We start from the raw sequence: 55,953 nt of genomic DNA on the forward strand, positions 1-55,953 counted from the left end.
ACTCTCCAGACTGGAACGCTCGAAGACGGCCGCTAGCGCAAGACTGACGACGGCGCAGGTGGCGAACTGCAAAAAAGCCAGGCGGATAGCGTCGTGACGGCTGACGAAGAAACTCACCAGCAACACGTGGACGCCCCAAACGAATGCACCGGCCAGCTGTATCCAATCACCGGAAGCGACTTGAAAGTTTTCGTCGACGCTGAGCAGGGCCATACCCGCCACTGCCAGAGTCGCACCCAACCAGGTACCCAACCCGGTTTTCTGGCCTATGATCAGCCCCAGCAACGGCACGACGATGACATATAGGCCGGTGATGAAACCGGAGTTGGTGACACTGGTGAAGAGCAGGCCGACCTGTTGCAGGTTGATGCCCAACGTGAGTGCTAGCCCCATGCTGAGACCGCCCAGCAGCAAGCTTCGCTGAAAGAACGGCTCATGCCGAGCGGCGCCGCGGCCCTGGTGCAGCAGCAAAGGCAGCAGCACGATCGCACCCAGTGCGAAGCGAAGGCCGGTGAATAGAAACGGGCCGATGTTATCCATCCCGACCCGCTGTGCGACAAAGGCACTTCCCCAGATCATGGCCGTTATGAGCATCAGGAAATCGGCGCGAAGGGCTTGGTTACGCATGTTCGGGCTCTTGTGGGAAAGCCGCGAACTTTGCCTCAATCCGATGCGCTTGGCCACAACTGCACCGCTCTGGGCTCCTGAACGCTTGATTAAATGCGGAACGATGATCGAATTTCGAGTGGTGGCGCGATATCATCACGCGGTCAATCCCGAGCAATATTCCGGGTTCTTGTCGACCTGATACCGATCCGGTCGGCGAAAGCGCCAAATAAAAACTATAGGTCCGCCATGGCTGCTTACGAAATCCTTATCGCCGACGATCACCCTCTGTTTCGCAGTGCCCTTCAGCAAGCGTTAACGCTTGGCTTAGGTGACGGTGTGCGATTGTCAGAAGCGGCGAGCATTGCCGAACTGGAAGCTCAATTGACCCGAACCTCGGATTGGGACCTGGTCTTGCTGGATCTGAACATGCCGGGCGCTTATGGCTTTTCCGGGCTGGTGCTGCTCCGGGGGCAGTATCCGCAATTGCCGGTGGTGATGATTTCTGCCCAGGAAGATGCTGCGGTAGTGGCCCGCTCCCGCGAGTTCGGTGCCAGTGGCTTCATTCCCAAATCCAGCTCGCTGGAAACCATCCAGGAAGCGGTGCAGGTCGTACTCGACGGCGACGTCTGGTGGCCCGCCAACATCCAGGATGTCGCGTATGTCAGTCCCGAAGCCAAGGCGGCCAGCGAGGGGCTCGCCAGTCTCACGCCGCAGCAGTTCCGGGTTCTGACCATGGTCTGCGACGGCTTGCTGAACAAGCAGATCGCCTACGAGCTCGGCGTTTCCGAAGCGACCATCAAAGCCCATGTCACTGCGATCTTTCGCAAGTTGGGCGTCCGCACCCGGACCCAGGCAGCCCTGCTTCTGCAACAGATGGGCTCGATTCCAGGCAGCTGACACAGACGTGCCGATACGGGTTCGGAGACTGTATCGACCAGCCATTTCAGCGGAGCGAAGCCGCCGCTTCGCGATCATCAGGCTATGGTTGGCAGCACGATTTCGTCACTGCGTCGAATCCCTGCGGTCAGCGCCCGGCATTGTTCGACGAATTCGCGCATCGCTGCGGTCTGGTACTTCGATGAATGCCAGATGAAATAGAACTGCCGGGCCAGATCCAACTCGGGTGTCTCCACGGCTACCAGGCTGCCCCGGCGAAACGCGTCACGTAATGCCAAACGGGAAATACAGCCGATACCCAATCCGGACTCAACGGCGCGCTTGATCGCCTCGGTATGCTCCAGTTCGAGCCGGATGTTCAATTTGGCTGGATGATGGCGCATGGCATGGTCGAATGTCAGGCGCGTCCCCGAGCCTTGTTCGCGAAGGATCCAGGCTTCTCGAGAAAGCTCGTCCAGGCTCACTTCGGCGCGTTCGGCCAATGCATGTTGCGGCGCGCAGAACACCACCAGTTCATCCTCGACCCAAGGTAGCACCTCAATATCCGGGTGCTGGCAATCGCCTTCGATCAGACCCAGATCAAGTTCATGCTGCGCGACCTGCTGGACAATATGTGCAGTGTTCTGCACGTGCAGTTTCACTCGGCACTCAGGATGGCGCTGCATGAAACTGCCGATCAGTAGCGTGGCGAGATAATTGCCGATCGTCAGCGTTGCGCCGACATTGAGCGAACCGAAGCCGGTCTTGCCGGCCAGCAAATCTTCGATGGCCTTGGCCTGATCGAGCAGGCTCACGGCTTGCGGGAGCAGTTGTCGGCCCAGGGCATTCAGCCACAGGCGCTTGCCGGCACGATCGAATAACTGGCAGCCGGACTGACGCTCCAGTTCAGCCAGTGAAGTGCTGGTAGCCGACTGGGATAAAGCCAGGCTCTGCGCAGCGCGGGACACGCTCTCCTGGCGGGCGATGGAGACGAACACTTGCAACTGGCGCAGCGTAAAATGCATATCTATATAACCGATAAGCCATATCATTAATATTCGTTTAACGGATATTAACGATGCCGGTAGACTCTCGTAAATATCGAAGCGCCCATCGCGCGCGAGAAGGGGAATCCGTACATGAGCAACCTGAACGTCGAGCGAGTCCTCAGTGTGCATCACTGGAACGACACGTTGTTCAGTTTCAAAACTACCCGTAATCCGGGGCTTCGCTTTGAAAATGGCCAATTCGTGATGATCGGCCTGGAAGTGGAAGGCCGGCCTCTGATGCGTGCCTACAGCATCGCCAGCCCCAATTACGAAGAGCATCTTGAGTTTTTCAGCATCAAGGTCCCGGATGGCCCGCTGACATCACGCCTGCAGCATCTCAAGGAAGGTGACTCGCTGATGATCAGCCGCAAGCCTACCGGTACGCTGGTGCTGGACGATTTGCTGCCCGCCAAGCACCTCTATTTGTTGAGCACCGGGACCGGTCTGGCACCGTTCATGAGCGTAATTCAGGATCCGGAAACCTACGAGCGTTTCGAAAAGGTCGTGCTGATTCATGGTGTGCGCTATGTGAACGAGGTTGCTTACCGGGAATTCATCACCGAGCACCTGCCGCAGAATGAATTCTTCGGCGAGGCTTTGAAAGAAAAGCTGATTTACTACCCGACCGTGACGCGTGAACCCTTCGAAAACCAAGGCCGCCTGACTGACCTGATGCGCAGTGGCAAGCTGTTCAGCGACATTGGCCTGCCTCCGATCAACCCCGAGGATGACCGGGCAATGATCTGCGGAAGCCCGAGCATGCTGGCCGAGACCAGCGAGGTTCTGGACAGCTTCGGTCTCAAGGCTTCACCGCGTATGGGTGACCCGGGCCATTACTTGATCGAGCGTGCATTCGTCGAGAAATAGCCGCTCGGAGTGGAAAAAGAAAGAAGGCCGGCTGGGCGCGATGCGCTGGCCGGCTTTTTTGTTTGTTGCGCGCTTACATATAGGCGGCGCAGCACTTCTTGAATTTCTGGTTGCTACCGCAGGGGCAGGGATCGTTACGACCGGCTTTGAGCGGGACGGTCGGGTCGATGAAATACCATCGACCGTCATGTTGGACGAAGGCCGAGCGCTCATGTTGCGCATGTTCGCCGCTCGGGTCGTGCCAGCGCGCAGTGAAACTGACGAGCGCATGTTCCGGCTGCCCGCCGAGCAGCAGGCTTTCTTCGACCTCAAGCCCCAGCCAGACACTGGCCGCGCTCCACTCCGTCATTGATTGAAGATCCAGCGATTCTTGCTGAACAGGCAGTGTGGTGGCTTTGAGGTAGTCAATGAGCCCCAGCACATAGGCGCTGTAGCGTGATCGCATGAGTTGTTCCGCGCTCGGTGCCGGAAGGCCATCGTGATAGCGTCCGCAGCACTCGCCGAGTCGGTCACCGCTACCGCATGGGCAGTTCACGCCACTTTGTGAGCGATCGCTAATCATTGTTTCACCACCAATATTTGCCGAACATCTGCGGATTGGCCCAGAACTTCGCGTTCAGCCAATCCGGAACCTGTTTGTAATCGAGCAGGTCGTAGGTGAAGAGGGTTAGGGTTTGCTCGTCTCGTTCGAAGCGGGCGCTGATTTGCAACGCGAGTGCGAAGAAGTCCGTGGCTTGCCAGTTGCATGCGCTAAGGTCCACTAGGACTGCCATACGGCTGGTATTGAGGTTGCGGATACCACCCAGCAGCCGTAGACCATCGCGCTTCGGCAGGTGCTCAAGGCAATCAGCGACAAGCGCCAAATCATATCGGCGACCAGCCAGATGTTCGGATAACGGTGCCGCTGGGGCGCGATCGATTTGGCTGTTTTCATGGCTGCGGCTGAATGCATCGACTGCTGGTATATCGCTACTGCCGACATGCAGCAGCCGTGTCGGAACATGGTGTTCGAGCAGGGCGGCCAATGCCTGTTGTGGCGTTTGTGATGTATTGGATGCAACCAAGCCGGGATCCTCGGTATCAGGTGACATTGATCGTAGAAATGCGATTCGTACGGTCTGTCAAAGCGTAAAGACTAGCGCGGCGGCGCGTGCCGTCCTAGTCTCGTTGTTACTGGAGCCGCTTATGCCGTCCGCATGGCGCTCTGGCCGATCCCAAACTAGGAGGTTTTACCAATGAGTAGCTTACGGACAGCAGTACCCGTGATAGTGATGACCACCGTCCTGGCCGGCTGTGCAGGGGTGCAGAAACAGGATTGGCCCACCTGTGCGGCTGTTGGTGGCGTGAGCGGCGCCGCATTGGGCGCAATAGAAAGCAGTACCTATGCTGGATACGGCGCGTTGATCGGCGGCGGTATGGCAGCAGCTTACTGCTGGGCCAACGGTACCGAACAGGAAACCGTCGCTATGGTCGAGACCGTCGAGCCGACCCCTGTTGCCGAGCCGGAGCCCGAGCCCATGGCAGAGCCTGTTCGCGTCGAGCTAGACGTCAAGTTTGACTTCGATCGTGCGGAGGTCAAACAGGACAGCATGGCCGATATCAAGGATCTGGCAGACTTCATGAAGCAATACGGGCAGACGTCGACTGTGGTTGAAGGACACACCGACTCGGTGGGTACCGATGCATACAACCAGCGTCTATCCGAGCGTCGTGCCAATGCCGTGCGTGATGTGCTGGTCAATCAGTACGGCCTGGAAGCAAGCCGTGTCGACTCGGTCGGCTACGGCGAGTCCCGTCCGGTTGCAGACAACTCGACGGATGAAGGCCGCGCCATCAACCGCCGTGTAGAAGCCGAGGTTGAAGCGCGTCCATGATGGGATGCTGAAACGAAAGCCGGGCTTTTTAGCCCGGCTTTTTTTGCGCTGCCGATCCTCCCTGGTCAGAACAGAGGGCGAGCACTGGCCAGCGCTACGACCAACAGTCCCAGCAACAGATTGATACCCACGAGTCGGCGGATCTTCCCTAGCGCTGCGCCGCCTTCCGGCCAATTCTGCGCGGCGATTGCGCGCTTGAGCTCAGGCAACTGCAGCAGCTGAATGCGCAGGAAAAGCGCCAGCATCACCAAAAATATTCCGGTCATGATGTGTACATAGCGGGGCGCCGCATTCAGACCGTCGAAGCGCATGTGCCACATGCCGATACCGCTGATCGGCAATATCAACACCGTGACCCAGACCCATTTGAAGAAACGGCGAAACACCTCGGCCCAGAGTTTAAGTCGTTCGGGTGCCTGCAGCTCGGAGACGGCGGCGGGGCGTAGCACCATCCAGGCGAAGAACATGCCGCCGACCCAAATCACGGCGGCCAGGACATGGAGTGAATAGGGCAGAGCGAAGGCGGTCATGGGAAATCTCCGGTGGCGATTGAAGAAACGCGCGCTATCATAGCCACCCACTTGAAATACTGAAAATATATACAGCTTCCGCGCCCATGCTCAGCACCGAACTCAAGTCCCAGATCCAGGGCGCCTACTCTCGATTTCTCGACGCCAAAGGTCTCAAACCCCGCTATGGCCAGCGCCTTATGATTGCTGAAGTGGCGAAAGTCCTGGGTGCGATCAAGGCTGACGACGAAGGTCGACGAGATGGGGAGCCTGCAGTGGTCGCGGTCGAGGCCGGGACGGGTACCGGCAAGACGGTTGCCTACAGCCTAGCGGCCATTCCCACGGCAAAGGCCGCCGGCAAGCGTCTGGTGATCGCGACGGCAACCGTCGCGCTACAGGAGCAGATCGTGCACAAGGATCTGCCCGACCTGATGCGCAACAGCGGTCTGAACTTCTCCTTCGCCCTGGCCAAAGGCCGCGGGCGCTATCTGTGCCTGTCCAAGCTCGATGTCTTGCTGCAAGAAGGCCAGGCGCAGAGCGCCACTGCTCAGCTGTTCGAGGAGGAAGGCTTTCGCATCGACGTGGACGAGCGCAGCGAGAAGCTGTTCGGCAGCATGATCGAGAAGCTTGCCGGCAACCGTTGGGACGGCGATCGCGACAGTTGGCCTGAAGAGCTTGCCGACCCGGATTGGGCCCGTCTGACCACTGACCACAGTCAATGCACCGGCCGCCACTGCCCCAATTTCCAGCAATGTGCGTTCTACAAGGCGCGCGAGGGCATGACCAAGGTCGATGTCATCGTCACCAATCACGACATGGTGCTCGCTGACCTGGCGCTGGGCGGTGGGGCGGTACTGCCGGATCCGCGCGACACCCTCTATGTGTTCGATGAAGGCCATCACCTGCCGGACAAGGCCATCGGCCATTTCGCCCACTTCACGCGGCTGCGCTCCACCGCGGACTGGCTGGCGCAGGTAGAAAAGAATCTGACCAAGCTGCTCGCCCAGCATCCGCTACCAGGCGACCTCGGCCGGCTGATCGAGGCGGTGCCTGAAATCGCTCGTGATCTGCGCAGCCAACAGCAATTCATGTTCAGCGCCTGCGAGCAGCTGGCCGATTTCAAGGCCGGGGAAGACATGGAAGGCCGCGAGCGGCCACGACACCGTTTTGTCGGCGGCGTGGTACCCGAGCACCTGATCGAACTGGGCGTCGAGCTGAAAAAGGGCTTTGCCAAGCTCAACGACCTGTTCACGCGACTCACCGAGCTGCTCAAGGAGGCGATGGATGGCGAAGCGGGGGTCGGCATTGCCAGTCACCAGGCAGAGGGGTGGTATCCGTTGTTTGGCAGCCTGCTGACCCGGGCGCAAGGCAACTGGGAGCTGTGGACGGCCTTTACCGCCGACGACCCCCAGGACAGCCCGCCGATGGCGCGCTGGCTCACGTTGGCCGAAGGTGGGGCGCTGTTCGATATCGAAGTCAATGCCAGCCCGATCCTGGCGGCCGAGACGCTGCGGCGCAATCTGTGGAATGTCTGCTACGGCGCACTGGTGACTTCGGCGACGCTCACCGCGCTCAACAGCTTCGATCGATATCGCATGCGTGCCGGTTTGCCGCGCTGCGCGATCACCGCAGTGGTGCCTAGCCCGTTTCATCACGCCGACGCCGGTGTGCTGCGAGTGCCCAATCTCAATGCTGATCCACGCGATGCGGCGGCGCATACGGCAGCGATCACGCGCGATCTGCCTGAGCTGGTCGAAGCCTCGCGTGGCACGCTGGTGCTGTTCTCATCGCGCAAGCAGATGCAGGACGTATTCGACGGGCTGGAGCGCGACTGGCGTCGGCGGGTACTGATTCAAGGCAATCTGTCCAAGCAGGAAACGTTGAACAAGCACAAGGCGCGTGTGGATGACGGCGAAAAGAGCGTGCTGTTCGGGCTCGCCAGCTTCGCCGAAGGCGTGGATCTTCCGGGCGCCTACTGCGAACACGTGGTGATCGCCAAGATCCCCTTCGCGGTACCCGACGATCCGGTGGAAGCAGCGCTGGCCGAATGGATCGAGGCGCGGGGCGGCAATCCCTTCATGGAAATCGCCGTACCCGATGCATCGTTGCGTCTGGTTCAGGCCTGTGGGCGACTGCTACGTACCGAGGAGGATCGCGGCACCATCACGTTGCTCGATCGCCGGGTCGTCACTCAGCGCTACGGCAAGGCCATTCTCAATGCTTTGCCGCCGTTTCGACGTGAGATCGGTTAGCAAGTTACGCGTCGGCCCGCCCGCCGCATGCATCGCTATTCAGACGATTAATGATCCGGCAATCGATGACGGGTTTGTTTTCATGATCCGGTGCGGCTGAAACAATGCATCGATCAATACCTAAGCGAGAGGCGCGAGCGTGCAGATCCAGGGATATTTCGATCTTCGTTTCGAGGCAGTCAAAGAAGCGTTCAGTGACCTGTTCGAGCAAACCCAGCAGCGTGGCGCCGCGGTCTGCGTGAAGGTTGGTGGCGAAACTGTCGTCGATCTCTGGGCAGGCGTAGCCGATAACGCCGGTGAGCAGGCCTGGCAGAGCGATACGCTGGTCAATCTGTTCTCCTGCACCAAGACCTTTACCGCGGTGGCTGCCCTGCAGTTGGTCGGCGAAGGCAAGCTGCAGCTGGACGAGCCGGTGGCGCGGCTTTGGCCTGAGTTCGCCGCCAACGGCAAGCAGGCGATTACGCTACGGCAGCTGCTCAGTCATCAGGCCGGGCTGCCCGCCATTCGTCAGCCGCTTCCCCCGGAAGCGTTGTACGACTGGGACGTGATGACCGCGGCGCTGGCCGCCGAGGCTCCTTGGTGGATGCCGGGCGACGGTCATGGCTACGCCGCGATCACCTATGGATGGCTACTCGGTGAGCTGATCCGTCGCGCCGATGGACGTGAGCCGGGGGAGGCAATCGTCGCGCGTACCGCTCGGCCCTTGGACCTGGACTTCCATCTCGGTCTGGCCGATTCCGAATTCGACCGTGTCGGATACCTGACCCGGCAGAAGAACAACTTCGGCGATGCGGCTGCCCAGCGCGTATTCAAGGCGTTGACCGGGGATCCGCAGTCGCTGACTGCGCGCGCCTTCACCAATCCGCCGTCGATCATGAACAGCGCCAACAAACCTGAGTGGCGTCGGATGGCACAGCCCGCGGCCAATGGTCATGGCAATGCACGCGCGTTGGCGGGCTTCTATGATGGGCTGCTACGCGGCGAGCTGCTCGATTACGACCTATTGACCGAGATGACGCGCGAACACTGCCTCGGCGAGGACCGCACTTTGCTCAGTCGCACACGTTTCGCGTTGGGCTGTTGGCTGGATCAGCCGGAGGTGGAAAACGCGACCTTCGCGATGGGTCCCGCCGCCTTCGGTCATCCGGGGGCGGGTGGTTGCATTGGTTTCGCTGATCCGCAACGTGATCTGGCGTTCGGTTATGTCACCAATACGCTTGGTCCCTATGTTCTGATGGATCCACGCCCGCAAGCGTTGGCGCGGGTCGTAAAAGCCTGCCTGGGTTGAACCGCTCGTCTGTTCGCCATGGAGGGACTTTTCATAACAATGACCTGCGTCCACAATTTGAGACAAATCCTTGCTTAAGCTCGTTGCCTGCTCCGCGCGGCTTGTATTCGCAAATTCACCTTTCACGGAACCTGGCTCATGAACCTGCTGAAAAAAAGCGCCTCCTTTATTCTCTGCATGGTCATTGCCGGCTGTAGCTCCAATAGCGACAAGCCGACCGAAGTAGCCGTTGTGCCAGAACCCGTGATTGATCCTGCCTGGGCGGATAATTATGAGTCCCGATTGCGTGATGCCTTGAAAGACAGTCGTTTCGAGCTTGAGCGTCGCGAAGGCATGCTGGTAGTCACCGCGCCTGTCGACGCATCGTTCAACCCGGACCGCCCTGGCATGTTGCTGCCTGTGACGCTCGGCCCCATCAGTCGAGTGGCGAAATTGGTGGAAGGTGACGAGAAAACCGCTGTGGTCGTGCTGGGACATGCCGACAGTACCGGATCGGCCGATATCAACCGTGACATCAGCCGTCAACGTGCCGGCGCGGTAGCGGCGATCTTCCGCCTCAGCGGTTTGAAGCACGACCGGCTGCGCATTCGCGGGCTGGGCTCCGATCTGCCGCGGGCCTCGAATGAAAATGAAGAAGGTCGTGCGCTGAATCGTCGTGTCGAAATGGTTCTGGCGCCACAGCCGACTCTTCTGACCTTGATTGCCCAGTACAGCGAGGCGCCCAAATCGACTCAAGTGGCCGCTGCAGAGGTAACCAAAGCCAAGTAAGACAGACTGAATCTGCTGCGATGGCTTGTTTTGCGTTGCGTCAAGTTGGGCTCGCGACCAAACGGGTACCCTCAGGCTTCGACTGTTTCAGGAATTGCTGCGATGACCCAGACCTTGGCCGATATGCGCCGCGACTACACTCGTGAAGGCCTCAGTGAGGCGAACGCACCCGATGAGCCCTTCGCGCTCTTTCGCCAGTGGTTCGCAGATGCGGTACAGACGGAGCAGCTTCCGGTCGAACCCAACGCCATGACCCTGGCCACAGTGGATGCCGAAGGGCGTCCGCATTGTCGTGTACTTTTGCTTAAGGCGCTGGACGAGCGCGGCTTCACGTTCTTCAGCAACTATGACAGTGCCAAGGCGGAGCAGATGCAGGCCTGTCCGTTCGCCGCAATGACCTTCTTCTGGCCGAGCCTTGAACGCCAGGTGCGCATCGAAGGACAGGTCGAGAAAGTCAGTGCTGCCGAGTCGGATGCCTATTATCAGGTGCGGCCGCTGGGCAGCCGTCTGGGTGCCTGGGCGTCACCGCAGAGCCAGGTTATTCGTGATCGGGCCGAACTCGAGCGATTGCTCGCCGAAACCGAACAGCGCTTCCTGGACCAGATGCCACATTGTCCGCCTCACTGGGGTGGCTACCGCTTGCTGCCGGAGCGAATGGAGTTCTGGCAGGGCCGTCCCAGTCGTCTCCATGATCGACTCAATTATCGACGCGTCGCCGCCAGCACCTGGCAGCGCGAGAGGCTGGCGCCCTGATTCGTTGAGAGGGAGCGGGACATCGCTGAGGTCATGGTAAGGGACCGTCCTTTATCATGACGTCACTTCGCGCTGTAACGCTCCAGGTCTCGTTCCAGCCAGCTCTGCAAATCTTTCCGTTTCACGCGGGCCGCCTTTGCTGCCGCGAGCCGTTGCAGCGCCCATTCACGTTTCTTCGGATCGTTACCCGCCAGGGATAGCGCCAAATCCCGGTCGGCCCAGCGCCTGAAACGAACGAACAGCCAGGCATGGAAAACCAGTCCGGCCAGGGTGGTAACGGTGATGATGAAATAGTCCATAACAAAATTCCGTGAAACAGCTCAGCGAGCGTCATGCATGCGAGGCGGGATCGCCTCGGGTAAAGTAGGGTCCTAATTGGCACGAATGCTGAGTCAGGTCGAGGCCGCTGCCAAGCGTCTCTTAGCCGCAGGCGCCTGTTCAACGCGGTCGGGGATGAATATCTGTTTCCCAGGAGAGTACATCATGCGCAACTCCTTTTTTGTGGCTTCCTTTACCGCTATGGCCTTGGCCGTAGGCGGCTGCACATCCAACCTCACCGGAGACTCCTATTCTCGTGACGAGGCGCGAACGGTGCAGACCGTCCGATACGGAACCATCGAGTCGCTACGTCCGGTCAAGCTCGAGGGTACGAAGACGCCGATTGGCAGTGGTGCCGGCGCGGTGGTGGGCGGTATCGCCGGTAGTGGCGTTGGTGGCGGGCGTGGTAGTGCGGTCGCAGCCGTAATCGGCGCTGTTGCAGGTGGCATGCTCGGCGCAGCGGCAGAAGAGGGCATCACGCGTGCACAGGGCGTCGAAATCACCATGCGTGAGGACGACGGCAACATGCGCGCCTATGTTCAAGAGGTCGAGCCGAACCAGGTCTTTCGGGTCGGTCAGCGCGTACGCATCATGACGGTCAATGGCACCAGTCGCATTGCGCCCTGAAATGGCTTGCTTCGGTAGGCCAGCGACAGGTCTGTGATCTGAGGTCTTGCAACTATCTGCAGTTGTTACGGTGAGCAAACGCAGGCGGCTGGTTGCACCGCTGCGTAGTGATATAGGCGTGGCCTGAGTACCGTCTGTTACGGTGGTGGGCTGCGCCTTTTGTTTTTCGAAATACATGAATTCATGACGTCGCTGCTATCGGTATGGATAATCGGCGCACACCGCCATGCCTGCTCGGGCTGAGATACGGTCGACCAAAGGATATAACCGCTGCGCGACTGCGCGGCTCAAGGGGTTTTTGCTCATGGCGCTTGCGCTGATAATCGCTTTGCCATTTCTAGGAATTTGCCTGCCGCTGGTGTGCGAGCGCTTTGGTCGTTCCGCCTGTGCATTTGGCGCCGGGCTGGCCCCTTTGTTGGCGCTGGTATTGCTGTTATCCAAGCGTGGCGCCGTGTTTGGTGGTGAAACGCAAGTGCTGACCATGCCCTGGCTCCCCGAGCTGGGGTTGAATCTCAGCCTCAGACTCGACGGTTTGGGCTTCCTGTTTGCGTTGTTGATCCTTGGCATTGGCCTGCTGGTCATTCTTTACGCGCGTTATTACCTTTCTAAAAGCGAGCCGATGGGCCGCTTCTTCAGCTTTTTTTTGTTGTTCATGGGCGCCATGCTCGGTGTGGTGCTATCCGAAAACCTTCTGTTGATGTTGATGTTCTGGGAGCTGACCAGTCTCTCCTCGTTCCTGCTGATCGGCTTCTGGAATCATCGCTCCGATGCACGTCAGGGCGCGCGGATGGCCCTCGCCGTAACAGGCGGTGGCGGTCTCGCATTGCTGGCCGGCATCCTGTTGATCGGCCATATCGTTGGCAGCTTCGAGTTGAGCGCGGTGTTGGCATCCGGCGACCTGATCCGGGCCAGCTCGCTGTATCCGCTAACGCTGATCCTGGTGCTGCTCGGCGTGTTCACCAAGTCCGCGCAATTTCCATTTCACTTCTGGTTGCCCCAGGCGATGGCGGCGCCTACGCCGGTATCGGCGTTTCTGCACTCGGCGACTATGGTCAAGGCGGGCGTGTTTCTACTGGCGCGGTTGTATCCGGCGTTGTCGGACTCGGAGTGGTGGTTCTACCTGGTCACCCTGACGGGGCTGGCTACTTTATTGATCGGCGCTGTGATGGCGCTATTCCAGCACGATCTCAAAGGGCTATTGGCTTACTCGACCATCAGCCATCTCGGGTTGATCACGTTGTTGTTCGGCCTCGACTCGCGGCTGGGGCCGGTGGCGGCGATCTTTCACATCATCAACCACGCGACGTTCAAGGCATCGTTGTTCATGGCCGCCGGGATCATCGATCACGAGACAGGAACGCGCGACATGCGACGCATCAACGGCATGCTGAAGTACATGCCGCACACGGCGGCACTGGCGATGGTAGCCTCACTGGCGATGGCCGGAGTGCCGCTGCTCAATGGCTTCCTGAGCAAAGAGATGTTTTTTGCCGAGACCCTCGATCAGCATTTGTTGGGCAGCTTCTACTGGACAATTCCGGCGTTGGCGACCTTGGCGAGTGCCTTTTCGGTCGCTTACTCGCTGCGCTTCGTGCATGACGTCTTCTTCAATGGCGAACCGATCGACTTGCCTAAATATCCGCCGCACGAGCCCGCACGGTACATGAAGATTCCTGTCGAAATTCTGGTGTTGCTCTGCCTGCTGGTGGGCATGTTGCCTGCCTATACCGTGGCGCCACTGCTGGCCGCTGCCGTTGCCGGTAGCCTGGGCGGCGATGTGCCCGAGTACAGCCTGGCGATATGGCACGGCTTCAACCTGCCCCTGGCCATGAGCTTCGTTGCCTTGGGGGGCGGCCTGCTCATCTATTCGATGCGTAAGTGGGCGTTTCGCTGGTACGAAGGGCTGCCACGGGTCGATTCCCTGCAAGTCTTCGCACGCGTAGTCAGCGACATTGCCGGAACGGCGCGCTGGGTAACCGAGCGCATGGAAAATGGATCTCTGCAGCGTTACCTGGCGCTTATGCTGTTCAGCTCATTGCTGGTAGTTGTGTATGCACTGACACCTCTACGGTCGTTGCGCGGCTCTGTGCCGATGACGCCGCTGGACGGCATCACCGTGCTCGGACTGGTGATCCTTGGCCTGGCTTCGGTAATGACGGTTGTATTCCACCGCAGGCGCCTGATGGCGTTGATGGTGCTGAGTGTCGTGGGCTTGATGGTTGCCCTGGTGTTCGCTCGCTACTCGGCACCCGATCTGGCGTTGACGCAGATATCGGTAGAAGTGGTGACCATCATTCTGCTGATCCTGGCGCTTTTCTTCATGCCTGACCGGACGCCGGTCGAGTCGAGCAGTCTGCGCAGTTTTCGCGACCTGATCCTCGCCGGTACTTTCGGCACCATGGTGGCTTTGCTCGCCTATGCGGTGCTGACGCGCCCCTACGACAGCATTGCGTCGTTCTTCCTCGAGAACAGCGTGGTCGGCGGGGGCGGGGCTAACGTGGTCAATGTGATTCTGGTGGACTTCCGTGGCTTCGATACGCTCGGTGAGATTGCCGTGCTGGCCATCGCTGCGGTTGGCATCTACGGCCTGCTTCACGGGCTGCGCCTGCCGCATCCGATACGCGACTATGGCGGCAGGCTATGGTCGACGGACCGGCATCCGATGGTGCTGGATACGCTTTCACGCGTGCTCTTGCCGATGGCGCTGCTGGTTTCGGTGTTTATCTTCCTGCGCGGTCACAACTTGCCGGGTGGCGGCTTCATTGCAGGGTTGATCACCGCGGTCGCGCTGATCTTGCAATACATCTCGCATGGCGTCGTCTGGGCGCAACAGCGTCAGCCGTTCAGTTATCACGGCGTGGCTGGGGCCGGTGTGCTGATTGCAGGCCTGACCGGACTGGGCAGTTGGCTGTTCGGTCGGCCATTCCTGACATCCGCCTTCGGCCATTTCCATCTGCCGCTGGTTGGCGAGTTTGAATTGGCAACCGCAATGCTTTTCGATCTGGGCGTTTACCTGGCAGTGGTGGGGGCCACTCTGCTGATTCTTTCCAACCTAGGTCATGTCAGCCAGGACGAGTCGTGCAAGGAGGTGCTTTGATGGAGTTTGTCTTCGCGATAACGCTCGGCGTGATGATGGCCAGCGGTGTTTATCTGCTGTTGCGTGCTCGCATATTTCCAGTGGTGATGGGACTGACGCTGATTTCCTACGCGGTGAATCTGTTCATCTTCGCCATGGGACGCCTCGCGACCGGGGTTCCGGCGATTATCGGAAAGAGTGCCGAGTATGGCGATCCCCTGCCGCAGGCGTTGGTGCTGACCGCCATCGTCATTGGCTTCGCCATGACCGCGTTCGTGGTGGTGCTGGCACTTCGTGGTCTCGGCGAGTTACGTACCGATCATGTTGACGGTCGGGAGCCGCGGGAATGAATCACGCATTGATCCTTCCGATCCTCCTGCCGTTATTGACCGGTTGCGTCTTGCTTTTGGCTCATCGGCAGGGCGCGCCATTCAAGCGTCTGGTGTCGGTTGCAGCGACGTGGTTATTGGTCCCGCTGACGCTTTGGCTGTTATTGCAGGCGGACTCCGGCGTGCTCTCGGTATACCGACTCGGCGACTGGCGACCACCGTTCGGCATCATGCTGCTGCTCGACCGGCTGAGCGCGCTGATGCTGCTGGTCACCGCCGTGCTTGCGGGCTTCTCGGTGCTCTACGCAGCGCGCGGAGACGACGAGCGTGGTCCGAATTTCCATGCGTTGTTCCAGTTTCAGCTGGCGGGTATCAACGGAGCATTTCTAACCGGTGATCTGTTCAATCTCTTCGTGTTCTTCGAGATTCTGCTGATTTCTTCCTACGCGTTGTTGCTGCACGGTCATGGCGCGAAACGGGTGCAGGCTGGCATCCACTACGTCGTGCTGAATCTGCTGGGGTCGTCATTGTTCCTGATTGGGGTCAGCATGCTCTACGGGCTCACCGGGACCCTGAACATGGCGGACCTGGCGGGGCGAGTGGCTGCGGCCGACCCGGCGGATGCGCCGCTACTGGCTGCTGCGGGTTACCTGCTGCTGGTGGTGTTCGCCTTGAAGGCAGCCATCCTGCCGCTGTACTTCTGGTTGCCGCGAGCCTATGCCTCGGCGACCGCACCGGTCGCGGCCCTGTTCGCGATCATGACCAAGCTCGGCCTCTATGCCATCGTACGGGTGTTCACGCTGATTTTCGGTAGCGAAGCGGGCGTACTCAGCAACATGGTGCTCGACTGGTTGTGGCCGCTATCGATGCTGACCCTTGTCGGCGGCGTGTTGGGCGCGTTGGCTGCACGCAATCTGCAGATCCTGCTGTCCTATCTGGTGGTGGTTTCGGTGGGGACGTTGCTGGCCGGCGTTGCGCTGGGAACGGAAGCAGGGCTGGGGGCGGCGCTTTACTACCTGGTGCATAGCACCCTGGTATCAGGCGGTCTGTTTCTACTGGCAGACATCATCGCGCGACAGCGCGGCGATACGGCATCCGAGCTGATATCGGCGCCAGCCTTGAGGCAGCCGTTGGTGTTGGGGGCGCTATTCTTCGCCGGCGCGATTTCCGTTGCTGGGCTGCCTCCCTTTTCGGGCTTTCTGGGCAAAGTGATGTTGCTGCGAGCCGTCTCTCCAGGTATCGATGCCTCGATACTCTGGCCCGTGATTCTGGTCGGTGGGTTGGGCATGGTAATTGCGCTGAGCCGGGCCGGCAGCATGGTGTTCTGGCGCCCGAGTGACGCAGTCAGCGTAGGAAAGCCGGCTGACACGGTACGTCTTGCCACGGCCTTCGGCTTGTTGCTGGGCAGTGTGATGCTGGTGGTGGCGGCACAGCCGATCCAGGCATACGTGCAGGCGACTGCCGCGCAGTTGTTCGATCTCGCACCCTATTTGCAGATCATTCGGGGAGGCGAGGTATGAGATCCCGTATGTTGCCCAAGCCGGCGCTTACCCTCTTGCTGGCCATGCTCTGGCTGATGCTCAATAACACCCTCGGCGTAGGACACCTCCTGCTCGGTCTGTTTCTCGGCTGGGCGATTCCATTGCTGGCGAAGGGCTTCCTGGTGGATCTGCCGGCGGTTCGGCGTCCGCTGAAGCTCTGCCTGTTTTGCGTCAAGGTTTTCTACGACATCGTCCTCGCCAACCTTCATGTCGCCAAGTTGGTGCTCGGGCCTCGGGGGCGTTTGCAGCCTGCGTTCGTCGAAATACCGATGGCGATCGAACACCCCTTTGTTCTCGCCGTATTGACCAGCATCATTTCGCTCACGCCAGGAACCGTATCAGCGGCATTGCGACCCGATCACAAAGTCCTTTTGATTCACGCGTTAGACGCCCCTGACATCGAGGCGCTGGCCGCCGAGGTGAAGAACCGTTACGAAACACCGTTGCTGGAGATATTCGAATGCTCACGTATGTGATTCCGCTGTGCATGGCGATCATCGGGCTTGCGGCGGTGCTCAATGTGATGCGATTGGTCCAGGGGCCTGACATGCCTGACCGGGTGTTGGCGCTCGACACGCTGTATATCAATGCGCTGGCGCTGATCGTAATGTTCGGTATCTGGCTGGCTTCCGATCTGTTCTTCGAGGCCGCCTTGCTGATCGCAGTGATGGGGTTCGTCAGTACCGTTGCGGTGGGCAAGCACCTGTTGCACGGTGAAATCATCGACTGAGGAGTCAGCATGCCATTCTGGATCGAACTGTTGGTGAGCGCGTTTTTGATCGTGGGCAGCGTTTTCGCGCTGGTCGGAGCGATCGGTCTGTATCGCCTGCCTGATTTCTTCACTCGGCTTCATGGGCCTACCAAGGCAAGCACCATGGGGGTGGGCGGTATCGTGATCGCGTCGATGATCTTTTTTAGTAGTCAGGGCGATGGCCTCAGCCTCCACGAAATGCTGATTACCCTGTTTCTGTTTCTGACCGCGCCGGTCAGTGCTCACGTACTGGCCAAAGCCGCGATGCAGCAGAAGCTGCCATACACGGCGAGGACGCGTGGCAAGCCCTGGGATTGACGAAGGCCGGGCGTGTCAGATGACGATGCTGCTCGGTGAAGGTTGTCGCTCATTTTCCTGTGACAGTTGCTTGATCATCGCCTGCTGCAACTGGATACACAGCTGCGGATCCGACAAAGGTTGATTATCGGCGTTGGTGACGAAGAACACGTCTTCCACGCGCTCGCCGAGCGTCGCGATCTTGGCGTTCTGCACTGACAGATCGAAGTCCAGGAATAGCTGGCCGATGCGTGCCAGCAGGCCGGGGCGATCAGGTGCGACAACTTCGATGATCGTCTGCGGGCGCTGCATGTCGTTGTGGATGGTGACCTGGGGCGGAAAGGCGAAATGCTTGAGCTGCCGGGGTACCCGCTTCTGAATGATCGTCAGGTAATCATCCGGATTGCGTAGTGCATCGATCAGGCCTTGGCGAATTTCCTCGGTACGTTCGGGATCGTTGCCAATGGGCGTACCGTCGGCATCCAGCACAATGTAGGTATCCAAGGTGAACTGGCTGCTCGAGGTGATGATCCGGGCGTCGTGAATGTTCAGGTTCAACTGATCCATGGCCGCCACGGTTACGGCGAAGAAGTCATGCTGATCCGGCGCGTAGATGAAAATTTGCGTGCCGCCTTCGAATTCGCGCTGGGTGGTTTCCTTGATCAATACCAGCGGCCCGCCGTCGCTCGGGTGATCGATGATGGCCTCGGTGTGCCAGGCGACGTCGGTGGAGCTGTGACGCATGAAATAATCATCGCCCAGCTGCGACCAGAGCTGTTCGGCATCGTCCGGATCGGTGCCGTTGCGCACCAGATTATCGAGCGCGGCGCGTTGGGTCTGACGAATCTGTTCCTCGCGCCCCAGCGGATTTTCCAGGCCACGCCTGAGCGCCCGCTTGGTTTCGGTGTACAGCTGGCGCAGCAGGCTGGCCCGCCATGAATTCCAGAGGGTTGGGTTGGTCGCGTTGATGTCCGCCACCGTCAGCACATACAGGTAGTCGAGGTGGGTCTCGTCGCCAACCAGTTGGGCAAAATCGTTAATCACTTGCGGATCGGAGAGGTCCTTGCGCTGCGCGGTTGTGGACATCACCAAGTGATTTTCCACCAGCCAGACCACCAGGCGCGTATCCCATGCAGGAAGCTTGTGGCGCAAACAGAACTCCTGAGCGTCCACCGCGCCCAGCTCCGAATGATCCCCGCCCCGGCCCTTGGCGATATCGTGATAGAGGCCCGCAATGTAGATGAGCTCGGGCTTGGGCAGGCGTTCCACCAGCTTGCTGGCCAGTGGGTACTTCTCGGCGACGCCGGGTTTGCTCAGCTTTCGCAGATATTTGATGACGTTGAGCGTGTGGGCATCGACGGTATAAATATGGAAAAGGTCATGCTGCATCTGTCCGACGATATGGCCGAACTCTGGCAAATAGCGCCCCAGAATGCCGTAACGATTCATTCGTCGCAGGTTGCGATGGATGCCTTCCTTGCACTTGAACAGCTCGATGAACAGGCTGGTATTGCGAATGTCGCTGCGAAAATCATCGTCGATGAGGTGGCGATGATCGCGCAGAAGACGAATGGTCTCGGCACGGACACCCTGAATTTCAGGGTGTTGTGCCAGCAGTACGAAAATTTCCAAGATCGCGAAGGGTCTGCGCTTGAATACCGAATCATCGGTCACTTCGAGGTAGCCGTCGCGCACTAGGAAGCGGCTGTTGAGCGGCACGGCGTCACCGCTGTCGCCTTCCCAGAGAATGACCTCGGCAAAGTGCTGCCCGACCAGATCGCTGAGCTCGGAAATGCTCATGACCACGCGGTAGTACTTCTGCATGAAACGCTCGATTGCCAGCTTGGCGTCGTTGTCTTTATAGCCGAGGAGGGCGGCCAGGCTGCGCTGGTGGTCGAACAGCAGGCGGTCCTCGGCGCGCCCGGCGAGCATGTGCAGCCCGTAGCGGACTCGCCAGATGAACTCCTGGCTGGAGGCGAGCAGGGAATATTCACCTTCGGTCAGAAAACCTTGGTCGAGAATTGCGCTTAAATTCAGGCTGCCAAGCTGGCGCCTTGCGATCCACAGGATCGTCTGGATGTCACGCAGCCCGCCGGGGGAGCCTTTTACGTTGGGCTCAAGGTTGTATTCGGTGTTGTTGTATTTGGAATGACGCGCCGCTTGCTCGTTGCGTTTGGCAAGGAAGAACTCCTTGCTCGGCCACATCTCCGATGGGCTGGTGACCTTCAGCATGTCCTGTCGCAGGCGCTCGGGACCGGCGATGGTGCGACTTTCCATCAGGTTGGTGATCACCGTCAGGTCTGCGCGTGCCTCTTCGGCGCATTCCGCCACAGAGCGTACGCTCTGGCCGACCTCGAGCCCGATATCCCAGAGCAGGGTCAGGAAACCTTCAATGGAACCGCGGAATTTCTCGTGATCACCGTTATCGAGCAAAATCAGCAGATCGATATCGGAATAGGGATGCAGTTCTCCGCGACCGTAACCGCCCACGGCCACTAGAGCGATATTAGAATCGTCGCACCAGTCGAAGCGGCCCCAAGCGGCTTGCAGAATCTGGTCGACGAACCAGGCGCGATCCTCGATCAGACGACGGATATCGTGGCCCGCTAGAAAGCGTGCATCGAGCACCTCTCGGGCTTTACGAATGACTTTCTTGAAGGCCGCGATGGGGCTTGCCTTGAGCGCCAGTTCGGCCTGGAACTGGCCTCCATCGAACAGCTCTGGATCAACCGGATGCATGCCTTCGTCCTCGAAACTGCGGAATCGATCAGTGATCAGGCTGACGTGCGGGCGATGCTGTCATCGCTGCGCAGGGTAAAGATTTCGTAGCCGTCAGCGGTGACCAGAATGGTGTGCTCCCACTGGGCAGAGAGCTTGCGATCCTTGGTGATAGCCGTCCAGCCGTCCCCGAGCAGGCGGGTCTCCGAGCGGCCCTGGTTGATCATCGGCTCAATGGTGAAGGTCATGCCTTCCTTCAGTTCCAGGCCGGTCCCAGCGCGGCCGTAGTGCAAGACCTGGGGTTCCTCATGGAAGACCTTGCCGATGCCATGCCCGCAATACTCCCGGACGACCGAAAAGCCATTCTTCTCGGCATGCTTCTGGATCACTTCACCGATGTCGCCGAGGCGCGCGCCGGGGCGAACAAGCTCGATACCTTTATAGAGGCATTCCTGTGTCACCCTGCACAGGCGCTCGGCCCATTCCGGAGTCTTGCCGACCATGAACATCTTGCTGGTATCGCCATGGTAGCCATCCTTGATGACGGTGATGTCGATATTGAGAATGTCGCCATCCTTCAAGGGCTTGTCGTTGGGGATGCCGTGACAGACCACATGATTGATCGAGGTGCAGATCGACTTGGGAAATCCCTTGTAGTTGAGCGGGGCGGGTATGGCTTGCTGGACGTTGACGATGTGGTCGTGGCAGAGGCGGTCAAGTTCATCGGTAGTGACGCCTGGCTTGACGTGCTCACCGATCATTTCCAGCACCTCGGCTGCCAGGCGGCCGGCGATGCGCATTTTCTCGATATCTTCAGGCGTCTTGATGGAAACGGTCATGCAACCCTCTTGGCGCCAAGAGGCGCAGGCGGAAAAATTGAAGGGATCAATGATAAACCAAAGCGCCCTTTGGCTGCAGGCGGGCCCGGAACGGGAACGTGGCGGGATAACTTTGAGTCCGTTCTGCTGACGGTGCCTATCTTGGGAGTGCGCTAGCCTCTGGCGCTTCTTTGTGCTATAAAACGCGCCGCTCTGCGGGAGTGCCCGCCGAGCCTGACCCCACACACGTGTCGACACGGTATCCTGGGTGCTCGCAAGAGTTGGATATCGGGACGCGTGGAGGCCTAACCCGACTTATTCTGAGGAAGTCCCATGTCTCAAGTCACTATGCGCGATATGCTGAAGGCCGGTGTGCACTTCGGCCACCAGACCCGTTACTGGAACCCGAAGATGGATAAATACATCTTTGGCGCGCGTAACAAGATTCACATCATCAACCTCGAAAAAACCCTGCCGATGTTCAACGACGCGCTGCGTTTCGTTGAAAAGCTGGCTGCGGGCAAGAACAAGATTCTGTTCGTCGGCACCAAGCGTTCCGCTGGCAAGATCGTTCGCGAAGAAGCTGCTCGCTGCGGTTCTCCGTACGTCGATCATCGCTGGTTGGGCGGCATGCTGACCAACTACAAGACCATTCGCGCCTCGATCAAGCGCTTGCGTGAGCTGGAAACCCAGTCTCAGGACGGTACTTTCGAGAAGCTGACCAAGAAAGAAGCTCTGATGCGTACCCGTGATCTGGAAAAGCTGGATCGCAGTCTGGGCGGTATCAAGGACATGGGCGGCCTGCCGGACGCGATGTTCGTTGTCGATGTTGATCATGAGCGCATCGCGATCTCCGAAGCCAACAAGCTGGGCATTCCGGTTATCGGTATTGTCGATACCAACAGCAGCCCGGAAGGCGTCGACTACATCATCCCTGGTAATGATGATGCCATCCGTGCCGTGCAATTGTATTTGGGCTCCATGGCAGACGCTGTACTGCGTGGCCGTCAGAATGGTGCCGGTGGCGCTGACGAGTTCGTCGAAGAAGCCGCCCCTGAGGCTGCTCAAGGCTGAGCGCAACTGTCGCCTAGCTGATACCCGTTGAACAGAAAGGGGGCTATGCCCCCTTTTTGCCACTTCCGAATTGATCGTCCGATTGATGGGCGATGATCGAAAATCGAATCGAGAGGATTTGCGAACATGGCAGAGATCACTGCAGCCCTGGTCAAAGAACTGCGCGAGCGCACTGGCCAAGGCATGATGGATTGCAAAAAAGCACTCACCGCTGCCGGCGGCGACATCGAAAAAGCCATTGACGATATGCGTGCAGCTGGTGCCATCAAGGCAGCCAAGAAAGCGGGCAACATCGCTGCTGAAGGCGCTATCGCGGTCAAGGTTGCTGATGACAACAAGCGTGCCGTGATCATTGAGGTCAACTCGCAGACCGACTTCCTGGCCCTGCAGGACGACTTCAAGAATTTCGTCAACACTAGTGTCGAGAAAGCCTTTGCCGAGAAGATGACCGATGCGGCTCCGCTGATCGCCGCTCAGGAAGCCGATCGTGAGGCGCTGGTTGCCAAGTGCGGCGAGAACGTCAACATCCGCCGTCTGACCACTGTCGAAGCTGATCTGGTTGGGTCCTACCTGCATGGTCATCGCATCGGCGTTCTGGTCGCCCTGAAAGGTGGCAACGTCGAGCTGGCCAAAGAAATCGCTATGCATGTGGCGGCCAGCAATCCTCAGTTCCTGGATCCGTCGCAGGTTTCCGAAGAAGCCGTTGCCAAGGAGAAGGAAATCTTCCTGGCGCTGAACGAAGACAAAATCAAGGGCAAGCCCGCCGAGATCGTCGAGAAGATGGTTGCTGGACGCATCAGCAAATTCCTTGCTGAAGCCAGTCTGGTCGAGCAAGCCTTCGTCAAGGATCCTGAAGTCAAGGTTGGCGATCTGGCGAAGAAAGCTGGTGCAGAGATCGTTTCCTTCGTTCGCTACGAAGTAGGCGAAGGCATCGAGCGTGCTGAAGTCGACTTCGCTGCCGAAGTTGCCGCCCAGGTCGCTGCTACCAAGCAATAAGACGCTCCTGTTGTCCTCGAAGAGGCTGCCCGCTCACGCGCGCGGCCTCTTTGTCGGACTGGGGCGCAGAAAAGTTTTTTTGCCGCGCTATAGTCAGCGCTTGGCACCAACTCGCGACTGCGCTGTCATAGCGCAGATATTTTCTGGCCATAGCGCCAATCTGATCATACGAACGCCGCAGGAGAAACAACGCCAATGGCTCAGCAGATGAGTGCACGCAATCCTCGCTATAAACGCATTCTGCTCAAATTAAGCGGCGAAGCCCTGATGGGGTCGGAAGACTTCGGCATCGATCCCAAGGTGCTTGATCGCATGGCCTTGGAAGTCGGGCAATTGGTCGGAATCGGCGTCGAGGTTGGTCTGGTCATCGGTGGCGGCAACTTGTTCCGCGGCGCGGCGCTTTCTGCGGCCGGTATGGATCGCGTCACTGGCGACCACATGGGCATGCTGGCGACGGTGATGAATTCCCTGGCCATGCGTGACGCTTTGGAGCGCTCGAACATTCCTGCGCTGGTCATGTCGGCGATTTCCATGGTCGGTGTCACCGATCATTACGACCGCCGCAAGGCTATGCGTCATCTCAAGAGCGGGGAAGTGGTGATTTTCTCCGCCGGCACCGGCAATCCATTCTTCACTACCGACTCGGCTGCCTGTCTTCGCGCCATCGAGATCCATGCCGACGTCGTACTCAAGGCCACGAAGGTTGATGGTGTGTACACCGCAGATCCATTCAAGGATCCAAATGCCGAGAAATTCGAGCAACTGACCTATGATGACGTGCTCGACCGCAAGCTGGGCGTCATGGACCTGACCGCCATCTGCCTGTGCCGCGACCACAACATGCCGCTGCGGGTGTTCAACATGAACAAGCCCGGTGCCCTACTTAATATCGTGCTCGGCGGCGCTGAAGGAACTTTGATCGAGGAACAGAACCAATGATCAACGAGATCAAGCAAGACGCTCAGGAACGCATGAAGAAAACCCTGGAATCGCTGGGGCATGCATTCGCCAAAATCCGCACCGGTCGTGCCCATCCGAGTATTCTCGACAGCGTGATGGTGTCCTATTACGGCAGCGACACCCCGTTGCGCCAGATCGCCAACGTAATTGCCGAAGACTCCCGCACCCTTGCATTGACCGTGTTCGACAAGGGCATGATTCAGGCGGTCGAGAAAGCCATCATGACTTCAGACCTGGGTTTGAATCCGGCCACGGCGGGCACCACCATTCGTGTTCCCATGCCGGCCCTTACGGAGGAGACCCGCAAGGGCTATACCAAGCAGGCGCGCGCCGAGGCCGAAAACGCTCGGGTCGCGGTGCGTAACATCCGCCGTGATGCTATCGCACAGCTCAAGGATTTGGTGAAAGAGAAGGAAATCAGCGAAGACGAGGAACGCCGTGCGCAGGACGACGTTCAAAAGCTGACCGACAAGTATGTTGCGGAAATCGACAAGGCGCTTGAAGGCAAGGAAAACGACCTGATGGCTGTTTGATGGTGCTGTACCGGACTTCGTCCGTACTGCTCACGTCGGAGCGCGCCGATCCGGTCGGGACCGAAGCGCGAGGGGCTAACCAGTCGTATCCCCCGGAAATTGCCGCCGGCAGTTTCTCCCATTGTTCGCAGCGTGATTGAGCGCAGGTAGAGTCGTTTCATGGAAAAGGTCAGGCAGACTGCCGGGCGGAATGTACCCCGTCATGTCGCAGTCATCATGGATGGCAACAATCGCTGGGCAAAACGGCGTCTTTTACCGGGCGTGGCTGGGCATAAGGCCGGAGTCGATGCGGTGCGAGCTGTCATCGAGGTATGTGCCGAGGCGGGTGTCGAGGTGCTGACACTGTTCGCCTTTTCCAGCGAGAACTGGCAGCGGCCGGCCGAGGAGGTCGGTGCGCTGATGGAGCTGTTCCTGACCGCGTTGCGCCGTGAGGCGCGCAAGCTCAATGAAAACGGCATCAGCCTGCGGATCATTGGTGATCGCTCGCGCTTCCATCCCGAGCTGCAGGCTGCAATGCTCGAAGCGGAAGAAATGACCGCCGGCCCTGGCCGTTTCGTACTTCAGGTTGCTGCCAACTATGGCGGTCAATGGGACATTCTCCAGGCCGCTCAGCGGATGGCTCGTGAAGCACAGGCGGGACACCTCGATCCGAACGAGATCTCGCCGGCACTTTTCCAGAGCTATCTCGCAACGGCTGATATGCCATTACCTGACCTTTGCATTCGTACTGGTGGTGAGCGGCGCATCAGCAATTTTCTGTTGTGGCAACTGGCTTACGCCGAGTTGTATTTTTCTGATCTGTTCTGGCCGGATTTCAAGCACGATGCCATGCGCACTGCACTGGCCGATTTCGCCAAGCGGCAGCGGCGTTTCGGCAAGACCGGTGATCAGGTTGAAACAGAGGTTCGTGCCGAATGCTGAAACAACGCATCATGACCGCCGCCGTTCTGCTACCAATCGCGCTGATTGGCTTTTTCCTTCTCGAGGGCCTCGCATTCGCTTTGTTCATCGGCGTTGTGGTGGTGCTGGGTGGTTGGGAGTGGGCGCGCCTTGCGGGCTTTGCTGGGCAGCTCGCGCGGATTGGCTATGCCGCGGTGGTCGCACTGCTCTTGATTTTGCTGTATCGGATGTCGGTGGCCGCTGCGTGGCTGCTCCCGCTCAGCGTGCTCTGGTGGCTGGCTGCCACCGCGCTGGTGCTCGGTTACCCTGGTAGTCAGCGCTACTGGGGGGGGCGTGTGGGTAGCCTGGTGATCGGTTTGTTGATTTTGTTGCCGGCGTGGCAGGCCTTGGTACAGCTCAAGCAATGGCCACAAGGCAACTGGCTGATCGTGGCGGTGATGGTCCTGGTCTGGGCTGCTGATATCGGAGCCTATTTTTCCGGTAAAGCGCTGGGGCGGCGCAAGTTGGCGCCTCAGGTCAGTCCGGGCAAGAGTTGGGAAGGCCTGGTCGGTGGGCTCATCACCAGCCTGTTGATTACGCTGGCTGTCGGGCTTTATCGGGGGTGGTCTCCCCGCGAGCTGGTACTGGCGCTGCTCGGTGCTGCAGTGGTCGTCGTGATTTCGGTGGTAGGTGATCTGACCGAAAGCATGTTCAAGCGCAGCTCGGGAATCAAGGACAGCAGTCAGTTGTTGCCTGGGCACGGGGGCGTGATGGATCGCATCGACAGCCTGACCGCTGCGGTGCCGGTTTTCACCGTTCTGCTGTGGCTGGCTGGGTGGGGTGCTTGGTGAGCGCACCCCTACAGGTCACGGTCCTTGGCGCGACGGGATCGATCGGGCTGAGTACGCTGGATGTGATGGCTCGTCATCCCGAGCGCTACCAGGCCTTCGCACTCACGGCGTTCAGTCGTATCGCCGAGCTGCGCGATTTGTGCCGCCTGCATCGCCCCCAATATGCCGTGGTCGATGGTAGCGACAAGGCTCGGGAGCTCCAGGGGCAGCTCGACTCAGACGGAATCAAGACTCGTGTGCTGGTAGGCGAGGGTGGACTGAGCGAAGTTGCGGCCCATCCCGAAGTCGATGTGGTGATGGCTGCGATTGTCGGCGCCGCAGGCCTGCGCCCCACTCTGGCGGCGGTTCAGGCCAGCAAGCGGGTATTGTTGGCGAACAAGGAGGCGCTGGTCATGTCCGGCGCGCTGTTCATGCAGGCGTTGCGCGACAGCGAGGCGGTGCTGCTGCCCATCGATAGCGAGCACAACGCTATATTTCAATGTCTGCCGGGCAACTATGGCCATGGGCTCGGCAGCGTCGGGGTGAGGCGGATTCTGCTTACCGCATCCGGCGGGCCGTTCCGTCAGCTACCGCTGGAGCAGCTTTCAGCGGTCTCCGCCGATCAGGCATGTGCGCATCCGAACTGGTCCATGGGACGAAAGATCTCTGTGGACTCGGCCAGCATGATGAACAAGGGGCTCGAGCTCATCGAGGCGTGCTGGCTGTTCAATGCGCGTCCCGATCAGGTCGAGGTGGTCATTCATCCGCAAAGCGTCATTCACTCGATGGTCGACTACATCGATGGCTCTGTGCTGGCACAGCTCGGGAACCCGGACATGCGCACGCCTATCGCTCATGCGCTGGCGTGGCCGGAGCGAATCGATTCAGGCGTGTCGGCATTGGATCTGCTGCAGACCGGCCGTCTGGATTTCGAAGCGCCCGACCAGCAGAGGTTCCCTTGTTTGCGTATTGCTCGGCAGGCTGCCCAGGATGGCGGAACGGCACCGGCAATGCTCAATGCGGCGAACGAGGTGGCGGTGGATGCATTTCTCAACGGTCGCATTCGCTTCACCGAGATCGCGAGTATCATCAAGGACGTTCTCGATCTGGAAGCGTCGGTTCCGGCCCGCTGTCTGGCGGATGTGTTTGCGGCCGATGCGCAGGCCCGAACGTTGGCGGCGCGTTGGTTGCATAGTCGCAATCGCTAACGGTTGAGGGTGTTCGCTTAGCAAAGCGATACAGGGCTCTGGGTTCGCCGGAGTCGGGAGCCGCTGAACAAGCCTTTCGAGGCAGAGGAAAATATGGGCGCGCTGTACATGATTATGGGCACCCTGGTGGCGCTGGGTGTGCTGGTAACCTTCCATGAATACGGGCATTTCTGGGTCGCGCGTCGTTGCGGCGTCAAGGTCCTGCGGTTCTCGGTAGGCTTCGGTCGTCCCCTACTGCGCTGGCATGATCGCCAAGGCACCGAGTTCGTCCTGGCGGCGATTCCGCTTGGCGGTTACGTGAAAATGCTCGATGAGCGAGAGGGTGATGTACCTCCGGCGCTGTTGGAGCAGACGTTCAATCGCAAGACGGTCAAACAGCGCTTCGCTATCGTATCGGCTGGGCCCTTGGCCAACTTTCTGCTTGCCCTGGTGTTCTTCTGGGCGCTGGCGATGCTCGGCACCGAGCAGGTTCGGCCAGTGGTGGGCGCCGTCGAGGCTGGCAGCCTCGCCGAGCGAGCCGGGCTGGCGGCCGGGCAGGAAATCGTCGAGATCAACGGCAAACCCACCTCCGGCTGGGCTGAGGTCAACCTTCAGCTGATCAGGCGGCTTGGAGAAAGCGGTTCGCTGGAGATTCTGGTGCGTACCGATGGTGATCGGACGCGGCGTCTGCAGCTGGAACTCAATGACTGGCTCAAAGGTGTCGAGGAACCGGATCCGATAGGTTCGCTGGGTATCCGGCCCTGGCGGCCGGAAATCGCCCCGGTCGTTGCACAGCTGGATCCCGAAGGGCCTGCGCAGGCAGCGGGCGTGCGTCTTGGTGATCGTCTGGTCAGCCTGGACGGCGAGCCGCTGAATGAATGGCAGCAAGTCATCGATCGCGTAAAGCCCTTGGCTGGTCGATCTGTGCAGTTGGAGGTCGAGCGTGACGGACAGCTCGTCGACCTGCCTCTGACACTGGCCGAGCGTGGCGAGGGCGAAAGCCGTCGGGGCTATTTGGGGGCCGGCGTTGCCGCTAGCGAATGGCCTGCGGACATGCTTCGAAGCGTCCGCTATGGGCCGGTCGAAGCAGTGGGGGAAGGGCTTCGCCGCACCTGGACGATGAGCGTCCTGACGCTCGATTCGCTGAAGAAAATGGTCTTCGGTGAGCTCTCGGTAAAAAACTTGAGCGGTCCGATAACCATTGCTAAAGTGGCGGGCGCTTCTGCACAGTCCGGCGTGGGCGACTTTCTCAATTTCCTCGCCTACCTGAGCATTAGCCTTGGAGTGCTCAATCTATTGCCTATCCCGGTCCTGGATGGTGGGCATCTGCTCTTCTATCTGGTCGAGTGGGTCCGTGGACGTCCCTTGTCGGACAAGGTCCAGGGCTGGGGAGTACAGATCGGCATCAGCCTGGTAGTTGGGGTGATGCTGCTTGCGTTGGTCAACGACCTTGGCCGCCTTTAACCGCCATATACCTTGATGTCGCCGCGCCACGCGCAGGTTCAATTATCAGGTTTGAAAAGAAAGGACTTCATGAAACGTCTGCTGCTACCTGCGGTAATTTCCGCACTGATGATTGCCGAAGTTCACGCCGAGTCCTTCACCATCTCCGATATACGTGTCAATGGCCTGCAGCGTGTCTCCGCCGGTAGCGTCTTTGGCGCCTTGCCGTTGAACGTCGGACAGGCCGCCGATGACAGTCGTCTGGTAGACGCAACTCGTGCGCTCTTTCGCACCGGCTTTTTCGAGGACATCCAGCTCGGGCGTGAAGGCGATGTGCTGGTAATCAATGTGGTCGAGCGGCCATCGATTTCTGGCATCGAGATCGATGGCAACAAGGCGATCAAGACCGAAGATCTTCTTTCCGGTTTGCAGCAGTCGGGCCTGGCCGAGGGCGAGATCTTCCAGCGTGCCACGCTCGAAGGCGTGCGCAACGAATTGCAGCGCCAGTACGTCGCGCAAGGCCGTTACTCGGCCACCATCGAGACCGAAGTGGTCCCACAGCCACGTAACCGCGTTGCGCTGAAGATCAATATCAACGAAGGATCGGTTGCTGCGATCAAGCACATCAATGTCGTTGGTAACTCGGTCTTCCCCGAGGAAGACCTGACCGACCTATTCGAGCTGAAGACCAGCAACTGGCTGTCGTTCTTCCGCAATGACGACAAATACGCGCGCGAAAAGCTCTCAGGCGACCTTGAGCGCCTGCGTTCCTATTATCTGGACCGCGGCTACATCAACATGGATATCACCTCGACCCAGGTATCCATCACGCCGGACAAGAGAGACGTCTATATCACGGTCAACATTGCCGAGGGCGACCGCTACACAGTCAGCGACGTCAAGCTCAGCGGTGATTTGAAAGTGCCGCAAGAGGAACTGCAGACGTTGCTATTGGCCAAGCCAGGGCAGGTTTTCTCGCGCAAGGTCATGACCACCACGTCGGAGCTGATCACTCGACGCCTGGGGAATGAGGGCTACACCTTCGCCAACGTTAACGGCGTGCCGGAAACGAACGACGAAGACAATACCGTCGCGATCACCTTTGTGGTCGATCCTGGCAAGCGGGCCTACGTCAATCGCATCAATTTCCGCGGTAACACCAAGACGGAAGACGAAGTGTTGCGTCGTGAGATGCGCCAGATGGAGGGCGGCTGGGCATCGACCTACCTGATCGACCAATCCAAGACGCGTCTAGAGCGCCTGGGCTTCTTCAAAGAAGTGAATGTCGAAACACCGCAGGTGCCCGGCACCGACGATCAGATTGACGTGAATTACAGCGTCGAAGAGCAGCCGTCCGGCTCGATCATGGCGAGCATCGGCTTCGCCCAGAACGCTGGTCTGATTCTCGGTGGCTCGATCAGCCAGAACAACTTCCTCGGCACCGGCAACCGAGTCAGCCTCGGGCTGACGCGCAGCGAATATCAGTCGCGCTACAACTTCGGTTTCGTCGATCCCTACTGGACTGAAGACGGCGTCAGCCTCGGCTACAACGCCTTCTATCGCACTACCGATTACGACGAGCTGGACTATGACGTGTCCAGCTACTCGGTCGACAGTCTAGGTGCGGGCGTCAATATCGGCTATCCGATCAGCGAGACGTCACGGCTATCCTTCGGCTTGTCCGCGCAACAGGACACCATCGACAGCGGTCGTTACACGGTCGACGAAATTTTCGATTTCATGGAAGAGGAAGGCGATAGCTACCTCAACTTCAAAGCATCGGTGGGCTGGTCCGAATCCACCCTGAACCGCGGCGTGTTGGCGACGCGAGGACACTCGCAGAGCCTGTCGCTGGAAACCACCATTCCGGGCAGCGACCTGTCGTTCTACAAGCTCGACTACAATGCGCAGCTTTTCGTTCCGGTGACCAAGACGTACACCATGCGGCTACATACCCAGTTGGGCTATGGCGACGCTTACGGATCGACCTCACGCCTTCCTTTCTATGAGCATTACTATGCCGGCGGTTTCAATTCTGTTCGTGGCTTCGAGGACAGCAGTCTAGGACCGCGCAGTACGCCGAGCCGAGGCGAGGACGTGACCGGGAATGAAGGCACCATTGCCGACCCGGACCAGGATGCGTTGCCTTATGGTGGTAACGTATTGATCCAGGGTGGGATGGAGCTGCTCTTTCCTATGCCATTCGTCAAGGATCAGCGTTCGCTGCGCACCTCGGTGTTCTGGGATGTGGGTAACGTCTACGATACGAATTGCCCGTCGGGCTCTGCCAAGTGCAGCGACATCGATATTGGCGACATGGCCAGTTCGGTCGGCGTCGGTCTGACCTGGATCACCGCCATGGGGCCCTTGAGTTTCAGTCTGGCGATGCCAGTGATGAAGCCGGACGATGCTGATACCCAAGTCTTCCAGTTCTCGCTGGGCCAAACCTTTTAATCACCTGGAGCGACGCTCCAGCGCATTTATGAAGAGTGGTATATACCGTGCGTAAGTTGACCCAATTGCTTGTTGTTGCCGCTGCCCTGGTGGCGACCCCCGCATTCGCCGAGATGAAAATCGCGGTAATGAACTATCAGATGGCTTTGCTCGAATCAGACGCCGCCAAGCGCTATTCGGTCGACGCGGAAAAGAAATTCGGTCCGCAATTGGAGAAGCTCAAAGGATTGGAAAGCGATGCCAAGCGCATCCAGGACCGCCTGGGTAAGGACGGTGACAAGATGCAGCAGGCCGAGCGTGAACGTCTCGAACTCGAATTTAAGCAGAAAGCCCGTGATTTTCAGTTCCTTTCCAAGGAGCTCAACGAGTCCAAGGCTGCCGCCGATCGCGACATGCTCAAGCAGCTCAAGCCGAAGCTGGACAAGTCTGTAGAAGAGGTCATCAAAAAGGGTGACTACGACCTGGTGCTCGAGCGCGGAGCTGTGGTTGATGTCAAGCCGCAATACGACATCACGCGCCAGGTCATTGAGCGCATGAATCAGTTGCGCTGATGAGTGAGGTTTTCTATACGCTTGGCAATCTTGCCGAGCGGCTAGGAGCTGAACTACGCGGCGATGCCTCGCTGCGGGTGTCGGGGCTGGCAACGCTGCAAGATGCCGGTCCTGAGCAGTTGAGCTTTCTGGCTAATGCGCAGTATCGGAAGTTTCTCGCCACCACGCGTGCGGGCTGCGTGCTGCTGACCGCGAAGGATGCCGAGGGCTATGCTGGCACCGCGCTGGTGGTCGTCAATCCGTATCTTGCCTATGCGCGGCTCTCTCATCTGTTCGAGACACGGGCTCAGGCACCTGTAGGCATCCACCCCAGCGCCGTTGTTGATCCAAGTGCCGAGATCGACGCTACCGCGCGTATTGGTGCTCAAGTGGTAATCGAGGCCGATGCCTGGATCGGGCCCAACGTAGAAATCGGTGCCCAGTCGGTGGTCGGTGCGAGGAGCCGCATCGGCGCCGGTGGTCGACTGGCCGCCCGGGTGACGCTATGTCACGACGTGATCATCGGCGAGCGGGTGGTCATTCAGCCAGGTGCGGTGATTGGCGGCGAAGGCTTCGGCTTTGCTAACGAGCGGGGCAGTTGGGAAAAGATTGCTCAACTCGGCGGAGTTCGTATCGGTGACGACGTAGAGATTGGCGCTAATACCACCATCGATCGCGGTGCGATATCGGACACAGTGATCGGCAACGGCGTGAAGCTGGATAACCAGATCATGATCGCTCATAACGTCCAGATCGGCGATAACACCGCCATGGCTGGCTGTTCGGGAATATCCGGGAGCACGAAAGTCGGCCGCAACTGCATGATTGCCGGGGGTGCTGGGCTCGTTGGTCACATCGAAGTTTGCGATAACGTGTTCATTACCGGCATGACCATGGTCACCCGGTCAATCACCGAGCCGGGAAGCTATTCTTCCGGGACAGCCATGCAGACCGCCGCCGAATGGCGCAAAAGTGCGGCCCGGATTCGTCATCTTGATGACATGGCGCGCCGCCTGCAACAAGTGGAAAAACGCCTGGCCTCCGTGACCCCAAGCGGGGATGCGTCTTCTGATGCCTGATCCTGTCGTCTGATTGCCTCCTGCTAAAGGCTCGCGCCAGCGGGTTGCACGGCAGCGGTGCCGTGCTGGCTCCCATAATCCTTACGGGCTTTTTCTACATATGATGGATATCAACGAGATTCGCGAATACCTTCCGCACCGTTACCCCTTTCTGTTGGTTGATCGGGTGGTGGAGTTGGACACGGATGCCAAGCGGGTTCGCGCCTACAAGAACGTCACCATCAACGAACCCTTCTTTAACGGGCATTTCCCGCAGCATCCAATCATGCCGGGTGTGCTGATTATCGAAGCCATGGCGCAGGCCGCCGGGCTGCTCGGTTTCAAGATGATGGGGGTGAAGCCAGCCGATGGCACACTTTATTACTTCGTCGGTTCGGATAAGCTGCGTTTTCGTCAGCCGGTTGTTCCGGGCGATCAATTGATTCTCGAAGCAACCTTCATCAGTGCCAAGCGTGGGATCTGGAAGTTCGATTGCCGCGCCAGCGTTGATGGCAAGCCCGTATGCTCTGCCGAAATCATTTGTGCGGAACAGAAGATATGAGTTTGATCGACCCTCGCGCCATCGTCGATCCTGCGGCCCGGCTGGCGGATGACGTCCAGGTCGGACCTTGGTCGATCATCGGCCCGGACGTCGAAATAGGCGAGGGGACGGTGATCGCGTCTCACGTGATCATCAAGGGACCGACCCGTATCGGTCGGTACAATCGAATTTTCCAGTTTTCTTCGGTAGGTGAAGATACGCCCGACCTCAAGTACAAGGGTGAACCGACCCGCTTAGTCATCGGCGATCACAACGTGATTCGCGAAGGCGTGACCATTCACCGCGGTACCGTGCAGGATCGAAGCGAAACCACCATCGGCGACCACAACCTGATCATGGCCTACGCGCATATCGGCCATGACAGCGTGATTGCCAACCACTGTATCCTGGTGAACAACACCGCGCTGGCGGGGCATGTGCACGTGGGCGACTGGGCGATTCTGTCTGGCTATACCCTGGTTCATCAGTACTGTCATATCGGCGCATACAGCTTTTCGGGGATGGGCACTGCGATCGGCAAGGACGTTCCGGCGTTCGTCACCGTATTCGGCAACCCAGCCGAGGCGCGCAGCATGAACTTCGAAGGCATGCGCCGCAGGGGGTTCAGCGCGCAAGCCATTCTGGCATTGCGCAACGCCTACAAAGTGGTCTATCGCAAGGGGCTGACGGTCGAAGCCGCATTGGCTGCGCTCGCTGACGATGCTCAGACGTTCCCGGAAGTGGCGTTGTTTCGGGACTCGGTGCAATCCTCGAATCGCGGTATTACGCGCTGATATGTCCAAGCCGCTGACAGTCGCGCTGGTGGCCGGCGAAGCGTCCGGCGACATTCTCGGCTCCGGTCTGATGCAGGCGCTCAAGGCGCAGCATCCGGGTGTCCAGTTCATCGGTATCGGTGGCCCTCGGATGGAGGCGCAGGGGCTGAAATCCTATTTTCCGATGGAGCGCCTGGCCGTGATGGGGCTGGTGGAGGTGCTCGGTCGGCTGCCTGAATTGCTGGCGCGCCGCAAGCGGTTGTTGAAAACCTTCCTCGACGTGCGGCCTGATGTTTTCATCGGCATCGACGCGCCGGATTTCAACCTGGACCTGGCACTTAAACTGCGGCGCAGCGGTATCAAGACCGTGCATTACGTCAGCCCTTCGGTCTGGGCCTGGCGGCAGAAGCGCGTGTTGAAGATTCGCGATGCCTGTGACCTGATGCTCACGCTATTTCCCTTCGAGGCGAAGTTCTACGACGCTCATCAGGTAGCGGTTCGTTTCGTTGGTCATCCGCTGGCCGATGCAATTCCACTGGAGCCTGATCGCGCGGCTGCCAGGGCTGTGCTGAATCTTCCGCAGGAATGTCCGATCGTCGCGCTGATGCCGGGCAGCCGCGGCGGTGAGGTGGGGCGCCTCGGTGAGCTCTTCCTCAGCGCCGCCGACCGGCTTCGTTCGATGCGCCCGGGTATTCGTTTCGTGGTGCCTTGTGCCAGTCCCGAACGCCGTGTTCAGCTCGAGCAGATGCTGGCGGGGCGAGATCTTCCGTTGACGCTGCTCGATGGGCGATCCCACGAGGCGTTGGCTGCCTGCAACGCGGTGCTGATCGCCTCCGGTACCGCGACGCTCGAAGCGTTGTTGTACAAGCGGCCCATGGTCGTAGCCTATAGCGTCGCGCCGCTGACCTTTCGTATCCTCAAACGCATGGTGAAAAGCCCGTACGTGGCCTTGCCCAACCTGCTGGCTCAGCGTCTTCTGGTGCCGGAGCTTCTGCAGGATGCGGCGACTCCAGAGGCGATGGCGCAGTTGCTGTCGCCCTTGCTGGATAACGGCGACGTACAGACCGAGGGGTTCGACGCCATTCACCGAGCCCTACGCTGCGATGCATCCACTCAGGCGGCCAACGCGGTGCTTGAACTGGTTGGGGCGAACTGATGCAAATGGGGCTGGATTTCAATCTGGTTGAAGAGCTGGTTGCCGGTGTCGATGAGGTCGGCCGCGGCCCGCTTTGCGGTCCGGTTGTAACCGCGGCGGTGATCCTCGATCCGCGTCGACCCATCGAAGGTCTCAACGACTCTAAGAAACTGACCGAGGCGCGGCGCGAGGCGCTGTTCGATGAGATCTGCGAGAAGGCGCTGGCGTGGTGTATCGCGCGCGCCGAGGTGCAGGAGATTGATCAACTGAATATCCTGCACGCTACCATGCTGGCGATGCAGCGTGCGGTCGAGGGTTTGAGCGTGACGCCGCGGCTGGCGCTGATCGATGGCAATCGCTGCCCGCAACTGGCGGTGCCCAGCGCTTCGGTAATCCAGGGCGATGGCCGGGTGCCTGCCATCGCCGCCGCCTCGATTCTGGCCAAGGTCAGCCGTGATCGGGAGATGTGCGCTCTGGATCTGTGCTATCCCGGCTATGGACTCGCCGCGCATAAAGGCTATCCGACGCCGAACCACCTGGATGCGCTTCAGCGGCTTGGACCGACAATTATTCACCGTCGCTCGTTCGCGCCAGTACGCATTCTGCTGGAGCAGGCCACACAGGCTGAGCCCGTGAGCGTCACGGTCGCATTGTCGGTCTGAATCGGCGCGGCTGGTGATGCAATCCATCACCAGCCGCCTTAATCTTCCTGGCTTTCCGGTACAATTCCCGGCTTGTCGTTTCGCCAGTCCAAGGTCCACTCATGCCCGTCTCCTTCGTCCATCTCCGTCTGCACACCGAATACTCTCTGGTTGACGGCCTGGTGCGCGTCAAGCCGCTGGTCAAGGCGGTTACGGGGGCGGGCATGCCGGCGGTGGCCGTCACGGACCAGAGCAACATGTGCTCGCTGGTCAAGTTCTACAAGGCTGCCCAAGGGGCTGGAATCAAGCCGATCTGTGGCGCCGATATCTGGCTCGCCAGCCGCGATGAAGATGGTCCACTTAGCCGATTGACGCTGTTGGCGATGAACAGCAAGGGCTATCGGAATCTTACCGAGCTGGTGTCGCGTGGCTGGACGGAGGGACAGCGTAACGATCAAATCATCATCGAGCGTGACTGGGTCAAGGCCGCAGCCGAAGGGCTGATCGCGCTGTCCGGCGCCAAAGAAGGCGAAATCGGTCATGCCCTGCTGGACGGCGAAGAGGCGCTAGCCGAAGCGCTGCTGGCCGAGTGGCAGGCGGTCTTTCCGCAGCGGTTCTACCTCGAAGTGCAGCGCACCAGCCGAGTCAACGACGAAGAGCATCTTCATGCTGCCGTGGCGTTGGCGCAGCGCTGCAGCGTACCGTTGGTGGCGACCAATGACGTGCGCTTTCTTAAGCAGGAAGATTTCGAAGCCCACGAAACGCGCGTGTGCATCGGTGAAAGCCGGACCCTCGATGACTCGCGGCGCCCGCGCAACTATTCCGATCAGCAATACCTGAAGACGCCCGAGGAAATGTGGGAGTTGTTCAGCGATCTGCCCGAGGCGCTGGAAAATACGGTCGAAATCGCTCGTCGCTGCAATATCGAAGTGCAGCTGGGCACCTACTTCCTGCCGGACTTCCCGGTGCCGGCCGGCATGACCATGGATGAGTACTTCCGCAAGGTCTCGTTCGACGGTCTCGAGGAGCGCCTCGAGGTGCTGCTGCCCAAGGACACGCCCGACTACGAGGCGAAGAAGCAGGTCTATGTCGACCGGCTGAACTTCGAGCTCGACATCATTATTCAGATGGGCTTCCCGGGTTACTTTCTGATCGTTATGGACTTCATCCAGTGGGCGAAGAATAACGGTGTGCCGGTAGGGCCCGGGCGGGGCTCGGGTGCCGGCTCGCTGGTGGCCTACGTGCAGAAGATCACCGATCTCGATCCGCTGGCCTATGACCTGCTGTTCGAACGCTTCCTCAATCCGGAACGGGTCTCCATGCCCGACTTCGACGTCGACTTCTGCATGGATGGGCGCGATCGGGTCATCGATTATGTGGCCGAAAAGTACGGCCGCAACGCGGTCAGCCAGATCATCACCTTCGGCACCATGGCGGCGAAGGCCGTGGTGCGTGATGTGGCGCGCGTGCAGGGCAAGTCCTACGGACTGGCCGACCGACTCTCGAAGATGATCCCTTTCGAAGTCGGCATGACGCTCGAAAAAGCCTATGAAATGGAAGAGCCGCTTCGGGATTTCCTGGCCGTTGACGAGGATGCCCGGGAAATCTGGGACATGGCGCTCAAGCTCGAAGGCATTACCCGTGGTACCGGTAAGCATGCCGGTGGGGTGGTGATCGCGCCGACCAAACTCACCGATTTTGCGCCGATCGCCTGCGATGACGAGGGTGGCAGCCTGGTCACCCAGTTCGACAAGGACGACGTGGAACAAGCCGGTCTGGTCAAGTTCGACTTCCTCGGCCTGCGGACCCTGACGATCATCAAATGGGCCATGGAGACGATCAACCGTGAACAGGCCAAAAAGGGTCTGGAGCCGCTGAACATCGACTTCATCCCGCTGGATGACAAACCGACGTTCTCGCTGCTACAGAAGGCCGAAACTACGGCGGTGTTCCAGCTTGAATCGCGCGGCATGAAGGAGCTGATCAAGAAGCTCAAGCCCGACTGCCTGGAAGATCTCATCGCTTTGGTGGCGCTGTTCCGTCCCGGTCCGCTGCAGTCGGGCATGGTCGACGATTTCATCAACCGTAAACACGGTCGCGCGGAAATTTCCTATCCGCATTCGGACTACCAGTACGAAGGCCTCAAGCCGGTGCTGGCGCCTACCTACGGCATCATCCTGTACCAGGAACAGGTCATGCAGATCGCTCAGGTCATGGGCGGTTATACCCTCGGCCAGGCGGACATGCTGCGCCGCGCCATGGGTAAGAAAAAGCCCGAAGAAATGGCCAAGCAGCGCGGCGGTTTCATCGAGGGCTGCGCCAAGAACGGCATCGATGCCGACCTGGCCGGCAACATCTTCGACCTGGTGGAAAAGTTCGCCGGCTACGGTTTCAACAAGTCGCACTCGGCGGCCTATGGCCTGGTCTCGTACCAGACCGCCTGGCTGAAGGCGCATCATCCGTCGCCGTTCATGGCGGCGGTGCTATCAGCGGACATGCACAACACCGACAAGGTGGTCACGCTGATCGAAGAATGCCGCAGCATGAAGCTGCGCATCGACGCACCGGATGTGAACAACTCCGAGTTCAAGTTCACCGTCAGCGACGAAGGGCGGATCATCTATGGGCTGGGCGCCATCAAGGGCGTCGGTGAGGGGCCGGTGGAGGCGATCTGCGAATGCCGCAACGAAGGGGGGGCGTTCAAGGACCTGTTCGATTTCTGCAGTCGCGTCGACCTCAAGCGCATCAACAAGCGGACACTCGAAGCGCTGATCCGCGGTGGCGCACTGGACCGCCTCGGCCCTTATTTCTCCGACGAGCCCAAGACCTATCAGGCCAACATCGATCGCAATCGCGCGGTTCTCCTGTCGGCCATGGAGGAAGCCGTCCAGGCGGCCGAGCAGACCGCTCGCAGCCTCGACAGTGGCCACATGGACCTGTTCGGCGGTCTGTTCGCCGAGCCGGAGGCGGACGTCTATGCCAATCACCGCAAGGCGCGGGAGTTATCGCTGAAAGAGCGCCTCAAGGGCGAGAAGGACACCCTCGGGCTCTACCTGACCGGACATCCGATCGACGAATACGAGGGTGAAGTGCGCCGCTTCGCCCGCCAGCGAATCATCGATCTGCGCCCGGCGCGGGGCGAGCAGACCGTTGCCGGGCTAATCGTCAATTTGCGTGTGATGAAGAACAAGAAGGGCGACAAGATGGGCTTCATCACTCTCGATGACCGTTCCGGGCGCATCGAAGCCTCGCTTTTTGCCGAAGCCTTCAACAGTGCCCAGGCACTGCTGCAGACTGACGCGCTCGTGGTGGTGGAGGGTGAGGTGAGCAACGACGATTTCTCGGGCGGTCTACGCCTGCGGGCCAAGCGGGTGATGAGTCTGGAGGAGGCGCGTACCGGGCTGGCTGAAAGCCTGCGTGTGAAGGTCGCCAGCGATGCGCTGAAGGGTGATCGAGTACGCTGGCTGGCCGATGTCTGCGGGCGTCACCGCGGCGCCTGTCCGATCACGCTGGAATATACAGGTAGCGACGCGCGGGCCCTTTTGCAGTTCGGCGAAAGCTGGCGGATCGACCCGGCCGACAACTTGATACAGGCATTGCGTGACCAGTTCGGGCGCGACAACGTCTTTCTGCAATACCGATAGCGGGACGTAGCGGATTTGCGCGCCGATACTGGCGTGCGGTCCGAGTGACGCCCGACCGGCCCGATCGTTGATCGGGTCATGATTGCGAACATTTTTTGTTCGACCTGAATGCGTCCGTCCCGTAAGGTAGGGCGCAAAAAACGGAACAGCCTCCCGGCCGCCTGGCCGTCGACGCATGACGGATGCCTATGAACCCGAATTTTCTCGATTTCGAACAGCCGATCGCCGACCTGCAAGCCAAGATCGAAGAATTGCGCCTGGTTGGTAACGACAACTCGCTAAACATCGGCGATGAGATTGCCCGCCTGCAGGATAAGAGCGAGTCGCTCACCGAGAGCATTTTCGGCAATCTCACCAGCTGGCAGATCGCCCGTCTGGCTCGCCACCCGCAGCGTCCCTATACGCTCGATTACATCAGCCACCTCTTTACCGAATTCGAAGAGCTGCATGGCGATCGCCATTTCTCCGATGACGCCGCGATTGTCGGCGGAACGGCTCGCCTGAACGGTGAACCGGTCATGGTTATCGGCCATCAGAAAGGTCGTGAGGTCCGCGAAAAGGTTCGTCGCAACTTCGGCATGCCGCGCCCGGAGGGCTACCGCAAGGCATGCCGGCTGATGGAAATGGCCGAGCGCTTCAAGATGCCGATTCTGACCTTCATCGACACGCCGGGCGCCTATCCGGGTATCGATGCCGAAGAGCGCAACCAGAGCGAGGCGATTGCCTGGAATCTTCGGGTCATGGCGCGCCTGAAGACGCCGATCATCGCAACCGTGATCGGTGAGGGCGGTTCGGGCGGGGCGCTGGCCATCGGCGTCTGCGACCAGCTGAACATGCTGCAATATTCCACGTACGCGGTGATCTCCCCCGAAGGCTGTGCCTCGATTCTCTGGCGTACCGCGGACAAGGCGCCGGAAGCGGCCGAAGCCATGGGTGTCACCGCAGAACGCCTGAAGGATCTGGGTATCGTCGACAAGGTGATTTCCGAGCCCCTGGGTGGCGCCCATCGCAATCCTGCGTCGACCGCTGCATCCCTGCGTGAAGAACTGACTGCTCAGCTCGATATGCTCAAGGGGCTCGACACTGAAGCCTTGCTCACGCGGCGCTACGAGCGTCTGATGAGCTACGGCATCGCCTGATAGTTGCGGTTATCGGGACATACAGAAACGGCGGACTATCCGCCGTTTTTTGTGCCTGCCGAAAGACCTCTGGCGCAAGCCCTCCTAAGGCGTGCGGTAAGCGAGCGGCTAATGCCAGGCCTTTCCGGTTTATGCTGTGTTTCCGTATCGGTATTCATGTTTGCAGAGCTGCTACCCCATGTCCCTCGAGTCACGCCTGCTTGATGCCTTGCAACCCTGGCGTACCGCGCCGCATTGGCGCGTGGCGTTTTCCGGGGGGCTCGATTCGACCGTGCTGCTGCATCTGTTGGCGCGTTTGTCGACTCGCGAGCAGCTGCCACCGATAAGCGCGATTCATGTTCACCACGGCCTGCAGCCCGCGGCCGAGGAATGGCCGACGCATTGTCAGTCGGTCTGTGAGCGGCTGGGGGTGACGCTACGCGTCGCGCATGTGCAAGTTGCGTCTGGACCGAGTCTCGAGCGTGCCGCCAGGGAGGCACGCTATGAAGTCTTTAGTGGGCATCTGAAACCTGCTGAGGTGTTGCTCACCGCGCAACATCGGGACGACCAAGCTGAAACCATGCTCTTTCGCCTGCTGCGCGGTGCCGGTGTACGCGGCTTGGCCGGTATGCCTGCGGTTCGAGCGCTGGGTGAAGGTTGGCTGGTGCGGCCGTTGCTGGATGTTGGACGCAACGAGCTTGAGGTCTATGCACGTGAGCACGGGCTGGTTTGGGTCGAAGATCCAAGCAATCAGTGCTTCGACCATTCGCGCAACTTTCTCCGTCATCGGGTCATGCCGGTGCTACAGCAGCGCTGGCCGAGCGCTGCAACCAGCATGGTGCGGGCTGCTAAGCATCTGGGTGAAGCGCAGCATCTGTTGAACGACCTGGCCGAAATCGATTTGCGACAAGCCCAGGTGGGGGGACGCTATCCATGGCTAGGGGTGCCGAGCCTGTGCCTCTCTTCACTCAGGACGTTAAGTCCCGCACGTCAGCGTAATGCCCTGCGGCATTGGTTGGTAAATTGGACGACTCTCCCCGACACTGATCATTGGGCTGGCTGGGATGCGCTGCGTGACGCCGCTTCGGATGCCGCGCCGATCTGGCCGCTGGCTGACGGCGAGCTGCATCGGGGTGACGGGCGTATTTGGTGGCTTTCCGGGCCTTGGCTGGTTACACCGTCAGCGTCGGTCGACTGGCTGCGGCCTGATTGCCTCCTGCAGTTGCCGGGCAATGGCAGCGTGCGCTTGAAAAAGCATGGTACCGAGGGTTCGCTGCAGGTGCGTTACCGCCGCGGCGGCGAGTCGTTGAACTTGCCCGGGCGCGGTCACCGTGATCTCAAACGCTTGTTGAACGAGGCAGGACTGCCAAGCTTTGCGCGCGCGCGCCTGCCATTGCTCTATTGCGGCGACGAGCTAGTCGCCGTGGCGAATCTGCCGCAGTTCGATGTCCAAGCGCTATCGTTGTCCTGGACGCCGCCGGCCGACGCCAGGTTTGAGCTGATGGGGTCTTTCGAGTAGACTACGCTCCCGTCCCAATACAGCTTCTGCGGCTTTCTTCGAAAACCGTGGCAGTTGCGCTATTGCCGCCTTCAGGCGTAATGGCACCTTCGCTTTTCCCCGGCGGCGCTGACCGCTTAACGCAGACTTCTAGGGTTTTTCATGACGCGCTACATCTTCGTCACGGGTGGTGTTGTTTCTTCATTGGGGAAAGGCATTGCCTCGGCTTCATTGGCGGCCATCCTGGAGGCGCGGGGCCTGAAGGTCACGATGCTCAAGCTGGACCCTTACATCAACGTCGATCCGGGCACCATGAGCCCGTTCCAGCACGGTGAAGTGTTCGTCACCCATGATGGCGCCGAGACCGATCTGGACCTGGGACATTACGAGCGGTTCATCCGCACGACCATGACCCAGAACAACAACTTCACCACCGGCCGCGTCTACGAAGACGTGCTGCGTCGCGAGCGCCGCGGTGATTACCTGGGTGCGACCATCCAGGTCATCCCGCACATCACCGATGAGATCAAGCGCCGCATCATCAAGGGCGCCGGTGATGCCGATGTCGCTCTGGTGGAAGTTGGCGGTACCGTGGGCGACATCGAGTCGCAACCCTTCCTCGAGGCGATCCGCCAGCTGCGCGTCGAAGTCGGCGCCAAGCGCGCCATGCTGATGCACCTGACGCTGGTGCCTTACATCGCCACTGCTGGCGAGACCAAGACCAAACCGACTCAGCACTCGGTCAAGGAGCTGCGTTCCATCGGTCTGCAGCCGGACGTGCTGGTGTGCCGCTCCGATCATCCGATCGATGTGTCTTCGCGTCGCAAGATCGCGTTGTTCACAAACGTTGAAGAGCGCGCGGTGATCAGCCTTGAAGACGTTGACACCATCTACAAAATCCCAGGCGTTCTGCATGCCCAGGGGCTGGATGACTTCGTTGTTGAACGCTTCGGGTTGGAGTGCGGCGGCGCGGATCTCTCCGAATGGGATCGTGTGGTCGATGCCAAGCTGAACCCGGAGAAAGAAGTCACCATCGCCATGGTCGGCAAATACATGGAACTTCTGGATGCCTACAAATCTCTGATCGAGGCAATGAGCCACGCTGGCATCCAGAGCCGTACCAAAGTGAACCTCCGCTATATCGACTCCGAAGACATCGAAAACCAGGGCACCGGCCTGCTGGAAGGTATGGACGCGATTCTGGTTCCAGGCGGTTTCGGCTTGCGCGGCGTGGAAGGCAAGATTGCCACGGTGAAATATGCCCGCGAGAACAAGATCCCCTACCTAGGGATCTGCCTTGGAATGCAGGTGGCGGTAATCGAGTTCGCCCGTGACGTGCTCGGCTGGACCGACGCCAATTCGACCGAGTTCGACAAAGACAGCAGCCATCCCGTCGTCGGTCTGATCACCGAGTGGGCGGATGCCACCGGCACTGTGGAAACCCGCACCGATGCGTCCGATCTGGGCGGCACCATGCGCCTGGGTGCGCAGGAGTGCGGCCTCGAGGCGGGCTCCAACGTCTTTGCTTGCTATGGCAAGGAGCGCATCGTCGAGCGCCACCGCCACCGTTATGAAGTGAACAACAACCTGTTGCCGCAGTTGCAGGCGGCCGGTCTGAAGATCACTGGCCGTTCCGGCGACGGTGCGCTGGTTGAAGTGGTCGAGGCGCCGGATCATCCGTGGTTCGTGGCGTGCCAGTTCCATCCTGAATTCACCTCCACGCCGCGTGATGGCCATCCGTTGTTCAGCGGTTTCGTCAAGGCAGCGCTGGATCATAAGGCGGGCAAGGCATGAGCCAGAAGACCATCCGCGTCGGCAATATCGAGATCGCCAACGACAAGCCGTTCGTACTCTTTGGCGGCATGAACGTGCTGGAGTCCCGTGATCTCGCGCTGCAGATCTGCGAAACCTACGTGAAGGTCACCGAGAAACTCGGCATTCCATACATCTTCAAGGCCAGTTTCGACAAGGCCAATCGCTCGTCGATCAACTCATTTCGCGGTCCGGGCCTGGAAGAGGGCATGCGCATCTTCGAAGAGGTCAAGAAAACTTTCGGCGTGCCGGTGATCACCGACGTTCACGAGCCCTATCAGGCGCAGCCGGTGGCTGAGGTCTGCGACATCATTCAGCTGCCGGCTTTCCTGTCGCGCCAGACTGATCTGGTGGTTGCCATGGCCAAGACCGGTGCGGTGATCAATATCAAGAAGGCTCAGTTCCTCGCGCCTCAGGAAATGAAGCACATCCTCGCCAAATGCGAGGAGGCCGGTAACGATCAGCTGATTCTCTGCGAACGCGGTTCGTCGTTCGGCTACAACAATCTGGTCGTCGACATGCTCGGCTTCGACATCATGAAGCGCATGCAGTATCCGGTGATCTTCGACGTGACCCACGCACTGCAAATGCCGGGTGGCCGTGCCGATTCGGCCGGTGGCCGCCGTGCTCAGGTTACCGATCTGGCCAAGGCCGGACTCAGCCAGGGGCTTGCCGGCCTGTTCCTCGAAGCGCACCCCGATCCGGACAATGCCAAGTGTGACGGCCCTTGCGCCTTGCGTCTGGACAAGCTCGAACCCTTTCTCACCCAGCTCAAGCAGCTGGATGATCTGATCAAGAATTTTTCGCCAATCGAAACTGCTTGAAGCCTTGAAGCTATCTACGGAGTGTTAATAAAAATGGCAAAGATCGTCGACATCAAAGGGCGTGAAGTTCTCGACTCCCGTGGCAACCCCACCGTGGAAGCGGACGTTATCCTGGATAACGGCATCATCGGCAGCGCCTGTGCGCCGTCCGGTGCTTCTACCGGTTCCCGCGAGGCGCTGGAACTGCGTGATGGCGACAAGAGCCGTTATATGGGCAAGGGTGTGCTGAAGGCCGTCAGCAACATCAACGGCCCAATCCGTGATCTGCTTCTGGGCAAGAATCCGCTGGATCAGAAAGCACTCGACCGCGCTATGATCGAGCTGGACGGCACTGAGAACAAGGCATCGCTGGGCGCCAACGCAATCCTCGCGGTTTCGCTGGCTGCTGCCAAAGCCGCTGCTCAGGACCAAGACCTGCCGCTGTACGCACACATCGCCAACCTCAACGGCACGCCTGGTCAGTACTCCATGCCGGTGCCGATGATGAACATCATTAACGGCGGCGAACATGCCGACAACAACGTCGATATCCAAGAGTTCATGGTGCAGCCGGTTGGGGCCAAGACCTTTGCCGATGCGCTGCGCATGGGCGCGGAAATCTTCCATCACCTGAAAGCCGTGCTCAAGGCGCGTGGCCTGAGCACCTCGGTCGGTGATGAAGGTGGTTTTGCGCCGAACCTGGCGTCCAACGAGGACGCGCTGGCAGCCATTGCCGAAGCTGTGGCCAACGCCGGTTACAAGCTCGGCGACGACGTCACGCTGGCCCTCGACTGCGCTTCCAGCGAGTTCTTCGAGAACGGCAAGTACGACCTGGCCGGTGAAGGCAAGGTCTTCGACGCGGCTGGCTTCGCCGATTACCTGGCTGGCCTGTCCGAGCGCTATCCGATCATCTCCATCGAAGATGGCATGGACGAGTCCGACTGGGACGGCTGGAAGGTTCTGACCGACAAGATTGGCAAGAAGGTCCAGCTGGTTGGCGACGATCTGTTCGTGACTAACACCAAGATCCTCAAGGAAGGCATCGAGAAGGGCATTGGTAACTCGATCCTGATCAAGTTCAACCAGATCGGCTCGCTCACTGAAACCCTTGAAGCCATCCAGATGGCCAAGGCCGCCGGTTACACAGCCGTAATCTCGCATCGCTCCGGCGAGACCGAGGACAGCACCATCGCCGACCTGGCTGTTGGTACTGCCGCAGGTCAGATCAAGACCGGCTCGCTGTGCCGTTCCGATCGCGTTTCGAAATACAACCAACTGCTGCGTATCGAAGAGCAGCTCGGCGGAAAAGCAGCCTACAAGGGTCGTGCCGAGTTTCGCGGCTGAGCCCAGGCATGCTAGAAAGGGCGGCGTTAGTCGCCCTTTTTTGTGGATAAGGATCAGCGCTGCTATGGTCGTTCGTACAAGCGGCGCTTGCAGACTGCTCGTTCAGCAAAGGAAGGCCCAAGCATGTCCCCGACCGCTGCCCATACACCGTTACTGGAAATCAATCGAATCCGTTCCATGCCCTCCATGCGCAGTCCCCACTGGTTGTTCGTCGTACTGATCCTGTTGCTGGGCGGGCTGCAATACCGCCTTTGGGTGGGTGAGGGCAGCCTCGCTCAGGTCAGTGGGCTGAACAAGCAGATCGCCGAACAGCAGGGCGAAAATCAACGCCTGCTCGAACGCAACCGCATTCTTGAAGCTGAAGTGATGGAACTCAAGCAGGGCATGGAAACGGTCGAGGAGCGTGCTCGCCACGAACTCGGCATGGTCAAAGAGGGCGAAACTCTCTACCAGCTCACCGAGTGAGCGTGGCCATGCTTCCGTCGTTCTGGGTTGTCATTCCGGCTGCCGGTGTTGGCAGCCGTATGCGTGCCGATCGGCCCAAACAGTACTTGCCGCTGGCCGGCAAGACGATCATCGAACATACCCTTGACTGCTTTCTCGATCATCCCCGATTGCTGGGATTGGTGGTCAGCCTGGCGCCCGCAGATCCCTACTGGCCCCGGCTGGAGAGCGCCAGTGATTCGCGCATTCAGCGTTCCGATGGTGGAGCCGAACGTGCCGAGTCGGTACTTTCGGGGCTGCGTCGTTTAGCGGAATTGGGCGCACGAGACGAAGAGTGGGTGCTGGTCCATGATGCGGCGCGTCCTAACCTGGCGCGAGATGATATCGATAGACTGCTCGGTGAATTGATGGATGATCCGGTCGGCGGTTTGCTCGCTGTACCTGCGCGCGATACGCTGAAACGGGCCGGGGACGACGGGCGCGTGCAGGAAACCATCGATCGCAGCGTGATCTGGCAGGCCTTCACCCCACAGATGTTTCGCCTCGGCGTGCTACGTGATGCGCTCGCCGGCGCGCTCGAAGCTGGCGCGCCGGTCACCGACGAGGCTTCGGCGCTGGAGTGGGCGGGGCACAGCCCGAAACTGATCGAGGGGCGTTCGGATAATCTCAAGATCACTCGCCCGGAAGATCTGCACTGGTTGGAACAGCGCTGGCAATCCTGATCGTCAGCGCTGTTCAGTTCGGTCGATTGGCGAGGGCCCGTCGTCTCCCGACTAGTAACGATAGATCGCAGCCGCGCCGCTCTGGGTCGGCATGCGTTCGGTTGGCACCGAGATTACTTCACCGCCTTGCTCAATCGTCCAGATAGACAACTCATCGAGCAGGTCGGGCGTGGTGGCCGAGTCATCATCGACCGCTAGCGCCTTGCCCTGCTGCTTATCCGCCACACCCGGAATCTGCCGCTCGGCTTCGACGAGTAATGTTGCTACGCGTCCTTCAAGGGTAGCCTGGCCGATCTGTTCGAGCTCATCGCTGGCCAGGCCCTGCCCGCGTGATTCTCCGTACTGGTCGATGAAGCCTTCCAGGCGCTTGAGGTAACGCGGCTGCATGACCATCCAGCTCTTCTCCCGCAACTCATCGTAGCTGAGCAGCGAAGCATCGTTCTCGATGCCCTCCGGTAGCAGGAACTCGTTGTGGCTGAGCTTGCGAAAATGAAACTGGTGCTCTGGCAGCGCGGCGAGTATCAATGGCAGCCGGGATCTGCGGCTATGGTGTTCGAGAATGGCGCGGTCCACCTCCCGGAAGAAGCGCTCGCGGTCCCGATCGATCTCATCCTGCCGGCCAGCACCTCCGCTTTCCATCTGCATCGGATCGCCGCGCTCGCTGGCGCGACCGTAGCCTTGAGGAAATCCGGTTTGGCCTTTTTCGGTCAGCTCACGACCAAGTGCTTCCTCCAGGGTTTTCGGAACGCCATCGGCGAGCGGCACTTCGTCGATGTCGTCACGGTTGCCCTCGAACAGGCGAACCGAGTCCAGTGTGATCGCGAGGATCTGATAACGGTCGGCGGACTGGGCAATGCGCAGCAACGGTTTGAGGTGCATACGGTCATTGGCGACGGCGAGCTCCGGCACGCTGCGTTGCAGGCGGAATACCTCGAAGTAGTCTGCCGCACCGAACACCGCCAGTCCGTCACGGTTGGAATTCCAGAAATCGATGTCATCGATCAGGTCATGGAATGGCTTGAGCAAAGTCTTGGCCTGGTCTGCGCGGCCTTGCTGCTTGAGCGAGTCCTCGAGCTGACGGACCAGGTGCTTGAAACGGATAGGGTCTTGCTGGCGCTCGGGAAAGCTGCGATGGGTGGGCTGGTATAACGACAGACAAGGGGCTTCGCGCTTTGCCAGCAGTTGAGACATGGTTTCACGATCGAGCAATCTGTTCATGCACGGCCTCTCTAATAAATCAGATGGTTCGGTCCCTCGTGATGTGAACGGCCTGGTTCGGCAGGTCGTTATCAATGATGGTTGAACTTATCCAGCGCATGCGCCAGTGCATGGCTGAGCTTCTCTGCGGCACCATCGATGGCAAGTGTCATGGAGTCGGCCTTGTGGGTCGTCGAGATCGGCTCGTGGCCTTTGACCCTGGCCTCCATCTGGCAGCGCTTGTCCTGAGGGCCCTTCTTTCCGCTGTTCTCGTCGTTGAGATGAACTTCGACTCGGGTCAGCTGATCATCGAAACGCTCCAGCTCGCTCTCCACCGTTGCCTTTACGTGCTCCTCCAGGTTGCTGGTTACGTTGACGCTGTGATTGCTGTTCACCAGAATCTGCATGATGTCCTCCTGATTGAATCGCCGGATAGCTCCAGGCAAAGCGCAAAGCGCAAAGGGCACCGGCTACAGAATATCGACGTGGCCAGAATAGCCGGGTTCCGCCTGAGCTTGGCAGTCGGACGCGCGGCGCAGTCGCAACTCAATCGCGTTCGTTACGGTACTCGGGGCGCATGGAAAGTCCTTCCTTGAGCGCATGGATCAGCAATCGCACTTTCGGCAGAGGGTACCGTCGCTGCGGATACACGGCCCAGACCGCCGTGTTCGGTGGCTGGTTGGCCTCCAAAAGCGAAACCAGTTCGCCACGGCGTAGCGGTTCTTGTACGTAATAGTCCGGCAGTTGGCAGAGGCCGAAGCCACGCAGCGCGGCGTCGAGCACTGCCTGACCGCTGTTGCAGCGCCAGTTGCCGGTGGGTTTGAAGGGGTGCTCGCGGCCGTCCACTTGAAGCATCCAAGTGTCACCCGTGCCGACCAGGCAGTTATGGCGCGCCAACTCCGACAAGGTGTGTGGCCGCCCGTAGTGCTCAAGATAGGCTGGCGCTGCACAGAGATACATGGCGCGAGGTGCCAGTCGCGTTGCCACCAGACGCGACTCGCTGAGCCGACCGAGGCGTATCGCCAGATCGTAGCCCTCCTGGACCAGGTCAAGGGTGCGGTTCGAGAGTTCGATCTCGACTCGCAGCTGTGGATGCTGCGCCATGAACTCGTTGACCAGCGGTACGATGAAGCGCTCGCCATAAGCCACCGCGGCGGTCATGCGCAGCAGGCCTGTCGGTGCGGCGTGCAGATCGCTGATGGCATGAAAGGCTTCGTCGCGCTCCTCGATCAACCGCTGGCAGCGCGCCAGAAACGTGTGGCCGGCCTCCGTCAGCGATACTCGCCGCGTGGTGCGGTAGAGCAGCCGAGCCTGCAGGCGTTCTTCGAGGCGCGCCACCTGACGGCTGATATGCGAGGACGAAACCCGTAACTGCTCGGCCGCACGCATGAAGCTTGCGCATTCGGCTACGGCGACGAATTCATCAAGACCTTCCCAGCGATTCATCGGTAACTCCTGCAGCGGTAGGGTGTGCCTGATTATCCCCATATGGCAATAATGTTTCCATAATCGAGCCATTAACCCTGGCGGCCAAGCAAACTACACTGCCTGGCACCTGTTAACCACTCGCGAGTAGAGTCCATGACCATCAAATCCCGCGCGGCAGTCGCCTTCGCCCCTAATCAACCCTTGCAGATCGTGGAAGTGGACGTCGAGCCGCCCAAGGCCGGTGAGGTGCTGGTGCGTATCGTCGCCTCAGGTGTTTGCCATACCGATGCCTATACGCTGTCCGGTCAGGACTCGGAGGGCGTGTTCCCCTGCATCCTCGGGCACGAGGGTGGCGGTATCGTTGAGGCCGTGGGCGAGGGCGTGACCTCGGTGGCTGTAGGCGATCACGTGATCCCGCTGTATACGGCCGAGTGCGGTCAATGCAAATTCTGTAAATCCAACAAGACCAACCTGTGCAGCTCGGTTCGCGCGACCCAGGGCAAAGGCCTGATGCCGGACGGCACCAGCCGCTTCTCCTACCAGGGCCAGCCGGTCTACCACTACATGGGTTGTTCGACTTTTTCCGAGTACACCGTGCTGCCGGAAGTGTCCGTGGCGGTGATCCCGAAGGAGGCGCCACTGGACAAGGTCTGTCTGCTGGGCTGTGGCGTGACCACCGGTATTGGTGCGGTGCTCAACACCGCCAAGGTGGAGGAGGGCGCCACCGTGGCCATCTTCGGTCTCGGCGGCATCGGCCTGGCGGCAATCATCGGAGCCAAGATGGCCAAGGCTTCGCGCATCATTGGCATCGACATCAACCCGTCCAAGTTCGCCATCGCCGAGGAATTGGGCGCCACCGACTTCGTCAACCCGAAGGACCACGACAAGCCGATCCAGGACGTCATCGTGGAGATGACCGACGGCGGCGTCGATTACAGCTTCGAGTGCATCGGTAACGTGCAGCTGATGCGCGCCGCACTGGAGTGCTGCCACAAGGGCTGGGGGGAGTCGACCATCATTGGCGTGGCGCCGGCCGGTGCGGAGATCAGCACCCGTCCCTTCCAGCTGGTCACCGGGCGGGTCTGGCGTGGCAGTGCCTTCGGTGGGGTCAAGGGGCGCACCGAGCTGCCGAGCTACGTGGAAAAGGCGCAGAAGGGCGAGATCCCGCTGGATACCTTTATCACCCACAATATGGGGCTGGACGAGATCAATAAAGCGTTCGATCTGATGCATGAAGGCAAGAGCATTCGGACCGTCATTCATTTTTGATCAGTATGTCGCGCCGCATCGACCCGGCCCATACCGGCCGATGTGGCGTGCTGCCAGGAGGGCCTATGAGCCTTGAGAACATTTCCTGCCAGAAGAGCTTCGGTGGCTGGCACAAGCGCTATCGGCACCGTTCGACCAGTTTGAACTGCGACATGATCTTCGCGGTATATCTGCCGCCCCAGGCCGAGCAGGGCGAGAAGCTGCCGGTGTTGTACTGGCTGTCCGGCCTGACTTGCTCCGACGAGAACTTTATGCAAAAGGCCGGCGCGCATCGCTTGGCCGCGGAGCTCGGGCTGATCATCGTCGCGCCGGATACCAGTCCACGCGGCCCGGATGTACCGGATGATCCTGCCGCCGCCTACGATTTCGGCCTCGGTGCGGGGTTCTACCTCAACGCCACCGAGGAGCCCTGGGCTCAGCACTACCGTATGCACGATTACGTCGTCAATGAGCTGCCTGCATTGATCGAGGCCAATTTCCCGGTTTCAGACAGGCGCGGCATCAGTGGGCATTCGATGGGTGGGCACGGTGCCCTGGTTTGCGCATTGAGGAATCCGGGGCGCTACCATTCGTTGTCCGCCTTCGCGCCCATCAGCAATCCCGCCGATTGCCCTTGGGGCGAAAAGGCCTTTTCCGGGTATCTGGGCGCGGATCGTTCCCGTTGGCGTGAATGGGATGCCTGCGCGCTGATCGCCAAGGCCGAGGAAAAACTGCCGATCCTGGTGGACCAGGGCGACCGCGATGACTTCATGGCCAATCAGCTCAAGCCCGAGGCGCTCGAAGCTGCCGCCAAGGCTGCGGAGCATTCATTGACGCTGCGCATCCAGCCTGGCTACGACCACAGCTATTACTTCATCGCCAGCTTTATCGACGACCACCTACGCCATCATGCGCGGGCGCTAAAGGCGTAGAGTGTCGGGCGAAGCACCGTCCACGCCTTTGCCCCGGGCCGTCTGATTGACGGGCGCATGGCGGGAGTGATCGCTATGCCCAGAAGCATCACGTACTGTAAGCGGAAGAAAAAAGGCCCGACCGGGTAGCCGGTCGGGCCTTCCATCGCAAGGAGCTAGAGCGACGGATAATCGGTATAGCCTTCGGCACCTTTGGCGTAGAACAGCTCGGGGCGTGGCTCGTTGAGTGGCGCGTTCTGGCGCAGGCGCTGGACCAGGTCAGGATTGGCGATATAGGGCACGCCGAAGGCCACGGCATCTGCCTTGCCTTCTGCCAGCCAGGTGTTTGCCTGGTCCTTGGTGAAACGTTCGTTGGCGATGTAAACGCCGCCGAAGATCTGCTTGAGTTGCGGTCCTAGGCTATCTTCGCCAACTTTTTCGCGGCTGCAGATGAACGCAATGCCGCGCTTACCCAGTTCGTGGGCGACGTAGCCAAAGGCCTCGGCCAGGTTGGTATCGCCCATGTCATGAAGGTCTGCCCGGGGTGACAGGTGCACGCCCACACGACCGGCTCCCCAGACACTGATCGCGGCGTCGGTCACTTCGAGCATCAGGCGCGCCCGATTTTCCAAGGAGCCGCCGTACTGATCGGTGCGCTGGTTGGTGCTGTCCTGCAGAAACTGATCAAGCAGGTAACCGTTGGCGCCGTGGATCTCGACCCCATCGAAACCGGCTTCGCGTGCATTTTCGGCACCCTTGCGGTATGCCTCGACGATGCCGGCGATTTCAGCCGTTTCCAGCGCACGCGGTATTTCGTAGTTCTTCATCGGGCGAACCAGACTGACATGCCCGGCGGGTTTGATCGCACTGGGCGCAACCGGTAATTCGCCTTCGAGGTAGATCGGATCGGAGATCCGGCCCACGTGCCAGAGCTGCAGCACCATTTTGCCGCCCTTGGCGTGTACCACATCGGTGACCTTTTTCCAGCCCTGGATCTGCTCGGAGGACCAGATGCCGGGCGTGTCAGGATAGCCGACACCCATCGGCGCGACCGATGTGGCTTCGCTAATGATCAGACCGGCTTCGGCGCGCTGCCCATAGTACTCGGCGATCAGATCACCGGGCACGCGGCCGGGTTCGGCGCGGCAGCGGGTCAGCGGAGCCATGATGATGCGGTTGTTCAACTCCAGACCGCCAATCTTGATGGGGTCGAAAAGTGTAGGCATAGCGAGGCTGCTCCTGGGGTAGGGGGCGGTTATAACGCTTAGAGTTCCTGACCGATGCGGGTCAGAAAGTCCTGGATGGCTGGCTCATTGCGCCTGAAGAAATGCCACGGGCCGATCTTGCGGTTGGTGATCAGCCCGGCGCGCTGCAGCGTCGCCAGATGAGCGGATACGGTTGATTGCGATAGCCCTGCGCGCTGGTCGATCTGTCCGGCACAGACGCCGTTTTCCAGGGAGTGATGCTGCTCGGAAAAATAGCGTTGAGGTTCCTTCAGCCACTTCAGGATTTCCCGCCGCAGTGGGTGAGCAAGTGCCTTGATGACATCGTCGAGTTCGTCGGGCATCGGTCCGCCTGATTCGTCAGGTTCGGTGTATTGCGATGGGGCGAACTATATATCGTGATTTTCCGATATGGGATCGAACCGGTTGATGGTGTTCATCACGCTCATCGATCCACGGCCGAGAGCATCGCTGCGTATCCGGCTTCACCCGGCGGTCGCGTCCTGTAGAATCGCGGGCTGTCTTTTCAGGGTAATCAGACTATGCGTATCGGCCATGGCTATGACGTGCACCGTTTTGGCGAGGGGGATTTCGTCACGCTGGGTGGCGTGCAGATTCCTCATGGATTCGGCTTGCTCGCCCATTCGGATGGTGATGTGTTGCTCCACGCTTTGAGCGATGCGCTGCTGGGCGCCGCAGCGCTAGGAGACATCGGTAAGCACTTTCCTGATACCGACCCCGCATTCAAGGGTGCCGACAGCCGGGTGCTGCTCCGGCATGTGCTCAAGCAGGTGCAGGCCAAGGGCTGGAAGGTTGGCAACGTGGACGCCACCATCGTCGCGCAGGCACCGAAGATGGCGCCTCATATCGAGATGATGCGCAGCCTGATCGCCGAGGACCTGCAAGTCGGACTGGACCAGGTCAACGTCAAGGCCACCACGACCGAGAAGCTTGGCTTCACCGGGCGTGAAGAAGGCATCGCCGTGCACGCGGTCGCACTGCTGGTCAATGCATGAACGAAGATCAGCTGCTTGGCCCGAGGGCTCACGGTGAGCCCTGTGGCACTGCCGTGCTCAAGGCCGTCGCCGAAGACTTTCAGGTGGACGAGGTCCTGGACATTCCCTTGTCAGGCACAGGCGAGCACCTCTGGCTCTGGGTGGAAAAGCGCAATTTGAATACCGAGGAAGCAGCGCGCCGGATTGCCCGGGCGGCTGGCGTGCCGGCGCGGAGCATCAGCTATGCCGGCCTGAAGGATCGTCAGGCGCTGACCCGTCAGTGGTTCAGCCTGCATCTTCCGGGCAAGGCCGATCCGCAGCTTGGCAAGGCCGAAGACGAAACGCTTAAAATCCTCCAGGCGGGCCGTCATCAACGCAAGCTGCAACGCGGCGCGCATTCTGCCAATGGTTTCACCCTGCGGCTGACCGAGTTACGCGCAGACCGGGCAGTGCTGGACGCTCGCCTCGAGCGAATCAAGACTCACGGCGTCCCTAATTATTTTGGCCTGCAGCGATTTGGTTTCGAGGGCGGCAACGTCCAGGGCGCACGTGAATACGCCAACCGCCAGGAACTGCCGGCTCAACGCAATCTGCGCTCGCGCCTGCTGTCGGCTGGGCGCAGCTACCTGTTCAATCGGGTGCTGGCCGAGCGGGTGGCCGCGGGCAGCTGGAATCAAGCGTTGGTGGGGGATCTGCTTGCGTTTACCGATAGCCGCAGCTTTTTCCCTGCAGGCGAAGCCGAGTGCGCTGATCCTCGGCTGGCACTGCTCGATCTGCACCCCACAGGGCCGCTCTGGGGCGCTGGAGAGTCGCCAGCTACAGGCGAAGTACAAGCGCTTGAGGCACGGACCGCAGTAGCGGAACCGTCAATCGCCAAGTGGCTCGCAGAAGCCGGAATGAAGCATGAGCGGCGCACTCTTCGCCTCCCCATCGGCGGCTTGTCGTGGCATTATCCCGAGCCTGACATTCTGCAACTTGAATTCGTCCTGCCGACCGGGTGCTTCGCCACTGCTGTGGTGCGTGAACTGGTCAGCCTGGCAGGGCAGACGGACATTTGATGCGTATTCTGATCGCCAACGACGACGGGGTGTATGCACCTGGGCTCGCCGCGCTTTATGACGCGCTGGCGGATTACGCCGAGTGCAAGGTGGTTGCCCCAATCCAGGACATGAGCGGCGCCAGCAGCGCATTGACGCTGGATCGCCCGCTTCA

The 55,953-nt window shown here is 59.8% G+C and carries 53 protein-coding genes and 2 pseudogenes (2 of these 55 only partly in view); 42 read left to right on the top strand and 13 right to left on the bottom strand.

Annotation, left to right across the window (positions count from 1 at the left end):
• On the bottom strand, nt 1-627 hold the 5' portion of the coding sequence (locus ACL0K2_RS19555; RefSeq protein ID WP_413043260.1) for a DMT family transporter. The gene continues 297 nt to the left of window position 1, outside the view; only the first 627 of its 924 coding nucleotides appear in the window; the start codon lies at nt 625-627; its stop codon lies off the left edge, out of view.
• Between the two features lie 228 nt (nt 628-855).
• On the opposite strand from ACL0K2_RS19555, the gene erdR reads away from it, so the two are divergent.
• On the top strand, nt 856-1,506 hold the full coding sequence (gene erdR / locus ACL0K2_RS19560) for a response regulator transcription factor ErdR (protein ID WP_045161264.1): 651 nt from the start codon (nt 856-858) through the stop codon (nt 1,504-1,506).
• Nucleotides 1,507-1,583: 77 nt separating this feature from the next.
• Here the strand turns inward: erdR and ACL0K2_RS19565 are convergent, their stop codons facing one another.
• Nucleotides 1,584-2,510 carry a LysR family transcriptional regulator gene (locus ACL0K2_RS19565; protein ID WP_045161319.1) on the bottom strand — a complete coding sequence of 309 codons (927 nt, stop codon included), beginning with the start codon at nt 2,508-2,510 and terminating at the stop codon, nt 1,584-1,586.
• 114 nt (nt 2,511-2,624) lie between these two features.
• Between ACL0K2_RS19565 and fpr the strand changes: the two genes are divergently transcribed.
• Complete coding sequence (gene fpr / locus ACL0K2_RS19570; RefSeq protein ID WP_045161265.1) at nt 2,625-3,401, top strand: ferredoxin-NADP reductase; 777 nt, start codon at nt 2,625-2,627, stop codon at nt 3,399-3,401.
• Nucleotides 3,402-3,474: 73 nt separating this feature from the next.
• On the opposite strand, the gene ACL0K2_RS19575 is transcribed toward fpr, so the two are convergent.
• Together ACL0K2_RS19575 and ACL0K2_RS19580 are read right to left on the bottom strand one after the other, a co-directional pair.
• Nucleotides 3,475-3,963, bottom strand: a complete 489-nt coding sequence (locus tag ACL0K2_RS19575; protein ID WP_413043261.1) for a YchJ family protein — start codon at nt 3,961-3,963, stop codon at nt 3,475-3,477.
• A 4-nt stretch (nt 3,964-3,967) separates the two neighbouring features.
• Nucleotides 3,968-4,492 (bottom strand): DUF6231 family protein, encoded by a 525-nt coding sequence (locus ACL0K2_RS19580; protein ID WP_413043262.1) that lies wholly within the window; start codon nt 4,490-4,492, stop codon nt 3,968-3,970.
• A gap of 426 nt (nt 4,493-4,918) precedes the next feature.
• Here ACL0K2_RS19580 and ACL0K2_RS19585 point away from each other — a divergent pair.
• A pseudogene (locus ACL0K2_RS19585) lies at nt 4,919-5,275 on the top strand (OmpA family protein); the annotation flags it as partial.
• A 65-nt stretch (nt 5,276-5,340) separates the two neighbouring features.
• Here ACL0K2_RS19585 and ACL0K2_RS19590 read toward each other — a convergent pair.
• Entirely contained in the window at nt 5,341-5,805 is a 465-nt protein-coding gene (locus ACL0K2_RS19590; RefSeq protein WP_239610711.1) for a CopD family protein, read from the bottom strand.
• Nucleotides 5,806-5,891: 86 nt separating this feature from the next.
• Between ACL0K2_RS19590 and dinG the strand changes: the two genes are divergently transcribed.
• The 4 genes from dinG (at nt 5,892) to pdxH (ending at nt 10,845) form a co-directional block, all read left to right on the top strand.
• Entirely contained in the window at nt 5,892-8,036 is a 2,145-nt protein-coding gene (dinG, locus tag ACL0K2_RS19595) for an ATP-dependent DNA helicase DinG (protein ID WP_413043263.1), read from the top strand.
• 139 nt (nt 8,037-8,175) lie between these two features.
• Nucleotides 8,176-9,324, top strand: coding sequence for an EstA family serine hydrolase (locus ACL0K2_RS19600; protein ID WP_045161271.1), 1,149 nt, complete (start codon nt 8,176-8,178; stop codon nt 9,322-9,324).
• A gap of 138 nt (nt 9,325-9,462) precedes the next feature.
• On the top strand, nt 9,463-10,092 hold the full coding sequence (locus ACL0K2_RS19605) for an OmpA family protein (protein ID WP_045161272.1): 630 nt from the start codon (nt 9,463-9,465) through the stop codon (nt 10,090-10,092).
• 102 nt (nt 10,093-10,194) lie between these two features.
• On the top strand, nt 10,195-10,845 hold the full coding sequence (pdxH, locus tag ACL0K2_RS19610) for a pyridoxamine 5'-phosphate oxidase (protein ID WP_045161273.1): 651 nt from the start codon (nt 10,195-10,197) through the stop codon (nt 10,843-10,845).
• 62 nt (nt 10,846-10,907) lie between these two features.
• On the opposite strand, the gene ACL0K2_RS19615 is transcribed toward pdxH, so the two are convergent.
• Nucleotides 10,908-11,144: a hypothetical protein gene (locus tag ACL0K2_RS19615; RefSeq protein WP_045161274.1), complete on the bottom strand. Its 237-nt coding sequence runs from the start codon at nt 11,142-11,144 to the stop codon at nt 10,908-10,910.
• 184 nt (nt 11,145-11,328) lie between these two features.
• Between ACL0K2_RS19615 and ACL0K2_RS19620 the strand changes: the two genes are divergently transcribed.
• The 7 genes from ACL0K2_RS19620 (at nt 11,329) to ACL0K2_RS19650 (ending at nt 17,805) form a co-directional block, all read left to right on the top strand.
• On the top strand, nt 11,329-11,790 hold the full coding sequence (locus ACL0K2_RS19620) for a glycine zipper domain-containing protein (RefSeq protein WP_413043264.1): 462 nt from the start codon (nt 11,329-11,331) through the stop codon (nt 11,788-11,790).
• A 304-nt stretch (nt 11,791-12,094) separates the two neighbouring features.
• On the top strand, nt 12,095-14,887 hold the full coding sequence (locus ACL0K2_RS19625; protein ID WP_045161277.1) for a monovalent cation/H+ antiporter subunit A: 2,793 nt from the start codon (nt 12,095-12,097) through the stop codon (nt 14,885-14,887).
• Nucleotides 14,887-15,216 (top strand): Na+/H+ antiporter subunit C, encoded by a 330-nt coding sequence (locus tag ACL0K2_RS19630; RefSeq protein WP_045161278.1) that lies wholly within the window; start codon nt 14,887-14,889, stop codon nt 15,214-15,216. Before ACL0K2_RS19625 ends, ACL0K2_RS19630 begins: the two co-directional genes overlap by 1 nt.
• A complete protein-coding gene (locus ACL0K2_RS19635) occupies nt 15,213-16,715 on the top strand; it encodes a monovalent cation/H+ antiporter subunit D (protein WP_413043265.1) in 1,503 nt (500 codons plus the stop codon). The genes ACL0K2_RS19630 and ACL0K2_RS19635 overlap by 4 nt, the downstream gene beginning before the upstream one ends.
• The gene (locus tag ACL0K2_RS19640) at nt 16,712-17,212 is read left to right on the top strand and encodes a Na+/H+ antiporter subunit E (RefSeq protein WP_045161280.1); all 501 of its coding nucleotides are present in this window, start codon (nt 16,712-16,714) and stop codon (nt 17,210-17,212) included. Before ACL0K2_RS19635 ends, ACL0K2_RS19640 begins: the two co-directional genes overlap by 4 nt.
• Entirely contained in the window at nt 17,197-17,466 is a 270-nt protein-coding gene (locus tag ACL0K2_RS19645) for a K+/H+ antiporter subunit F (protein ID WP_045161281.1), read from the top strand. Before ACL0K2_RS19640 ends, ACL0K2_RS19645 begins: the two co-directional genes overlap by 16 nt.
• A gap of 9 nt (nt 17,467-17,475) precedes the next feature.
• The gene (locus ACL0K2_RS19650; RefSeq protein WP_045161282.1) at nt 17,476-17,805 is read left to right on the top strand and encodes a Na+/H+ antiporter subunit G; all 330 of its coding nucleotides are present in this window, start codon (nt 17,476-17,478) and stop codon (nt 17,803-17,805) included.
• Between the two features lie 15 nt (nt 17,806-17,820).
• Here ACL0K2_RS19650 and ACL0K2_RS19655 read toward each other — a convergent pair whose 3' ends face one another.
• Both ACL0K2_RS19655 and map read right to left on the bottom strand, forming a co-directional pair.
• Entirely contained in the window at nt 17,821-20,523 is a 2,703-nt protein-coding gene (locus tag ACL0K2_RS19655; protein WP_045161283.1) for a [protein-PII] uridylyltransferase, read from the bottom strand.
• Between the two features lie 35 nt (nt 20,524-20,558).
• Complete coding sequence (map, locus tag ACL0K2_RS19660; protein ID WP_045161284.1) at nt 20,559-21,341, bottom strand: type I methionyl aminopeptidase; 783 nt, start codon at nt 21,339-21,341, stop codon at nt 20,559-20,561.
• Between the two features lie 312 nt (nt 21,342-21,653).
• Here map and rpsB point away from each other — a divergent pair, with 312 nt between their 5' ends.
• The 23 genes from rpsB (at nt 21,654) to ispD (ending at nt 47,739) form a co-directional block, all read left to right on the top strand.
• Complete coding sequence (gene rpsB / locus ACL0K2_RS19665) at nt 21,654-22,394, top strand: 30S ribosomal protein S2 (protein WP_025240918.1); 741 nt, start codon at nt 21,654-21,656, stop codon at nt 22,392-22,394.
• A 126-nt stretch (nt 22,395-22,520) separates the two neighbouring features.
• On the top strand, nt 22,521-23,390 hold the full coding sequence (gene tsf, locus ACL0K2_RS19670; protein WP_045161285.1) for a translation elongation factor Ts: 870 nt from the start codon (nt 22,521-22,523) through the stop codon (nt 23,388-23,390).
• Nucleotides 23,391-23,585: 195 nt separating this feature from the next.
• Nucleotides 23,586-24,329, top strand: a complete 744-nt coding sequence (gene pyrH, locus ACL0K2_RS19675) for a UMP kinase (protein WP_019342381.1) — start codon at nt 23,586-23,588, stop codon at nt 24,327-24,329.
• Nucleotides 24,326-24,883 carry a ribosome recycling factor gene (gene frr, locus ACL0K2_RS19680; protein WP_045161286.1) on the top strand — a complete coding sequence of 186 codons (558 nt, stop codon included), beginning with the start codon at nt 24,326-24,328 and terminating at the stop codon, nt 24,881-24,883. The genes pyrH and frr overlap by 4 nt, the downstream gene beginning before the upstream one ends.
• A 159-nt stretch (nt 24,884-25,042) precedes the next feature.
• The gene (gene uppS, locus ACL0K2_RS19685) at nt 25,043-25,804 is read left to right on the top strand and encodes a polyprenyl diphosphate synthase (RefSeq protein WP_045161287.1); all 762 of its coding nucleotides are present in this window, start codon (nt 25,043-25,045) and stop codon (nt 25,802-25,804) included.
• A complete protein-coding gene (locus ACL0K2_RS19690) occupies nt 25,798-26,613 on the top strand; it encodes a phosphatidate cytidylyltransferase (protein WP_045161288.1) in 816 nt (271 codons plus the stop codon). Before uppS ends, ACL0K2_RS19690 begins: the two co-directional genes overlap by 7 nt.
• Complete coding sequence (gene ispC, locus ACL0K2_RS19695; RefSeq protein WP_413043266.1) at nt 26,610-27,800, top strand: 1-deoxy-D-xylulose-5-phosphate reductoisomerase; 1,191 nt, start codon at nt 26,610-26,612, stop codon at nt 27,798-27,800. Before ACL0K2_RS19690 ends, ispC begins: the two co-directional genes overlap by 4 nt.
• A 93-nt stretch (nt 27,801-27,893) precedes the next feature.
• On the top strand, nt 27,894-29,243 hold the full coding sequence (gene rseP / locus ACL0K2_RS19700; RefSeq protein WP_413043267.1) for an RIP metalloprotease RseP: 1,350 nt from the start codon (nt 27,894-27,896) through the stop codon (nt 29,241-29,243).
• Between the two features lie 69 nt (nt 29,244-29,312).
• Complete coding sequence (gene bamA, locus ACL0K2_RS19705; RefSeq protein ID WP_239610701.1) at nt 29,313-31,676, top strand: outer membrane protein assembly factor BamA; 2,364 nt, start codon at nt 29,313-29,315, stop codon at nt 31,674-31,676.
• A 47-nt stretch (nt 31,677-31,723) separates the two neighbouring features.
• Nucleotides 31,724-32,227 carry an OmpH family outer membrane protein gene (locus ACL0K2_RS19710; RefSeq protein WP_031310707.1) on the top strand — a complete coding sequence of 168 codons (504 nt, stop codon included), beginning with the start codon at nt 31,724-31,726 and terminating at the stop codon, nt 32,225-32,227.
• Complete coding sequence (gene lpxD / locus ACL0K2_RS19715; protein WP_413044495.1) at nt 32,224-33,285, top strand: UDP-3-O-(3-hydroxymyristoyl)glucosamine N-acyltransferase; 1,062 nt, start codon at nt 32,224-32,226, stop codon at nt 33,283-33,285. The genes ACL0K2_RS19710 and lpxD overlap by 4 nt, the downstream gene beginning before the upstream one ends.
• Before the next feature lie 100 nt (nt 33,286-33,385).
• Nucleotides 33,386-33,826: a 3-hydroxyacyl-ACP dehydratase FabZ gene (gene fabZ / locus ACL0K2_RS19720; protein WP_045161292.1), complete on the top strand. Its 441-nt coding sequence runs from the start codon at nt 33,386-33,388 to the stop codon at nt 33,824-33,826.
• Entirely contained in the window at nt 33,823-34,599 is a 777-nt protein-coding gene (gene lpxA / locus ACL0K2_RS19725) for an acyl-ACP--UDP-N-acetylglucosamine O-acyltransferase (RefSeq protein ID WP_045161293.1), read from the top strand. The genes fabZ and lpxA overlap by 4 nt, the downstream gene beginning before the upstream one ends.
• 1 nt (nt 34,600) lies before the next feature.
• The gene (gene lpxB / locus ACL0K2_RS19730) at nt 34,601-35,734 is read left to right on the top strand and encodes a lipid-A-disaccharide synthase (protein ID WP_045161294.1); all 1,134 of its coding nucleotides are present in this window, start codon (nt 34,601-34,603) and stop codon (nt 35,732-35,734) included.
• On the top strand, nt 35,734-36,375 hold the full coding sequence (gene rnhB, locus ACL0K2_RS19735; protein ID WP_045161295.1) for a ribonuclease HII: 642 nt from the start codon (nt 35,734-35,736) through the stop codon (nt 36,373-36,375). Before lpxB ends, rnhB begins: the two co-directional genes overlap by 1 nt.
• A 101-nt stretch (nt 36,376-36,476) precedes the next feature.
• Nucleotides 36,477-39,998, top strand: a complete 3,522-nt coding sequence (dnaE, locus tag ACL0K2_RS19740) for a DNA polymerase III subunit alpha (RefSeq protein ID WP_413043268.1) — start codon at nt 36,477-36,479, stop codon at nt 39,996-39,998.
• 188 nt (nt 39,999-40,186) lie between these two features.
• Entirely contained in the window at nt 40,187-41,137 is a 951-nt protein-coding gene (locus ACL0K2_RS19745; protein ID WP_021206575.1) for an acetyl-CoA carboxylase carboxyltransferase subunit alpha, read from the top strand.
• A 178-nt stretch (nt 41,138-41,315) separates the two neighbouring features.
• Nucleotides 41,316-42,635 carry a tRNA lysidine(34) synthetase TilS gene (gene tilS / locus ACL0K2_RS19750; protein WP_413043269.1) on the top strand — a complete coding sequence of 440 codons (1,320 nt, stop codon included), beginning with the start codon at nt 41,316-41,318 and terminating at the stop codon, nt 42,633-42,635.
• A 141-nt stretch (nt 42,636-42,776) separates the two neighbouring features.
• Complete coding sequence (locus ACL0K2_RS19755) at nt 42,777-44,408, top strand: CTP synthase (RefSeq protein ID WP_045161300.1); 1,632 nt, start codon at nt 42,777-42,779, stop codon at nt 44,406-44,408.
• On the top strand, nt 44,405-45,250 hold the full coding sequence (gene kdsA / locus ACL0K2_RS19760; RefSeq protein ID WP_045161301.1) for a 3-deoxy-8-phosphooctulonate synthase: 846 nt from the start codon (nt 44,405-44,407) through the stop codon (nt 45,248-45,250). Before ACL0K2_RS19755 ends, kdsA begins: the two co-directional genes overlap by 4 nt.
• A 33-nt stretch (nt 45,251-45,283) precedes the next feature.
• The gene (gene eno / locus ACL0K2_RS19765) at nt 45,284-46,573 is read left to right on the top strand and encodes a phosphopyruvate hydratase (RefSeq protein WP_045161302.1); all 1,290 of its coding nucleotides are present in this window, start codon (nt 45,284-45,286) and stop codon (nt 46,571-46,573) included.
• Between the two features lie 186 nt (nt 46,574-46,759).
• Complete coding sequence (ftsB, locus tag ACL0K2_RS19770; protein WP_045161323.1) at nt 46,760-47,038, top strand: cell division protein FtsB; 279 nt, start codon at nt 46,760-46,762, stop codon at nt 47,036-47,038.
• A gap of 8 nt (nt 47,039-47,046) precedes the next feature.
• A complete protein-coding gene (gene ispD, locus ACL0K2_RS19775) occupies nt 47,047-47,739 on the top strand; it encodes a 2-C-methyl-D-erythritol 4-phosphate cytidylyltransferase (RefSeq protein WP_045161324.1) in 693 nt (230 codons plus the stop codon).
• Between the two features lie 51 nt (nt 47,740-47,790).
• Here ispD and ACL0K2_RS19780 read toward each other — a convergent pair whose 3' ends face one another.
• The 3 genes and pseudogenes from ACL0K2_RS19780 to ACL0K2_RS19790 form a co-directional block, all read right to left on the bottom strand.
• Nucleotides 47,791-48,957, bottom strand: a complete 1,167-nt coding sequence (locus ACL0K2_RS19780; protein ID WP_239610694.1) for a hypothetical protein — start codon at nt 48,955-48,957, stop codon at nt 47,791-47,793.
• An 86-nt stretch (nt 48,958-49,043) separates the two neighbouring features.
• Nucleotides 49,044-49,343 (bottom strand): annotated as a pseudogene (hpf, locus tag ACL0K2_RS19785) (ribosome hibernation-promoting factor, HPF/YfiA family); the annotation flags it as partial.
• 139 nt (nt 49,344-49,482) lie between these two features.
• Nucleotides 49,483-50,382 carry a LysR family transcriptional regulator gene (locus tag ACL0K2_RS19790; RefSeq protein WP_413043270.1) on the bottom strand — a complete coding sequence of 300 codons (900 nt, stop codon included), beginning with the start codon at nt 50,380-50,382 and terminating at the stop codon, nt 49,483-49,485.
• 135 nt (nt 50,383-50,517) lie between these two features.
• On the opposite strand from ACL0K2_RS19790, the gene ACL0K2_RS19795 reads away from it, so the two are divergent.
• Nucleotides 50,518-51,633, top strand: a complete 1,116-nt coding sequence (locus ACL0K2_RS19795) for an S-(hydroxymethyl)glutathione dehydrogenase/class III alcohol dehydrogenase (RefSeq protein WP_045161306.1) — start codon at nt 50,518-50,520, stop codon at nt 51,631-51,633.
• A 65-nt stretch (nt 51,634-51,698) separates the two neighbouring features.
• A complete protein-coding gene (gene fghA / locus ACL0K2_RS19800; protein ID WP_413043271.1) occupies nt 51,699-52,544 on the top strand; it encodes an S-formylglutathione hydrolase in 846 nt (281 codons plus the stop codon).
• A gap of 155 nt (nt 52,545-52,699) precedes the next feature.
• Here fghA and ACL0K2_RS19805 read toward each other — a convergent pair whose 3' ends face one another.
• Both ACL0K2_RS19805 and ACL0K2_RS19810 read right to left on the bottom strand, forming a co-directional pair.
• Complete coding sequence (locus ACL0K2_RS19805) at nt 52,700-53,749, bottom strand: alkene reductase (protein ID WP_413043272.1); 1,050 nt, start codon at nt 53,747-53,749, stop codon at nt 52,700-52,702.
• A 38-nt stretch (nt 53,750-53,787) separates the two neighbouring features.
• Nucleotides 53,788-54,090, bottom strand: a complete 303-nt coding sequence (locus ACL0K2_RS19810; protein ID WP_413043273.1) for an ArsR/SmtB family transcription factor — start codon at nt 54,088-54,090, stop codon at nt 53,788-53,790.
• Between the two features lie 198 nt (nt 54,091-54,288).
• Between ACL0K2_RS19810 and ispF the strand changes: the two genes are divergently transcribed.
• The 3 genes in view from ispF to surE are tightly spaced (each overlapping or abutting the next) and all read left to right on the top strand, a layout consistent with a single transcriptional unit that may run on beyond the window.
• A complete protein-coding gene (gene ispF / locus ACL0K2_RS19815; RefSeq protein WP_045161310.1) occupies nt 54,289-54,762 on the top strand; it encodes a 2-C-methyl-D-erythritol 2,4-cyclodiphosphate synthase in 474 nt (157 codons plus the stop codon).
• Nucleotides 54,759-55,799 carry a tRNA pseudouridine(13) synthase TruD gene (gene truD / locus ACL0K2_RS19820; RefSeq protein ID WP_413043274.1) on the top strand — a complete coding sequence of 347 codons (1,041 nt, stop codon included), beginning with the start codon at nt 54,759-54,761 and terminating at the stop codon, nt 55,797-55,799. The genes ispF and truD overlap by 4 nt, the downstream gene beginning before the upstream one ends.
• On the top strand, nt 55,799-55,953 hold the beginning of the coding sequence (surE, locus tag ACL0K2_RS19825) for a 5'/3'-nucleotidase SurE (RefSeq protein WP_045161312.1). Its footprint extends 595 nt past the window's final position; 155 of the gene's 750 nt are visible here — the first part of the coding sequence; the start codon lies at nt 55,799-55,801; the stop codon falls past the right edge of the window. The genes truD and surE overlap by 1 nt, the downstream gene beginning before the upstream one ends.

It is taken from the genome of Pseudomonas sp. YJ42 (assembly GCF_047225135.1).
GTDB lineage: Bacteria > Pseudomonadota > Gammaproteobacteria > Pseudomonadales > Pseudomonadaceae > Stutzerimonas > Stutzerimonas stutzeri_E.

What these genes read in the sequence shown, in the direction of transcription:
- erdR (WP_045161264.1), top strand. Translation starts at nt 856, where the DNA reads ATGGCTGCTTACGAAATCCTTATCGCCGACGATCACCCTCTGTTTCGC.
- ACL0K2_RS19565 (WP_045161319.1), bottom strand. Translation starts at nt 2,510, where the DNA reads ATGCATTTTACGCTGCGCCAGTTGCAAGTGTTCGTCTCCATCGCCCGC.
- fpr (WP_045161265.1), top strand. Translation starts at nt 2,625, where the DNA reads ATGAGCAACCTGAACGTCGAGCGAGTCCTCAGTGTGCATCACTGGAAC.
- ACL0K2_RS19575 (WP_413043261.1), bottom strand. Translation starts at nt 3,963, where the DNA reads ATGATTAGCGATCGCTCACAAAGTGGCGTGAACTGCCCATGCGGTAGC.
- ACL0K2_RS19580 (WP_413043262.1), bottom strand. Translation starts at nt 4,492, where the DNA reads ATGTCACCTGATACCGAGGATCCCGGCTTGGTTGCATCCAATACATCA.
- ACL0K2_RS19590 (WP_239610711.1), bottom strand. Translation starts at nt 5,805, where the DNA reads ATGACCGCCTTCGCTCTGCCCTATTCACTCCATGTCCTGGCCGCCGTG.
- dinG (WP_413043263.1), top strand. Translation starts at nt 5,892, where the DNA reads ATGCTCAGCACCGAACTCAAGTCCCAGATCCAGGGCGCCTACTCTCGA.
- ACL0K2_RS19605 (WP_045161272.1), top strand. Translation starts at nt 9,463, where the DNA reads ATGAACCTGCTGAAAAAAAGCGCCTCCTTTATTCTCTGCATGGTCATT.
- pdxH (WP_045161273.1), top strand. Translation starts at nt 10,195, where the DNA reads ATGACCCAGACCTTGGCCGATATGCGCCGCGACTACACTCGTGAAGGC.
- ACL0K2_RS19615 (WP_045161274.1), bottom strand. Translation starts at nt 11,144, where the DNA reads ATGGACTATTTCATCATCACCGTTACCACCCTGGCCGGACTGGTTTTC.
- ACL0K2_RS19620 (WP_413043264.1), top strand. Translation starts at nt 11,329, where the DNA reads ATGCGCAACTCCTTTTTTGTGGCTTCCTTTACCGCTATGGCCTTGGCC.
- ACL0K2_RS19625 (WP_045161277.1), top strand. Translation starts at nt 12,095, where the DNA reads ATGGCGCTTGCGCTGATAATCGCTTTGCCATTTCTAGGAATTTGCCTG.
- ACL0K2_RS19630 (WP_045161278.1), top strand. Translation starts at nt 14,887, where the DNA reads ATGGAGTTTGTCTTCGCGATAACGCTCGGCGTGATGATGGCCAGCGGT.
- ACL0K2_RS19635 (WP_413043265.1), top strand. Translation starts at nt 15,213, where the DNA reads ATGAATCACGCATTGATCCTTCCGATCCTCCTGCCGTTATTGACCGGT.
- ACL0K2_RS19640 (WP_045161280.1), top strand. Translation starts at nt 16,712, where the DNA reads ATGAGATCCCGTATGTTGCCCAAGCCGGCGCTTACCCTCTTGCTGGCC.
- ACL0K2_RS19645 (WP_045161281.1), top strand. Translation starts at nt 17,197, where the DNA reads ATGCTCACGTATGTGATTCCGCTGTGCATGGCGATCATCGGGCTTGCG.
- ACL0K2_RS19650 (WP_045161282.1), top strand. Translation starts at nt 17,476, where the DNA reads ATGCCATTCTGGATCGAACTGTTGGTGAGCGCGTTTTTGATCGTGGGC.
- ACL0K2_RS19655 (WP_045161283.1), bottom strand. Translation starts at nt 20,523, where the DNA reads ATGCATCCGGTTGATCCAGAGCTGTTCGATGGAGGCCAGTTCCAGGCC.
- map (WP_045161284.1), bottom strand. Translation starts at nt 21,341, where the DNA reads ATGACCGTTTCCATCAAGACGCCTGAAGATATCGAGAAAATGCGCATC.
- rpsB (WP_025240918.1), top strand. Translation starts at nt 21,654, where the DNA reads ATGTCTCAAGTCACTATGCGCGATATGCTGAAGGCCGGTGTGCACTTC.
- tsf (WP_045161285.1), top strand. Translation starts at nt 22,521, where the DNA reads ATGGCAGAGATCACTGCAGCCCTGGTCAAAGAACTGCGCGAGCGCACT.
- pyrH (WP_019342381.1), top strand. Translation starts at nt 23,586, where the DNA reads ATGGCTCAGCAGATGAGTGCACGCAATCCTCGCTATAAACGCATTCTG.
- frr (WP_045161286.1), top strand. Translation starts at nt 24,326, where the DNA reads ATGATCAACGAGATCAAGCAAGACGCTCAGGAACGCATGAAGAAAACC.
- uppS (WP_045161287.1), top strand. Translation starts at nt 25,043, where the DNA reads ATGGAAAAGGTCAGGCAGACTGCCGGGCGGAATGTACCCCGTCATGTC.
- ACL0K2_RS19690 (WP_045161288.1), top strand. Translation starts at nt 25,798, where the DNA reads ATGCTGAAACAACGCATCATGACCGCCGCCGTTCTGCTACCAATCGCG.
- rseP (WP_413043267.1), top strand. Translation starts at nt 27,894, where the DNA reads ATGGGCGCGCTGTACATGATTATGGGCACCCTGGTGGCGCTGGGTGTG.
- bamA (WP_239610701.1), top strand. Translation starts at nt 29,313, where the DNA reads ATGAAACGTCTGCTGCTACCTGCGGTAATTTCCGCACTGATGATTGCC.
- fabZ (WP_045161292.1), top strand. Translation starts at nt 33,386, where the DNA reads ATGATGGATATCAACGAGATTCGCGAATACCTTCCGCACCGTTACCCC.
- lpxA (WP_045161293.1), top strand. Translation starts at nt 33,823, where the DNA reads ATGAGTTTGATCGACCCTCGCGCCATCGTCGATCCTGCGGCCCGGCTG.
- lpxB (WP_045161294.1), top strand. Translation starts at nt 34,601, where the DNA reads ATGTCCAAGCCGCTGACAGTCGCGCTGGTGGCCGGCGAAGCGTCCGGC.
- rnhB (WP_045161295.1), top strand. Translation starts at nt 35,734, where the DNA reads ATGCAAATGGGGCTGGATTTCAATCTGGTTGAAGAGCTGGTTGCCGGT.
- dnaE (WP_413043268.1), top strand. Translation starts at nt 36,477, where the DNA reads ATGCCCGTCTCCTTCGTCCATCTCCGTCTGCACACCGAATACTCTCTG.
- ACL0K2_RS19745 (WP_021206575.1), top strand. Translation starts at nt 40,187, where the DNA reads ATGAACCCGAATTTTCTCGATTTCGAACAGCCGATCGCCGACCTGCAA.
- tilS (WP_413043269.1), top strand. Translation starts at nt 41,316, where the DNA reads ATGTCCCTCGAGTCACGCCTGCTTGATGCCTTGCAACCCTGGCGTACC.
- ACL0K2_RS19755 (WP_045161300.1), top strand. Translation starts at nt 42,777, where the DNA reads ATGACGCGCTACATCTTCGTCACGGGTGGTGTTGTTTCTTCATTGGGG.
- kdsA (WP_045161301.1), top strand. Translation starts at nt 44,405, where the DNA reads ATGAGCCAGAAGACCATCCGCGTCGGCAATATCGAGATCGCCAACGAC.
- eno (WP_045161302.1), top strand. Translation starts at nt 45,284, where the DNA reads ATGGCAAAGATCGTCGACATCAAAGGGCGTGAAGTTCTCGACTCCCGT.
- ftsB (WP_045161323.1), top strand. Translation starts at nt 46,760, where the DNA reads ATGCGCAGTCCCCACTGGTTGTTCGTCGTACTGATCCTGTTGCTGGGC.
- ispD (WP_045161324.1), top strand. Translation starts at nt 47,047, where the DNA reads ATGCTTCCGTCGTTCTGGGTTGTCATTCCGGCTGCCGGTGTTGGCAGC.
- ACL0K2_RS19780 (WP_239610694.1), bottom strand. Translation starts at nt 48,957, where the DNA reads ATGAACAGATTGCTCGATCGTGAAACCATGTCTCAACTGCTGGCAAAG.
- ACL0K2_RS19790 (WP_413043270.1), bottom strand. Translation starts at nt 50,382, where the DNA reads ATGAATCGCTGGGAAGGTCTTGATGAATTCGTCGCCGTAGCCGAATGC.
- ACL0K2_RS19795 (WP_045161306.1), top strand. Translation starts at nt 50,518, where the DNA reads ATGACCATCAAATCCCGCGCGGCAGTCGCCTTCGCCCCTAATCAACCC.
- fghA (WP_413043271.1), top strand. Translation starts at nt 51,699, where the DNA reads ATGAGCCTTGAGAACATTTCCTGCCAGAAGAGCTTCGGTGGCTGGCAC.
- ACL0K2_RS19805 (WP_413043272.1), bottom strand. Translation starts at nt 53,749, where the DNA reads ATGCCTACACTTTTCGACCCCATCAAGATTGGCGGTCTGGAGTTGAAC.
- ACL0K2_RS19810 (WP_413043273.1), bottom strand. Translation starts at nt 54,090, where the DNA reads ATGCCCGACGAACTCGACGATGTCATCAAGGCACTTGCTCACCCACTG.
- ispF (WP_045161310.1), top strand. Translation starts at nt 54,289, where the DNA reads ATGCGTATCGGCCATGGCTATGACGTGCACCGTTTTGGCGAGGGGGAT.
- truD (WP_413043274.1), top strand. Translation starts at nt 54,759, where the DNA reads ATGAACGAAGATCAGCTGCTTGGCCCGAGGGCTCACGGTGAGCCCTGT.